Source organism: Nocardioides sp. Z13_37 (assembly GCF_058355585.1).
In genome coordinates, this window is sequence record NZ_JBZGDV010000001.1 from 792,662 (window position 1) to 850,332 (window position 57,671).

Sequence of the window (57,671 nt, forward strand, 5' to 3'; positions counted from 1 at the left end):
GGGTCGAGGGCGTAGAAGGCCTCCTCGAGCTCGTTGGTCGCGTCGCCCCACCACTGCGAGCGCTCGCGGTCGGGGCAGTCCATGTAGGAGTCGCGCATCGTGACGTAGAGGGTGTCGCGCGCCATGGTCCAGAGCTTGTCCATGTAGGGGTCGTCGGAGGTGAAGGTGCCGTCGAACTCGGTGTCGTAGCCGGAGAACCGGTAGCCGATCTCCTCGACCTGCGCGCCGTCGGGAGCGGTGACGAAGAGCTTGTCGCCGTTCATCCACACGAGCGACTCGTAGTCCTGGGCGCCGGCCCGGGTGACGTACTCGGCCTGCACGGCCTGCTCGGTGCCCGAGCCCTTGACGGTGGCGTGGTCGGTCTTGAGGCCGACGGTCCGCCCGGCCTGCGTGTCGGCGCCGAGCCGCACCCACGGCGTGAGCTGGTGGTTGACCGGCAGCCGCAGCTCGTACGTCGTCACGCCGCCGCTGCTGGTGACCTTCACCCGCGGGTCGGTGACCGGGATCGCGGTGATGTCCTCGAACTTGAGCAGCGGGATCGGGTTGTCGACCAGGAGGTTCCAGGGCGAGCTGCCCTCGTTGCCCGCGGTGACCGCTGCCGGCCAGGTGGAGTCGTCGAGGTCGGCGCTCGTCCAGTCGTCCCATCCCGGCAGCGCGGCCCGGGCGTCGTAGCGGACGTTGGGCTCGGCCAGGCGGTAGTTGGTGTCGACCGACATGGAGCCGTAGGCGGCGACCTTCTGGGCCTTCCAGGTGTCGTTGGAGCGGACGTCGATCGCGTCCGCCTCGAAGAACAGTCCGGCGCGGCCGGAGTACGGGCCGGCGTAGCCGCCGCGGCCGTAGGACACGGCAAGGATCGCGATCGTGTTGTCGCCGGCGCGCAGGTGGGGCCGCAGCTCGACGTTGTCGACGTAGGAGTCCTTGCGGTTGGGGCCACGCTTCACGCTGCCCTCGAAGACGACGAGCTCGCCGTTGACGTAGAGCCAGTACTTCGTCTCGGCGGCGATCCGCGCGGTGACCGTGGCGGGCAGGTCGGCGAGGTCGTCCACCTCGAAGGTGGTGCGGAAGGCGGTCCAGTTGTTGACCGAGGTCGCGTCGTCGCTCCAGATCCAGTAGGCGTCGCCCGGCGAGTCCGCCACGGTGCAGACCTCTGCGATGCTGAGGCCCTCCCACCCGGCGGCGGTGGCGCCGGCGGGGCCGGACGGGCGGCCGTCGAAGTCGTCGGCGTAGAGGTAGCGGCCGGTGTCGAGGCGACGGACCTCGAGGTTGTCGAGGGTGCCGGTCTCGCCGCCCGAGACGCGGACGCCGATGGTCCCCGACGCCGGGATCCAGGGAAGGGAGTACTGCGCGACCTGTGTGCCGTCGACCGACACGGTGACCTGCTGCCCCGTGACCGCGATGCGGAAGTGGAACGGTTCACCCGGGGTGAGGGTGCCCGCGGGCAGCGCGATGGACCCGTCGGCCGCCCAGCCGCCGTTGTTGAGGCGGAGCGGGCCGAGCTGGTTCGTCCCGGCGGAGAACTGCAACGACGGACCGTTGTTGCCGCTCTGGCGGAACGACACCGCGACCGTGTTGGAGGTGGTGGCGTCGCCCTCGATCGCGTAGTCGGTCCAGGCCGAGGCCTGGGCCGGCGCGAGGTAGCCACCGTCGTAGGAGTCGGCACCGGTCCCGCCGGAGGCAGGCAGGCGCAGCAGGACCACCCGCTCGGTGCCCGTGTCGAGCACCGGGGTGCACTCGCGCGGTGGCGCGGCGACGGCCGGCGCCGACAGGCCGACGGCGGCGAGGCCGCTGGCCAGCAGGCCGATCAGCAGGAGCAGCGCCCCCGCTCGGCGGGGAGCAGGGGCGTACGACTGGGGCTGGCGCGCGGTGCGTCGCAAGGTGGGGGCCTCTCGGTCACGGATACATGAAACGATTCATGCGGCTGCCGCAAAATAGCGCCATGTGACGACTGCCACAAGCGATTGGCCGAAGACGGCCACGCGGTCGATGCGCGCGACGGCTCGACCGGGTCCGTTCGGCCCATGACGCCGTGAGGGAAGGCCCTTGCCGGACCCGGCATCCTGCGGTCGGGTGGACGCATGGACACCGACCGGTCCCGCGCCACGACCTGGCTGTTCGCAGGCTCGGTCGGTCTCCTGGTCCTGGGCGGCCTGCTGTGGCTGTTCGATGTCGGCGACACGGCCCGTGTCCCGTGGGTCGTCGGCGCGGTCGTCGGCCTGGTCGTCTCCCTCGCCTCGACCGTCCAGGCCGCGCGGCGGCACCGCCCCACCGTCGACGTGATCGCCCTGCTCGCCCTCGCCGGGGCCCTGGCCGTGGGGGAGTACTTCGCCGGGGCCGTGATCACGGTGATGCTGGCGACCGGACAGCTGCTCGAGGCCGGCGCCGCGGCCCGGGCCAGCCGGGACCTGCGCCTGCTCCTGGAGCGCTCGCCCAGCCGGGCCCACCGGCGCCAGGGCGGCGAGCTGGTGGAGGTCGCCGTCGACGAGGTCGAGCCCGGCGACGTCCTCGTGGTGCGCATCAGCGAGGTCGTGCCCGTGGACGGCCGGCTGTTGACCGCGGCCACGATCGACGCCTCGGCGCTGACCGGTGAGCCCCTGCCCGTCGACCAGCCGGCCGGCGGCGTGGTCCGCAGCGGCGCGGTCAACGCCGGAGAGCCGTTCGACCTGCTCGCCACCGCGGCCGCGCGCGACTCGACGTACGCCGGCATGCTCCGCCTCGTGGAGCAGGCGCAGGCCTCCTCCGCACCCTTCATCCGCCTCGCCGACCGGCTCGCGGTCGTCTTCGTGCCGCTCACGCTGCTCCTCGCGGGCGGGGCCTGGGCCGTGACCGGCGACCCGGTCCGCGCGGTCGCCGTGCTGGTGGTGGCCACCCCGTGCCCCCTCCTGATCGCCGCCCCGATCGCCTACATCTCGGGCCTCGCCCGGGCCACTCGCGTCGGCGTGGTGGTCAAGGGCGGCGCGGCCCTGGAGCGGCTCGCGGGCGCCCGCACCGTCATGTTCGACAAGACCGGCACCCTCACCCGTGGCCGCCCCCAGGTCGTCGGCGTGGTCACGGCGGACGACGACCCGGGCGCCGACGAGGTGCTGCGCCTGGCCGCCTCGCTCGACCAGGTGTCGCCGCACGTGCTGGCCACCGCGATCGTCTCGGCCGCCACGGCCCGGGGACTCGGGCTGGAGATGCCGGCCGGGGTCGAGGAGGTGCACGGCTACGGGCTGCGTGGCACCGTCGGCGGGCGCCAGGTCGCGCTCGGCAAGGCCTCGTGGATCGTCCCGGACCCGGCCCCGGCATGGGCGCAACGCGTGCGGCGGCGCGCCGACCTCGACGGCTCGATGACCGTGTTCGCCGCGGTCGACGGCGTGGCGGCGGGCGCCCTGCTGCTGGAGGACGTCGTACGCCCCGACGCGCCGCGGATGATCCACGGCCTGCACGAGGCGGGCGTCAGGCGGGTCGTGCTCGTCACGGGCGACCGCGCCGACACCGCCGAGACGGTGGGCAGGATCGTCGGCGTCGACGACGTCCGCGCCGAGTGCGACCCCGGCGAGAAGCTCGCCGTGATCGAGGCCGAGCGCGAACGCGACGTGGTGATGATGGTCGGCGACGGGGTCAACGACGCCCCGGCGCTCGCCGCCGCCGACGTCGGGGTCGCCCTCGCCGCCCGCGGGGCCACCGCGTCCTCGGAGGCGGCCGACGTCGTGCTGACCGTCGACCGCGTGGACGCGCTCGCCGACGCCATCCTCATCGCCCAGCGGTCGCGGCGCATCGCCCGCCAGGCGGTCGGCGTCGGGATGGGCCTGTCGGTGGTCGCGATGGTGGCGGCCGCGGTGGGCCTGCTGCCGCCGGCGGTGGGCGCCGTGCTGCAGGAGGGCATCGACGTGCTTGCGATCGTCCTCGGCCTGCGGGCGGTCCTGCCCGGGCGCACCCACACGGTCGCGCTGTCGCCCGCCGACGTGGAGCTCGGCCGCGAGCTGCACGCCCAGCACGAGGCCGCGCTTCCGGTCGTGGAGGAGATCCGGGTCGTCGCCGACCGGATCGACTCGCGCGAGCCCGACCTCGAGCCGGCCCGGCGACTCCTCGTCCGCCTGCGCACCGAGCTGCTCGCGCACGAGCGCGCCGACCAGTCGCAGCTGGTGCCGATGGTCGCCCGCGCCCTCGGCGAGCCCGCGACCTACCTGCTGACCCGGACCCACGCCGAGATCGAGCAGCAGGTCTCGCGGCTGGGGCGCCTGCTCGACGACATCCCCGGCAACCAGGCCGAGCCCGAGGACGTCGTCGAGGTGCGCCGGCTGCTCTACGGCCTCTACGCCGTGCTGCGCCTGCACAACGCGCAGGAGGACGAGACCGCCCACAGCCTGCTGCCGACCGCCCCCGACCGCCCGCAGGGCTGACCCGCGCGGCGACCGCCCGCCGGGTGGCCTCTCCTTGGGTTGGCGACAATCGTTCGCTATCATGGAGACATGATGTCGCCAAGTTGTGGGGAGATGTTGTCCCGGTGTTCCTAGCCCTTCGTGAGATCGCCTTCGCGCGCGGTCGTTTCGTCATCATGGGATCGGTCGTCGCGCTGATCTCGATCCTGATGGTCCTGCTCAGCGGCCTGTCCGTCGGCCTGGTCACCGACGGTGTGTCGGGCCTGCAACGCATGAGCACGACCTCGTTCGCCTTCCAGGAGGGCACCGCCAAGGACTCCGCGTTCTCGCGCAGCATCGTCGACCGCGATGCCGTCGACGTGTGGGCCGAGCAGGACGGCGTCGAGGAGGCAGCCCCCTTCGGCAACGCCCTCGTCAACGGCAAGACCGACAGCGGCGTCGACGTCGACCTGGCGCTCTTCGGCATCGAGCGCGACTCCTTCCTCGACCCCGAGGCCGCCGAGGGCACGGGCCTGACCGGAGCACCCGACGAGGTGGTGGTCAGCTCGACCGCCGCCGAGGAGGGCGTCGAGGTCGGTGACGTGATCACCGTCGAGCAGACCGGCGCCGAGCTGCGCGTGGTCGGTGTGATGGAGGACCAGCACACGTTCGGCCACGTCGACATCGGCTACCTGCCGCTGGAGACCTGGCAGGAGATCCGCGCGGGCGTCCGCGAGGGCGACGAGGTCCCCGCCCGCGTGTACGACGAGATCACCGCGGTCGCCGTGGTCGGCGACGACGTCGACCTCGCCGCCGGTGACGAGGCCGCAGGCACCTTGTCGATGACCACCGAGGAGTCCTTCGGCGCCTCGCCCGGCTACACCGCGGAGACCTCGACGCTCCAGCTCATCCAGGCCTTCCTCTACGCGATCTCCGCGCTCGTCGTCGGCGCCTTCTTCACGGTGCTCACCATCCAGCGCAAGCCCGAGATCGCCGTGATGCGGGCCATGGGCGCGAGCACCAAGTACCTGCTCCGCGACAGCCTGGCCCAGTCGGTGATCCTGCTCGTGGTGTCCGCCGCCGTGGGCGTCGGACTGGGGCTCGCCATGGGCGCCGCCATCGGCTCCACGTCGATGCCGTTCGCCCTCGAGGCCGGGCCGATCGCGGTCGCGACCACCCTGCTGCTGACGCTCGGCCTGGTCGGCGCCGTCGTGGCCGTCGTCCGGATCGTCCGCGTCGACCCGCTCACTGCACTGGGAGAGAACCGATGACCGACCACACCCTCGTGCTCGACGACGTCAGCCTGCTCCACGGCGACGGCGACGAGACCGTCACCGCCCTCGACCACGTCGACCTGTCGGTCGCGCCCGGAGAGCTGGTGGCCATCGTCGGGCCGTCCGGCGCCGGCAAGTCCAGCCTGCTCGCCGTGGCCGGCGGTCTGATCCAGCCCACCTCGGGCCGCGTCAGCGTCGGAGGCACGGACCTGTCCGGGCTGAGCCGTCGCCAGCTCACCGAGCTGCGGCGCACCCGGGTCGGCTTCGTCTTCCAGTCGGGCAACCTCGTCCCGGCGCTGAAGGCGGTCGACCAGCTCCGCCTGCCGCTCACCTTCGGCAAGGTCGAGCACCCGCGCGACCCCGCGGAGCTGCTGGAGGAGGTCGGCATGACGGCCAAGGCGAAGCGCCGTCCGCACCAGCTCTCCGGCGGCGAGCGGCAGCGCATCGGCATCGCCCGTGCGCTGGTCACCCGCCCGCAGCTGCTGCTGGTCGACGAGCCCACGGCGGCACTCGACCGCCAGCGCAGCCAGGACGTGGTCGCGCTGCTCGCCCGCGAGACCCGTACCCACGGAGTCGCGACGATCATGGTCACCCACGACCACGACGTGCTGCACCACTGCGACCGGGTCCACGAGATGATCGACGGCAAGCTCGGGGTACCCGCACCCCGCTGACACAGGAGGAGGGTGGGCCGTTGCCCAGGATCACCGCGCCGACCGTCGCCGAGCACCGCGAGCAGCAGCTGCGCGCTGTGCTCGACGCGGCCCGGGCCATCCTGGGCGAGACCCGGGCAGCGCCCACCCTCGCCGCCACCGCCGCGCGTGCCGGCCTGGCCCGCTCGAGCATCTACCGCTACTTCGCGTCCGCCGAGGAGCTGCTCGCCGCCGTGGTGGGCGACGTCTTCCCCGAGTGGACGCGACGGGTTCGCGAGAGCGTCGAGAGCGCGACGTCGCCGGGGGAGAAGGTCTGGGCCTACGTCTGCGCCAACGTCGAGCTGTTCGCGTCCTCCGCGCAGGACGTGGCCGGCGCCCTGCGAGAGGTGGCCGACCCGCGCCTGCTCAAGGAGCCGATGGAGGCCTTCCACGCCGAGCTGCAGCGCCCCCTGCTCGCGGCCCTGGCCGAGCACGGCGAGCCCCGCCCCGTGCTCATGGCCGAGACGATCGAGTCGGCCCTGATCCACGTGGCGCGCGGCCTGGGCACCCCGGCCGAGGCGCCGCTCACCCCCGACGAGGCGCTCGCCCTGCTCCGCCGGCTGCTCGGCGGCTACCTCGGGCTGCACCCGTAGCCCGTAGCGCGCGGCAGCGAGGTCGAGTCGGCGCGTCCTGACCGCCCGAACCCGTCGAGTCGGCTCATCTTGGCGTCAGCCGTGTCAGGACGCGACGACTCGACACACGATCCGCGTCCGCCCGGGGTGCTCCCCGGGGCGTCCGGCACGTCCGGGCCCGGCGGCGGAGGCGCATGATGGATGCATGAGCCGAGTGGTGTCGTGATGCCGGAGCCGGTGGATCCCTCCCAGGTCGACGCCGAGGTGGTGGCCAGCCGGCTCGAGGTGGATCCGGCGACCGGCCTGTCCGACGAGGAGGCACAGCGCCGGCTGCGCCGCGACGGGCCCAACGAGCTGCGGGCCAAGAAGCCGGTCCCCACCTGGCGCAAGATCCTCGCCCAGTTCCAGGACCCGCTGGTCTACCTGCTGATCGCCGCCATCGTGATCTCGGCGGTCTCGTGGCTGGTCGAGGGCCGTGAGGGGGTGCCGGTCGACGCCCTCGTGATCGCCGCGATCGTCGTGGTGAACGCGGTGCTCGGCTACACCCAGGAGGCGAGGGCCGAGGACGCCGTCGCGGCGCTGAGCACCATGACCGCGGCCTCCTCGACGGTGCTGCGCGGCGGTGAGCTCCAGGTGGTGCCGTCGGCCGACCTGGTGCGCGGCGACGTGCTCGTCCTCAACGAGGGCGACGCGGTCGGCGCCGACGCCCGGCTGCTGAGCGCGACCGCGTTGCGCGTCCAGGAGGCGTCGCTGACCGGTGAGAGCGAGGCGGTGACCAAGTCCCCGGCCACGCTGGAGCGGCTCGTCCCCCTCGGGGACCGGGTGGACATGGTCTACAAGGGCACGGCGGTGGCCCAGGGGGTCGGACGCGCCGTGGTGACCGGCGTGGGCATGTCGACCGAGGTCGGCGCCATCGCCGAGATGCTGGACGCGACGGTGGAGGAGCCCACCCCGCTGCAGACCGAGGTCGGCCGGATCGGCCGGATGCTGGGCGCCATCGTGGTCGCCATCGCCGTCGTCGTGATGGTCACCATCGTGGTGGTGCAGGGCGTCAGCACGGCGAGCGACTTCGTCGTGGTCCTGCTCCTGGGCGTGTCGCTCGCGGTCGCCGCGGTGCCCGAAGGGCTGCCCGCGATCCTGTCGGTCGTCCTCGCGATCGGCGTCCAGCGGATGGCGCGGCGCAACGCCGTGGTGAAGCGGCTCGACTCGGTCGAGGCGCTCGGGTCGGCGTCGGTGATCTGCACCGACAAGACCGGCACCCTGACCCGCAACGAGATGACGATCGAGCGCCTGGTGACGGCGTCGGGCAGCGCGGACGTGAGCGGTGTGGGCTACCGCCCCGACGGGGCGGTGACGGCCAGTGGCGGCGAGCTGGGCGAGGCCCAGCTGGCCGAGGCGCGGCTGCTCCTGGGCGCCGGCTCGCTCGCCAACAACGCCCAGCTGAGCGAGCATGACGGCGAGTGGACCATCCAGGGCGACCCCACCGAGGCGGCGTTCCTGGTGGCCGCGCACAAGCTCGACGGCCTCACCGACCGGCTGGCGCGCTTCGAGCGCCGGACCGAGATCCCCTTCACCTCCGAGCGCAAGATGATGTCGACGCTGCACGAGGAGCGCCCCGACGGGACCCGCCTGCTGTTCAGCAAGGGGGCGCCGGACGTCCTGCTCGCCAGCTGCACCCAGCAGCAGGTGGGCGCGACGACGGTGCCGCTCACCGACGCGGCCAGGGCCGAGCGCCTCGCCGAGGTCGAGGCCCTCTCGGGCGAGGCGTTCCGCACCCTCGGCGTCGCCTACCGCGTCGTCGACGACGAGCCGGACGGCGCCCCCGCGGACGGCTCGGCATGCGGGGGCGACCTCGACACGGCGCTGGAGCACGACCTCGTCTACGTCGGGGTGGTCGGCATCATCGACCCGCCGCGCGTCGAGGTGGCCGCGGCGATCGCCGAGGCGCACCGCGCCGGGATCCGGGTCATCATGATCACCGGCGACCACCCCAGCACGGCGCGGCGCATCGCCGCCGACCTCGGCATCGTCGGGCCGGACGCCCGGGCGGTGACCGGGGCCGAGCTCGACGGCCTGGAGGGCGACGCGCTGCGCGAGGTCATCCGGGAGGTGTCGGTCTACGCCCGGGTGTCGCCGCAGCACAAGCTGATGCTCGTCGACGCGCTCCAGGACGACGGGCAGATCGTGGCGATGACCGGTGACGGCGTCAACGACGCCCCGGCGCTGAAGTCGGCCGACATCGGGGTCGCGATGGGCATCACCGGCACCGAGGTGACCAAGGAGGCGTCGCGGATGATCCTGGCCGACGACAACTTCGCCACGATCGTGGCGGCCGTCCGGCAGGGCCGCGTCATCTTCGACAACATCAAGAAGTTCCTGCGCTACCTGCTGTCGTCCAACATGGGCGAGGTGCTCACCGTGTTCCTCGGCGTGGTCTTCGCCGGGGTGCTGGGCCTCGACGCGGCGAGCGACGAGGCGATCGTGCTGCCGCTGCTCGCCACGCAGATCCTCTGGATCAACCTGGTCACCGACTCCACGCCGGCCCTCGCCATGGGCGTCGACCCCGAGATCGACGACGTGATGGCCCGCCGGCCGCGCCGGCTGACCGAGCGGGCGATCGACGGGCGCATGTGGGGCGGCATCGTGTCGGTCGGCCTGGTGATGGCGCTGGCGGCCCTCTTCGCGATCGACGTGTTCCTGCCCGGCGGCCTGGTCGAGGGCGACGACACGCTCGAGGTCGCCCGGACGGCCGGCTTCACCACCCTGGTCCTCGCCCAGCTCTTCAACGCGCTCAACGCCCGGTCGGAGACCACCAGCGCGTTCCACGGCCTGTTCGCCAACCCGTGGCTGTGGGCGTCGATCGCGCTGGGCGCGGTCCTCCAGCTCGCCGTGGTGGAGGTGCCCTTCCTCCAGGTCGCCTTCGGCACCCACTCCCTCGACCTCGCCCACTGGGGCGCGTGCGTGGCCCTGGCGTCGGTGGTGCTCTGGTACGACGAGGTCCGCAAGGCGATCATCCGGGCACGGTCCGCCTCGTCGCCCGCGGTCGAGGACGCACCGGCGGACCGGATGGCGGAGCCGGCGTCGGGTCAGCGCAGGTAGCGGCGTGCCACCACCCGCTGCTGGTCGACCGGGGTGCCGCGCTCCATCGTCCAGGCGAGCCGCACCAGCCCGGCGTGCGACCACGTGAGGGGGGTGGCGGCCCGGGTGCCCTCGCCGGCGGGACAGCAGGCCTCGCCCGTGGGCGCGCGGCCGTCCCAGACCTGCTCGGAGATCATGTCGCCCGCGCCGGCGGCCGCAGCCATGGAGGCGAGGTAGGACGACGCGTCCTGCCCGGCGGTGACGGCGTACTCGCCCCGTTCGCCGCTCAGGAGGGGCCAGGCGCGACCCAGGGTCTCGCCGCTGTCGTCCTCGGTGATCTCCCACTGGGCGCCGTCGCGCTTCTCCCCGTAGCCGTCGAAGCTGGCGCGTCGCCAGAACGAGCCGTTGGGTGTCTCGACCCGGAGGTCCTGGTCGATGACCGCGAGCGTGGAGACCACGTCGGGGTCGTCCGGTTCCTCGAGGCCGAGCCGGACCAGGTCGAGGAAGCTGGGGTCCACCACGCGGCGCTGGTCGACGGCGGACGGCCCACCGTCGCCGATGCCGTACTCGGTGCCACGGTCGGGGCGCCCGTCCTTGGTGACCCGCAGGAAGTAGGGGCTGCTGCTGAGCGGGCCGGTGGTCGTGCGGGTCCACGACTTCACCTTCGACTGCCACCGGTCGGCCAGGCGCAGCCACCGGCGGGCCGAGGCCCGGTCGCCGTTCTTGCGGGCGATGTCGGCGGCGCAGACCAGTCCCGCGACCTGGGTGGCGATCGAGTTGGGGGAGTAGCCGGCCTGGTTCTCCCAGCGCTCCTGCGGTGAGTACGGCGCCCGCCGGCCGGTCTCCTCGTCGCGGAACCGCACCAGGAACCGGGCCGCCCTGCGCACCCCGCGCCAGGTGCGGGGGCCGTCGCGGCCGACCAGCCGGGCCAGCACGATCGGCAGCGCCACCTCGTCGAGCTGGAGCTCCGACCACACCGGCGTGCCCTCGACGTCGGAGTTCTGCGGGAAGGACCCGTCGGGCAGCTGCTGGACGTCGAAGAGCCAGTCCACCGTGCGCCGGGCGGCGGCCTTGTCGCCCATCGCCCACAGCGCCGTGCCGAACTGGTAGGAGTCGCGCGACCACACCAGGTGGTAGGCGCCCGACGGCGAGGAGAGGTCCTTGATCTCGTCGCCCCAGGCCCACGGCGCGGACGGCGAGGCCACGAGCGCTCCCGGGTTGAGCTTGTCCTCGGCCGCCGCGAGCACCAGCGCGGAGGCGAGGTACTGGCGGCGTACGCCGGCGGCGCTGGCGGGCACGTCCTCGAGCGAGCGCAGGTAGCGGTGCCACCCGCGGTCGTAGCGGGCGGCGGTGCGCCGCGCGCCCGCGCGCAGCCCCGCGCGGGCCGTGCGGTGTGCCTCGGCACCGGTGCGGCCGTAGCCGAGCACGAGGGTCGCCCGCTGCGCGCCCGCCAGACCGGTGACGCCGGCGAGCCGGCCGGTCTGGACGATGTTGCCCGGGCCCGCCGACCGCCCCGCCCGGTCGAGGCGGTGGTCGTCCTCGAGGTCGCGCCAGCCGTCGTCGCGCCCGAGGAGGCCGGTGCTGGTGCGGGCGAGGCGGGGCCGGGAGACCAGCGCGGCCGCGACCGGCTCGGAGGTGTCCGTGGACACCAGCGCCCCCCGCGTCGCCCATCCCCGGTCGTCCATGCCGGAGTTGGCGAGGGCCGGGTCGTGCACGGCGTGGAGCCGGTAGCTGCCGCCGTCGAGCGACTCCAGCCGCACCCGGACGACGAGGGCGTCGCGCCGCGGGTCGGTGACGAAGGTCTTGGTGATCCGGTAGCGACCCGAGGTGGCCGTGCCGACCTGCTGGAAGCGCAGGCTGCCCTCGTCGGGCCGCGTGGTCACCACCTCGACGTCCTCGGTCTCGCGGTCGGTGAAGGTGCGGCCATCGGTGACGACCAGCTCGAGGGCTCGGGTGCTCGGGGTCGACAGGTCGGGGTAGAAGACCTCGCTCACGCGCCCGTCCTGCAGCGTGAACCACACGTTGCTCCGCCGCGTGCGGGCGGTGCCGAAGCCGGTCTTGTCCGCCTCGGTCCACCTGCTCTTCGCGCCCCGCTGGGGAGCCGCGGACTCGGACGACGACGAGACGGCGGCCCGCCCGGCCGTGCCGGCGCTCGCGCCGGCACTCGCGCCGGGTGGCGAGCCGAGCGTGGCCATGACCAGCGCGAGGGCGATCGGGAGGGCGATCGGGGCGGCGATCGGGGCGGCGATCGGGGCGGTGAGCACGCGCAGCGACATGGTGGCCTCCGAGGTCGGTTGACCCCGTCGTACTCCTGCCGTCGCGGCGCGGGCCACACCCCAGTGGGTGCCGCCACCGCGGCGACCCCGCGGCACGCTGCTCGCCCCCGGAGCGGCCGGCGCGAGGGGAGCGGTCGTGAGCCATCGCTGGCACACTCGGCCCATGACCTCTCTCTCCGACTTCTCGGCCACCGCGATCGACGGCACCGAGACCGATCTCGGCCAGTACGACGGCAAGGTGGTCCTGGTCGTCAACACCGCCTCGCAGTGCGGGCTGACCGGGCAGTACAAGGGCCTGCAGGAGCTGCAGGACACCTACGCCGACCGGGGCCTGGTCGTGCTCGGCTTCCCCTGCGACCAGTTCGGCCACCAGGAGCCCGGTGACGAGGCGGAGATCTCCGACTTCTGCGAGCGCACCTACGGCGTCACGTTCCCGATGTTCGCCAAGGTCGACGTCAACGGCGACGGCGCGCACCCGCTCTTCGACTGGCTCAAGGCCTCCAAGGGCGGACTGCTGGGCAGCAAGATCAAGTGGAACTTCACCAAGTTCCTCGTCGGCCGTGACGGCCAGGTGATCGACCGCTTCGCGCCGCAGACCGAGCCGGAGAAGCTCGCCGACGACATCGAGAAGGCCCTCCAGGACGCGCCCGGGCAGGCGTCGTGATCCGCGCCGGCGTCGTCGTCGCGGCGGTGCTCGCCGCGGTGGCGGCGTCGGCACCTCCTGCCACGGCGAGCGCCTCCACGGTGGGCGCCGGGCCCGCCGCACGTGAGGTGACGACGATGCGGGCGGCGGCGCGCGCCGACGTGGTCGTCGGCACGGGCACCCCCGCGTCGTGCACCTCGCGCGCGGTCGTCCGCGCGGTGGCCAGGGGCGGGGTGATCGCGTTCGACTGCGGCCCGTCGCCGGTCACGATCGAGATGGCCAGGACGGCCAAGGTGGTCAACACCTCCTCCCGCGTCGTCCTCGACGGCGGTGGCCTGGTCACCCTCAGCGGGGCGGGCCAGCGGCGGATCCTCTACATGAACACCTGCGATCGGGCACAGGTCTGGACGACGTCGCACTGCAACGACCAGGCCGAGCCGCGGCTGGTGGTGAAGCGGATGCGCTTCGTCCGCGGCACCAGCGTCGGGGAGTCCACCGACGGCGGGGGCGGCGGCGCGATCTTCGTCCGCGGCGGCCGGCTGCGCATCGTCGACTCGACGTTCGCCGACAACCGCTGCGACCGCACCGGTCCCGACGTCGGCGGGGCCGCGGTGCGCGTGCTCGACCAGCACCGCGACCGCCCGGTCGTCGTACGCCGCTCCACCTTCACCGGCGGACGCTGCAGCAACGGCTCGGCGCTGAGCAGCATCGGCGTGTCGTGGCGCATCAGCCGCTCGACGTTCACCGGCAACCGGGCCGTCGGCCGCGGCGCCAACCCGGCGCGACCGGGCACGCCCGGCGGCGGGTCGGGCGGGGCGATCTACCTCGACGGCAACGACATCCACCTCACGGTGGACGACTCGACGATCAGTGGCAACCGGGCCCGCGAGGGCGGCGGGGCGATCTTCTTCGTCTCCAACGACCGCACCGGCACGCTGACCGTCCGCGGCTCGCGGCTCACCGACAACCCCAGCGACGGCTTCGAGACCTTCCCGGGCGTCTTCTTCCTCGGGGCCAGCCGCACGATCACCGACTCGGTGGTGCGCTGACCCGCAGGCTCAGGCCAGGGTCGGCGCGTCCGGCCCGACCGGCGGTGAGCTGGCAACCGAATCGGTCGCGGAAAGGGTTGCTGACGCACCGCCCACCCGGGCGTACGCCGACCGGCGGTGAGCTGGCAACCGAATCGGTCGCGGAAAGGGTTGCAGACTCACCGCCCACCCGGGCGTACGCCGACGGGCGGTGAGCTGGCAACCGAATCGGTCGCGGAAAGGGTTGCTGACTCACCGCCCGCCGGGGTGGGGATGTGCTCAGGCCAGGGTCGGCGCGTCCGGCCCGACCCGCTCGGCCAGCCACTGCGCGACCTGCTCCTCCGACGGCGCGAGGCCGTCGCTGATCACGTGGGGCGCCACGCGGGAGTAGTAGTCGGTGACCAGGTCGTCCGACTCGCGCACGAGCATCCCCGCCGCCTCGCCGTCGACGATCCACGACCCGAGCACCACGCGGTTGCCCTCGAAGCTCGGCAGCTCGGTGTAGGCCTGGTAGACCCAGCCCTCGGCGCCGTAGCCGCCGGGCATCACGACGTCCTCGAGCATGTCGTCGAGGTGCACGCGGATGTTGTCGCCCTCGCGCCCGTGCAGCGGCTTGGCGACCCAGCGCTGGAGGTCGCGCGGCTCGTCGAAGTAGGCCGGAAGCAGCAGCCGGTGGCGGGGGAACAGCTCCCAGAGCACCGGCAGCAGCGCCTTCGTGCTGAGCAGCACCTTCCACGCCGGCTCGATCCACCGCGTCGGCCGCGCCTCGGCCTGCTCGACGACGTGGCGGCCGAACGGCTCGGCCAGCATCTCCTCCCACGCGTAGAGCTTGAAGGCGTTGCGCAGCGGCTCGTCGTGCACGTCGCGGAAGTCGCGGGTCTCGGGGTTCCAGCCGACCTCGGTCATCGGGTGGGCCATGGTCATCCAGCCGGCCTGGACGGCGGTGTCCATCAGGTAGTGGACCGTCATCTCCATCTCGCCGCCGTCGTAGGAGTCCTCCTCGCCCAGGTCGTAGAGGAAGTGCAGGCGGTCACCGTCGAAGTGGCCGGAGCGGCGCAGGCTGCGCCAGGCGGCGACGAGGCGGTCGTGGACGGAGTTCCACTGGTCCATCTCCGGCATCACGTCCTCCATCCAGTTCCACTGGACGATCCCGGTCTCCACGAGCCCGGTCGGGGTGTCGCCGTTGATCTCGAGCATCTTGATCGAGCCGTCCGCGCCGTAGGCCAGGTCGAAGCGCGCGTAGAGCGCCGGGTCGCCGGCCTCGATCGAGCGGCGTACGACGCCCAGCGACCCGGGCGGCAGGCCGAGCCGCTCGTCGGTCATCGTCGTGGCCATGTGGGTCACGGCCTGCAGGCACATCGCCCACAGCTCCTCGGTGGCGGCCTCGAGCGCCTCCACCTCCTCCATGGTCACCTCGTACCAGGCGTCCTCGTTCCAGTAGGGCAGCTCGGAGCCGTCGGGCATCTTCGTGGTCGGGAAGACCAGGCCGTGCTCCACGACGGTGTCGCGCCAGCCCTCACGCGCCCGCGACCGGTGCCGCCACATCGCTGCGTCCCCCGCCGCTCAGGCGATGCTGGCGCACACGATGGCGCCGACCGAGAGGGCGACCGCGGCGGCGACGTGGGCCAGGGGGCGGACGGGCCCGGGAGCGGTGACGATCGAGCGCAGGTCGCCCGGCGTGATCGCCTCGACCGCGAAGAACATGATCGTGTTGAGCGCGATGCCGACGGCGCCGAAGCAGACGGTCCACACGAGCGCCGAGCCGAGCGAGGTCTCACCGTTGGTCCAGATCGCGGTGAAGAGCACCGCCGCGTTGGAGACGAGCCACGCCGAGGTGACCACGCCGGCGCCCTTGGAGTGGGCATGCACCGACTCGTTGCCGTTCTCGTCGACGCCGCGCAGGTGGGTGCCGAGGTGCCCGGGGGTGGCGAGGTCGAGCACGTAGTAGGACACGACGAGCATGGCGCCGCCGACGAGGGCGTAGGCGACGGCGTGGAGGAGGGCGTCGATCAGGTCGGTCACGGGTGGTCTCCTGGGAGCGGTGCTGGGGTCGGGACGGTGGGGCGCGGCGGGCGGGGGTCGGGCGGTCCGGGGCCGGCTCAGCCGAAGCCGCGGGAGCTGCCGCCGAAGCCGCTCTTGGTGGTCGCTGACTTCACGGTGGAGCCGCCCGTGGTGGGCAGGCCACCGCGCTGCACGGCGCCGTTGAGCGTGCTGCCGCGCCAGGTGCCGCCGGTCGCGGTCTGGCCGAGGGCCGGCACCCGCGAGCTGGCGGCGAGGTAGTACCAGAAGAAGCCCGTCCCGACGCCGTTGTAGTCGGAGTCGTCGTCGCACTGGTCGTCGGCGACGCGCTCCTTGGTGTCCGGGTCGACGCACACCGCGGCGTAGTCGGCGCTCGAGGAGCATCCGGTGAGGCTGCTGGCCATCAGCGCCGTGATGCCGAGCGAGATGCTGCTCGAGCGCATCCGACGGCGGGTGGGGGTGGTCATCGTGCCCTCCGGGCGGGTCGTGGTCCGAGGTCGAGGCTACGAGGCGACGAGGTCGGCGTACTGCGGGTGCTTGTCGATGTACGACGCGATGTAGGGGCAGTCGGGTCGCACCGAGAGCCCGCGCGAGCGGGCGTCGTCGAGGGCCGAGCGGGCGAGCGTGGCGGCATGTCCCTGACCGGAGAACTCCGACCCCACCTCGGTGTGGACGAGACGGATCACGTCGCCGTCCAGGCGGTAGTCGATGAAGCCGACGAGCTCGTCGCCGGCGCGCAGCTCGTAGCGGTTGCTGTCAGGTTCGTCACTGAAGCTGGTGTCCACGAGTCGAGCCTAGACGGAGGTGACTTGCTCGTAACCCCACGGGAGCGGGAGGGTTCTGGCCATGGCAGCAACCGCGTCCTCCTACTCGATCACCATGCGGTTGTACACCGCAGCCGACCACAGCGTCGTCGGCTCCGTCGCCACCACGATCGCGCGCAACGGCGGAGTGGTCACCGCGATCGACGTCGCGGAGTCGCGCCACGACCGCCTCACCGTCGACGTCACGTGCTCGGCCGCCGACGCCCCCCACTCGCAGGAGCTCGTCGACGCGGTGTCGGGCGTGGAGGGGGTGCGGGTCCACAAGGTCAGCGACCGCACCTTCCTGCTGCACCTCGGCGGCAAGATCTCCGTGGAGTCCAAGGTGCCGCTGCGCACCCGCGACGACCTGTCGATGGCCTACACCCCCGGGGTGGGGCGGGTGTCGATGGCGATCCACGACAACCCCGAGGACGTCCGCAAGCTGACCATCAAGGGCAACTCGGTCGCGGTGGTCACCGACGGCTCGGCGGTCCTGGGCCTCGGCAACATCGGCCCCGGCGCGGCGATGCCGGTGATGGAGGGCAAGGCCGCGCTGTTCAAGCGCTTCGCCGACATCGACGCCTGGCCGATCTGCCTGGCGAGCCAGGACACCGACGAGATCGTGCGGGCGGTCGAGATGATCGCCCCCGGCTTCGGCGGCATCAACCTCGAGGACATCGCGGCGCCGCGTTGCTTCGAGATCGAGGCCCGGTTGCGCGAGTCGCTCGACATCCCGGTCTTCCACGACGACCAGCACGGCACCGCGATCGTCGTCCTCGCGGCGCTGACCAACGCGCTGCGCTGCGTGGAGAAGGAGCTCGCGGACGTGCGGGTCGTGGTCTCCGGCGGCGGCGCCGCGGGCACCGCCATCGTCACCCTGCTGCTCGCCGCCGGCGCCCGTGACGTCGTCGTGGTCGACCGCACGGGCGCGCTCGCCGCCGGCGACGAGTCGCTGTCGGCCGCCCACGCCGAGCTGGCCGCGGCGACCAACCCCCGCCGCGCCCGCGGGTCGCTGCGCGAGGTCCTCGTCGACGCCGACGTCTTCATCGGCGTGTCCGCGCCGGGCATCCTCGACGCGGAGTGGATCCCGACGATGGCGCCCAAGCCGGTGGTCTTCGCGCTGGCCAACCCCGACCCGGAGGTCGACCCGGCCGAGGCCGACCGCTACGCCGCCGTGGTGGCGTCCGGCCGCTCCGACTACCCCAACCAGATCAACAACGTGCTGGCCTTCCCCGGCGTCTTCCGCGGCCTCCTCGACGCCGGCGCCGACGAGGTCACGACCGACATGCTCCTGCGCGCGGCCCAGGCCATCGCCGACACCGTCAGCGCCGAGGAGCTCCACGCGTCGTTCATCATCCCGAGCGTGTTCCACCCCGACGTCACCAAGCGGGTCGCCTCCGCGATCAGCGGCCGCGAGGCCTGAGCCCGCCCGCCGCCCCGGGCGCGGCGTCGTACGCGCCGGGCTCGGGTGCCCGGCGTGGGCGCGTGGTGGCGCGTGGTGGTGGCGCGTGGTGGTGGCGCTGACATAACCGCCCTCTTGGTGGGGGAGTCCGACACGTGGAGGGGGTTGCAACGGCCTCCAGGTGTCGGAGTCCCCGCTCGAGCGGGGACTCCGACCGACAGGCATCAGCCGGTCAGGGCCCAGCGGGACGACCGACGGCCGGGAGCCCGGTCAGCCGGTCACCTTGCGCGGCCACCAGAACTTGTCACCGAGGGTGAGGGCGAGGGCGGGCACCAGCACCGTGCGGACGACCAGGGTGTCGAGCAGCACGCCGACGCAGATGATCGCGCCGAGCTGGGCGAGCACCACGAGCGGCAGCACACCGAGGACCGCGAAGACCGCGGCGAGCAGGATGCCGGCGCTGGTGATCACGCCGCCGGTGGCCGTCAGGGCGCGCAGCATCCCCTCGCGGGTGCCGTGCTCGCGCGCCTCCTCCCTGGCCCGGGTGACGAGGAAGATGTTGTAGTCGACGCCGAGCGCGACGAGGAACAGGAACGCCAGGAGTGGCACCCCGGTGTCCATCGCGTCGAAGTCGAACACCGTCCGGAACAGCCACCACGAGGCACCCATGCTGGCCGCGTACGTCGCCACCACGGTCGCGACGAGAAGCAGCGGGGCGACGATCGATCGCAGCAGCAGGAGCAGCGCGCCCAGCACCAGCAGCAGGATCAGCGGCAGGATGACCAGCCGGTCGCTCGCGGCGTAGTCGCTGGCGTCGATGGCCTCGGCGTCGCCACCGCCGATGTAGGTGTCGTCGAAGTCGGCCGCCGTGTCGCGCAGCTGGAGCACGATGTCGCGGGTGTCGTCGCTGCCGGGTGCGGCGTCGGGCACGGCGTCGATGCGGGCGATGCCGTCGGCGTCGTTGGTGATGCGCGCGGAGTCGACCCCGTCGACCTCCTCGACGGCGGCGAGCACCTTCTCGGGCTCGTCGCGGGTGATGACCTGCACCGGGTCGCTCGTGCCCGCCGGGAACGACTCGCCGAGCCGCTCGGCGGCCGAGATCGCCTCGGGCCGCTGGAGGAACTGGTCGGCCGGGTCGAGACCCGTGGTGATGGACGCCGTGCCGGTGGCCAGCACCGCGAGGCCCGCGATGGTGGCGACCACGAACGTGCGCGGGCGCCGCGAGACGGCCCTGCCCACGCGGAACCACAAGCCGCGGGAGTCGACCAGCACCGCGTCGCCGACGTGCGGCACGCGCGGCCAGAACACCCACCGGCCGAACAGCACCAGCGCAGCCGGCAGCACGACGAGGGCGAACGTCGCCGCGACCAGGACGCCGACGGCACACGCGAGGCCGAGACCGCGGGTGGTGGGGACGGCCGACAGCAGCAGCGTCAGCAGGCCGAGCACGACGGTGGTGGCGCTCGAGAGCACGGCCTCGAACGTCCGGCTGAGCGCGTGCGCCATCGCTGCGTGGCGGGACTCGGTGGTCTTGAGCTCGTCGCGGTAGCGCGATATCAGCAGCAGGGCGTAGTCGGTGCCGGCTCCGAAGACGAGCACGCTCAGGATGCCGACGGTGGACTCGTCCCACGCGAAGCCGGCCGCCTCCAGCACGTTGGTCGAGGCGATCGCGGCGAAGCGGTCGGCGACACCGACGACCGTCAGCGGGATCAGCCAGAGGACCGGGCTGCGGTAGGTGATGATCAGCAGGAGCGCCACGACGCCGGCCGTCGAGGCCAGGAGTCGGAAGTTGGCGCCGTCGAAGACCTGACCGATGTCGGCCTGGATGCCCGCCGGGCCGGTGACCTGGACCTCGACGCCGTCGGGGGCGTCCGCGCGCAGCTGCTCGCGCAGCTCCTCGACCCGGTCGATGTTGTCGGTCGCGGAGCTCGTGGACACCGGGAGCGCGAGGAGAGCCGCGGTGCCGTCCTCGGCGACCACGACGGGCGACTGCCCGCCCTCGCCGCCGGGCGGTCCACCCTCGCCGCCGCCCTCGCCGCCGCCCTCGCCGCCGCCCGTGGCACCGCCACCCTGGCCGCCACCCTGGCCGCCACCCTGGCCGCCACCCTGGCCGCCACCCTGGCCGCCGTCCTGGCCGCCGCCCTGGGCGCCGTCGGGCGCCCCCTGGCCGTCCCCGCCGCCGGCCTCCGACAGCAGCGCCACGGCCTGCTTGGTCAGCTCGCCCTGCGTCGCGCTGTCCAGCTCACCGGACTCGGCGGTCCACAGCACGATGGCGACCTGGCCCTCGTCGTCGGGCAGCTTGTCCTCGAGCTCGACCGCGAGCGTGCTGTCGGCCCCGGCCGGGAGCTGGTCGACGGGGGTGGTGTCGCGCTCGCCCTCGGGCACGAACGCGATCGCGGCCAGCGCCATCAGGATCGGCACCAGCGCGAACAGCCAGGCGAGCCGGGGCCCGGTGATCGCCCGCGCGAGGGCAGGAGTGCGGTGGGAGGTCACGGGGGTCTCCTCGGCGAGAGTGTGAAGTAAAAGTCTAGGGAAGATGATTGCTAAGCACGTTAGTTATCAAGTTATAGGTAGTATCATGGACAGGCAAGCCACGGGACAGGACGGGGAGGTCGACGAGCGGTGACGGACGAGCAGCCACTCGCCACGACGCCGCGCTGGGTCGGACGGGGCAACGAGAGCAAGCGTCCGGCGACCCTGATGGCGCTGCGCGACCTCCTCGCTCTCGGGACCCGGGTCAACCACGTCGTGTCGCGGCGCGCCGGGTTCAGCGAGTCCGAGCTGGTCGCGCTCGAGCACCTGAGCCGCGAGCAGATCGGCCCCGCCGAGGTCGCGCGCCGGCTGGAGGTGTCGACCGCGGCGGCGACCGGCATCGTCGACCGCCTGGTCTCCCGCGGCCACGTCGAGCGTCGTCCCCACGAGGCCGATCGCAGGCGCACCGAGCTGCACATCACCGACTCCGGGCGCACGGAGGTCATCGGGCACCTGATGCCGATGTTCCGCGCCCTCGACGAGCACGACGCCGGGTTCACCGACGAGGAGAAGGCGGTCGTGGAGCGCTACCTGCGCGGCGCGACGGAGGCCTTCAGGCGAGTGCTCGAGCCCTGAGCCGACGCTCGGGCGTCGGCCCGGGACCCCGGTCGGGTCAGTCCTCGGTGCCGGCGAGACGGTGGGCGACCAGCGCGGCGCCGACGATGCCGGCCCGGTTCTGCAGCTTGGCCGGCACCATCTCGGTGTCCACCTCGATGAGGTGGCCGAACTTGTCCCACGACTTGCTCACGCCGCCGCCGATCACGAAGAGGTCGGGGGAGAACAGCCGCTCGAGGTGGCGGAAGTAGGCGGTCAGTCGCTGCGACCAGTCCTCCCAGCTCAGCCCCTCGCGCTCGCGGGCGCTGGTGGCGGTCGTCGACTCGGCCACGGCCCCGCCCAGCTCGAGGTGGCCGAGCTCGGAGTTGGGCACGAGCTGGCCGTCCCAGATCATGGCCGAGCCGATGCCGGTGCCGAGCGTGATGACCATGACCAGGCCCCCGCGGCCCTTCGCGGCGCCGTACTCCGACTCGGCGAGCCCCGCGGCGTCGGCGTCGTTGACGACGTGCACCTCGCGACCGAGGGCCTCGGTGAAGATCGCGTCGGCGTCCTCGCCGATCCACGACTTGTCGATGTTGGCCGCCGAGTGGACCACGCCCCGGCGCACGATGCCCGGCACCGTCACGCCCACGGGCCGCGTGGAGACCTCGAAGCGTTCGATGATCTGCCCGAAGACCTGCGCGACCGCCTGCGGGGTCGCCGGCCGGGGCGTGTCGATCCGCACCCGGTCGTGGGCGAAGTCGCCGGCCTCGAGGTCGACCGGGGCGCCCTTGATGCCGGTGCCGCCGAAGTCGATGCCGAAGGGATGCTCCATGGCGACCAACCTATCGCCAGCGTCGACCCGGTGTGACCGACGCAACACCGGCGAGACGCCCGGAGGACCGAGTGTCCACCCCCACGGGCGACGCGAGGGCTCAGCGCTCGACCGGGGGGACGGCCACCTCACGACGGTCGTCGGGAAGCCGCCGGGTCAGCCCGGCCCGGTCGAGCCGGTCGAGCAGCGGCAGCACCACCCGCCGCGACGTCCCCAGCTCCTGGCGCGCGGCGCTGGTGGTGAAGGGCTGCTCGAGCCGCGCCAGCCGCGCCGCCGCGTCCCGGTCGGCCCCGGGCAGCAGCACCAGGCCCGGTGCCACCCGCCACAGCAGGCCGGCGCGCTCGGCGGCACCGAGGGCGCGGTCGTCGAGACCGAGCTCGCGCAGCCGGTCGGCCGTCGGGGCGGCGAAGGGCCCGCTCGCGAGCTGGCCGCGTACGACGTCGACGGCCGCGGCGACCGCCGCCGGGAGTCCCGACCCGGGGGAGCGGACCCGACCCCCGACGACCTGGAGCGGCGCGCGCACGAGCGGCGCGACGAGCCCGGGGTCGGGCAGCCGGAGCCGGTCGGCCAGCACGGTGAGCGGCACGTCGGGGTCGAGCGGGTGGGCGCGCGCGTGCTCCGCCACGAGCCCCGGGAGCCGCACGGCGAGCGCCCCGGCGAGCGCGCGGCTGACCAGCCACGGCCCGGCTTCGAGGTGGTCGCCCGGCGCTGTGTCGACGCCGATGCGCCGCAGCCGGTCGCGGTGGGCGAGGCCGCGGCGGGCGAGCTCGTCGGCGAGCCGCGGGGTGCCGTCGGCGCCGGAGAGCTGGGCCGCCCGTCGGGTCGCCGCGCCGCGCCGGCGCAGCCGCGGCGGATCGGGGTCGAGCACGTCGACGCGCCACAGCGCCCGGCGTCCGGGGTCGCGCAGCACCATCCGGTCGCCCACGCGCAGCGGCAGCGGCCGCTCGAGCGTCAGCCGGGCGATGCCGTCGGCGGCGTCGCCGAGCGGGCGGTGGCGCACGGCGACGTCGGCCGCCCCGACGTGCAGCTGCGGCGAGAGCGGCGGGCCCGCGCCGTGGTCGCCGCCCCGGAGGCGTACGTCGACCACCTCGGTGTGGTGCCACGCCGCCGGGGCGGTCAGCGGTGTCCCGCGCTCGATGCCGTCGACGTCGCCGGTGAGGTTGAGCGCCACCCGCGCGGTGCCGCTGACCGCGTCGGCGTCGCGGCCGAGGGCCTGCAGCCCGCGGACCCGCACGGTGCGCGCACCGTCGGACAGGGTGTCGCCCACCCGCACGGTGCCGGCGGGCAGGGTGCCGGTGACGACGGTCCCGGCGCCCCGCACGGTGAACCGCCGGTCCACCCAGAGGCGCACGTCGGCAGCCGGGTCCGGGACGGGGAGCCGCCCCAGCACGGTCGCGAGCGCGCCGCGGAGGTCGTCGAGGCCGCTGCCGGTGCGGCCGCTGACCGCCACGACCGGCGCCCCGGCCAGGCTGGTGCGCGCCACCTCGGCGGCGGCGCGCGCCATGGCCGGCGCGGGATCGGCCAGGTCGCTGCGGGTGACGGCGACGACGCCGTGGGCCACGCCCAGGGCGTCGAGGGCGGCGAGGTGCTCGGCCGACTGCGGCATCCACGGGTCGTCGGCCGCCACCACCAGCAGGGCCGCCGGGACCGGGCCGACGCCGGCGAGCATGGTGGTGAGGAAGCGCTCGTGCCCCGGGACGTCGACGAACGCAACCTCACCCAGGTCGGACCAGGCCGTCCACGCGTAGCCGAGCTCGATGGTCAGCCCCCTCCGCTGCTCCTCCGCGAGCCGGTCGGGGTCGGTGCCGGTGAGGGCGCGCACCAGGGTGGACTTGCCGTGGTCGACGTGGCCCGCGGTGGCGACGACGTGCATCAGGACCGGTCCGCGCCCGCCACGCGGCCTACGGCGTCGGCGAGCGCGGTGTCGTCGACCGGGTCGAGCGCGAGCAGGTCGAGCAGCAGCCGTCCACGCACCGTCCTGCCCAGCACGGGCGGGTCGCCGGCGCGCAGCGGGGCCGCGAGGTGCTCGGGCAGCGCGATCGCCGCGCTCGGCAGCTCGACGCCCGGCGCGCCGCCGCCCCCGACCGCTCCGGCGGAGTCGACGACCTCGACGCCGAGCGCGCCGACCAGGTCGGCGGGCCAGGTGCCGACGATCGCCCGGGCGCGGGCCCGGAGGTCGTCGACCGAGCGGCCCAACGCGGCCGGCACGGGTGGCACCGGCCCGGCGAGCGTGGCCTCCAGCGCGGCCAGGGTGAGCTTGTCGACGCGCAGGGCGCGGGCGAACGGGTCGCGCCGCAGCCGCTCGACGAGGCCCGCCTCGCCGAGGAGCAGGCCGGCCTGCGGCCCGCCGAGGAGCTTGTCGCCGGACGCGGTGACGAGGTCGGCGCCCGCGCGCAGCGCCCCGGCGGCGTCGGGCTCGTCGGGGAGCCGGGGGTGGTGCGCCAGCAAGCCGGAGCCGATGTCGACGACGAGGGGGACCCGGCGTCCGGCGTGGGTGATCCCGGCCAGCTCGCGGGCCGGCACCGAGGAGGCGAAGCCGGTCACCGCGAAGTTGGAGGGGTGCACCTTGAGCACGAACGCGGTCGTGTCGTCCACGGCCGACGTGTAGTCGCGCAGGTGGACGCGGTTGGTGGTGCCGACCTCGCGCAGCCGCGCCCCCACCGACTCCATCAGCTCGGGGATGCGGAACCCGTCGCCGATCTCGACGAGCTCGCCGCGCGCGATCACCACGGTGTCGCGCCCGTCGTCGCCGCGCGCCAGCACCCGGGTGACCAGGGCGAGGGCCGCCGCACCGTTGTTGACCACGTGCACGCCGCCCGCGTCGGGAACGGCGGCGGCGAGGGCGTCCAGCGCGCCGCGACCGCGGCGGCCGCGGCGTCCGGTGGCGAGGTCGAGCTCGACGTCGGTGGCGCCGGCGGCGGTGCGCACCGCCTCGACGGCCGCCGCCGACAGCGGCGCGCGCCCGAGGTTGGTGTGCACGACGACCCCGGTCGCGTTGAGCACCCGCCGCAGGCTCGACGCCGACTCCGGCAGTGACGCCACCGCGACGTCGGCGACGTCCTCGGGGGCGACGTCGCCCGCGCGGCACCGCTCCTGCGCGCGGGCCACCGCCTGCTTGACCAGGCCGGGCCCCAGCCGTCCGGCTGCGGCGACCAGGCGCTCGTCGGCGAGCACCTGGTCGGTGCGGGGCGTGGCCCGCCGCGGATCCGGCACCCGCCCCTCCTCGTCCGACGACCCGGCACACGTGTGGCGGAGGCGGACGGGAATCGAACCCGCCCGACCCAGCTGCTGGGTCGCAACGGTTTTGAGGACCGCGTCCGTCACCAGACGAGAACCGCCTCCGCGCGCCACCCTAGTCGGGTCCTCGCGGCCGCGCCCACGGTCCGGAGGCCGGGCACGTGGTCGCGGCCCTGACCCGGCCGTGCCTAGATTGGCCGGGTGACCCAGCGCGCGAGCACGTCCGACCCGGCGATCCGCCTCACCCAGTACGCCTCCGGCGGCGGCTGTGCGTGCAAGGTCCCGCCCGGCGAGCTCGAGCGGGTGCTCAGCGGGCTGGGCCGGGGCCGGGCCTCGGGCGACCTGCTGGTCGGTCTCGACCACGGCGACGACGCGGCCGCCGTGCGCATCGACCCCGCTCCCGACGGCACCGGGCGCGCGATCATCGCGACCGCCGACTTCTTCACCCCGGTCGTCGACGACCCCTACGCCTTCGGCCGCATCGCCGCGACCAACGCGATGTCCGACGTGTGGGCGATGGGCGGCACGCCCGTCGTCGCGGTCAACCTCCTCGGCTGGCCGCGCGACCGGATCCCGTTCGACGTGGCCGGGGAGGTGCTGCGCGGCGGTGACGACGCGTGCACCGAGGCGGGCGCGTTCCTGGCCGGCGGGCACAGCATCGACGACCCGGAGCCGAAGTACGGGCTCGCCGTCACCGGTCTCGCCGACCCCGAGCGGCTGCTGCGCAACGACGCGGCGCAGCCGGGCATGCCGCTGACCCTGACCAAGCCGCTGGGCCTCGGCGTGCTCAACAACCGGCACAAGTCGACCGGCGAGTGGTTCGAGGAGGCCGTCGCGGTGATGACGCAGCTCAACCGCGACGCCAGCCGGGCCGCCGTCGACGCCGGCCTGAGGGCGGCGACCGACGTGACCGGCTTCGGCCTGCTGGGCCACCTGATGAAGATGATGCGCGCGAGCGGCACCACGGCCGTCATCGACGCGGCCGCCGTGCCCTACGTCGACGGGGCGCGCGCCTCTCTCGCCGACGGCTACGTCCCGGGCGGGAGCCGGCGCAACCTCGACTGGGTGCGGCCCCACCTCGACGCCTCGGTCGACGAGGACGAGCTGGTGCTGCTCGCCGACGCCCAGACGTCCGGTGGCCTCCTCGTGGTGGGCGAGCTTCCCGGGCACCCGGTGGTGGGCGAGGTCGTGGCCGCGGGCGAGCGCGCGGTGGTCGTACGCTGACCGCCCTCTGGGTGGTGGACGGCCCCCGGGCAGCGCCGTAGGGTCGTGGGACAGCACACACTGCGGGAGGTGAGGGCCATGGGTGAGTCTCGTGCCCAGCTGCCGTGGCCTGTGCTCCGCCAGCTCGTCAGCGGCGACTTCCTCGGCCGCGGCAAGGCCGTGCGCTCGCGGGCCACCGACGAGATCGAGCCCCGCACCACCACCGCCGACCGGGTCGCGCGCAGCGTGTGCCCCTACTGCGCCGTCGGCTGCGGGCAGAAGATCTTCGTCAAGGACGAGCAGATCGTGCAGATCGAGGGCGACCCCGACAGCCCGGTCAACCGCGGCCGGCTGTGCCCGAAGGGCTCGGCCAGCAAGAACCTGGTGACCAGCGAGCTGCGCGAGACCACGGTGAAGTACCGCCGTCCCTTCGCGACCGAGTGGGAGCACCTCGACCTCACCACCGCGATGGAGATGATCGCCGACCGCGTGGTGAAGTCGCGCCGCGACGCCTGGCAGGAGCTCGACGAGAAGGGCCGCCGGGTGCGCCGCACGATGGGCATCGCCAGCCTCGGAGGGGCGACCCTCGACAACGAGGAGAACTACCTCATCAAGAAGCTCTTCACCGCGATGGGCGCCATCCAGATCGAGAACCAGGCGCGTATTTGACACTCCGCCACCGTCCCCGGTCTGGGGACCAGCTTCGGACGCGGCGGCGCCACCGGCTTCACGGCTGACCTGGCCAACGCGGACTGCATCGTCATCCAGGGCTCCAACATGGCCGAGGCCCACCCGGTGGGCTTCCAGTGGGTCGTGGAGGCGCAACGGCGTGGCGCGAAGGTGATCCACGTCGACCCGCGGTTCACCCGCACCAGCGCGGTGGCCGACAAGCACGTCCCGATCCGCGTCGGCAGCGACATCGCGTTCCTGGGCGGCATCGTCCGCTACGTCCTGGAGAACGAGCTCGACTTCCGCGACTACGTCGTCAACTACACCAACGCCGCGACGCTCGTCAGCGACGCGTTCGAGGACACCGACGACCTCGACGGGCTGTTCAGCGGCTTCGACCCCGACAGGCGCACCTATGACCCGACGAGCTGGGCCTACGACGTCGAGGACGGCCCGGGCGAGCAGAGCTCGGCGCAGGCCGACGACTCCGAGGAGACCCAGGCGCAGAGCGACACCGCTGCCGGCATGCAGAACGAGGCCCACGGCATGCAGGTGGCGGGACACCCGCGGCGCGACGAGACGCTGCAGCACCCGCGCTGCGTCTACCAGGTGCTCAAGCGCCACTTCTCCCGCTACACCCCCGAGGTGGTCGAGCAGACCTGCGGCGTGAGCCAGGCCGACTTCCTCGAGGTGTGCCGGGCCTGGACGGAGAACTCCGGCCGCGAGCGCACGACCGCGCTGGTCTACAGCGTCGGCTGGACCCAGCACAGCGTCGGCGTGCAGTACATCCGCACCGGCGCGATCCTGCAGCTGCTGCTCGGCAACATGGGTCGTCCCGGAGGCGGCGTGATGGCGCTGCGCGGCCACGCGAGCATCCAGGGATCCACCGACATCCCCACCCTGTTCAACCTCCTGCCCGGCTACCTGCCGATGCCCAACCCCGACCAGCACGCGACCCTGTCCGACTACGTCGACAGCATCCGCAACCCCGGCAGCAAGGGCTTCTGGTCCAAGGCCGACGCCTACACCGTGAGCCTGCTCAAGGCCTACTGGGGCGACGCGGCCACCGCCGACAACGACTACTGCTTCGACTACCTGCCCAAGATCACCGGCGACCACGGCACCTACCGCACCGTGCTCGACATGATCGACGGCAAGGTCTCCGGCTACTTCCTGCTCGGCCAGAACCCCGCGGTCGGCTCGGCCCACGGTCGCGCGCAGCGCCTCGGCATGGCCAACCTCGACTGGCTGGTCGTGCGCGACCTCTTCGAGATCGAGAGCGCGTCGTTCTGGAAGGACGGGCCCGAGGTCGCGACGGGCGAGATCGTGCCCGAGGAGTGCCGCACCGAGGTCTTCCTGTTCCCGGCCGCGTCCTACGCCGAGAAGGAGGGCACCTTCACCCAGACGCAGCGGATGCTGCAGTGGCGCGAGAAGGCCGTCGACCCGCCGGGCGACTGCCGCTCGGAGCTGTGGTTCTTCTTCCACCTCGGGCGCATGGTCCGCGAGCGCCTGGCGGGCTCGACCGACGAGCGCGACCGGCCCGTGCTCGACCTCGCCTGGGACTACCCCGTGCACGACGAGGGCGCGCTCGGCAGCGAGGGCGCTGCCGCGTGGGGCGAGCCCAGCGCGGAGGCCGTGCTGAAGGAGATCAACGGCTACGACGTCGCCACCCGCCGCCCGCTCTCGTCCTTCGGGGAGATGAAGGCCGACGGGTCCACCGCCGGCGGCTGCTGGATCTACACCGGGGTCTTCGCCGACGGCGTCAACCAGGCCAACCGCCGCAAGTCGCGCCACGACCAGTCGTTCGTCGCGCCCGAGTGGGGCTGGGCCTGGCCGATGAACCGCCGCATCCTCTACAACCGCGCCTCCGCCGACCCCGAGGGCCGGCCGTGGAGCAAGCGCAAGGCCTACGTCTGGTGGGACCCGACACTCGGCGAGGCCGGCGAGTGGACCGGCGACGACGTCCCCGACTTCGAGAAGACCAAGCCGCCGTCCTACCGCTCGCCCGAGGGGTCCGACGGCGTCGAGGCGATCGAGGGCATCGACCCGTTCATCATGCAGGGCGACGGGAAGGGTGCGCTCTACGCCCCGCAGGGCCTCATCGACGGCCCGATGCCGACCCACTACGAGCCGGTCGAGTCGCCGTTCCGCAACCCGCTCTACGGCCAGCAGGGCAACCCCACGCGCAAGAGCTACGACCGCGACGACAACCGGATGAACCCCTCTCCCCCCGAGGAGCACAGCGAGGTCTTCCCCTTCGTCTTCACCACCAGTCGGCTCACCGAGCACCACACCGCCGGCGGCATGAGCCGCTACCTCGAGCACCTCGCCGAGCTCCAGCCCGAGATGTTCGTCGAGGTGTCGCCCGAGCTCGCGCGCGAGCAGGGCCTCGAGCACATGGGGTGGTGCCACGTGGTCACCGCCCGCTCGGCGATCGAGGGCCGGGTGCTGGTCACCGAGCGGCTGCGCCCACTGCGGGTCGAGGGCCGCACGGTCCACCAGGTCTGGATGCCCTACCACTGGGGCAGCGGCGGGCTGGTCAGCGGCGACTCGACCAACGACCTGTTCGGCATCTCGCTCGACCCCAACGTGCTCATCCAGGAGAGCAAGGTCGGCACGTGCGACGTACGCCCGGGGCGGCGGCCGAGGGGGGCGGCCCTGCGCACGCTCGTCACCGACTACGCGCGGCGGGCCGGGGTGGACGACGGCGTCCACGCGCGGATCGTCACCGCGTCCGAAGGGGCGCAGGCCAGGTCGCTGGCAGGCGCCGACACCAGCGACGACGACGAGCACGACCAGGAGGGCCAGTGATCGGCCGCAACAGCCTCTTCGGACCACTCGACCCGGCGCCCGACGCCGGCTACGTCGATCCGCCCAAGCGCAAGGGCTTCTTCACCGACACCAGCGTGTGCATCGGGTGCAAGGCCTGCGAGGTGGCGTGCAAGGAGTGGAACGACGTCCCGGAGAACCTCTTCGAGATGCTCGGCACCTCCTACGACAACAGCCACTCCCTCAACGCCAACCAGTGGCGCCACGTGGCGTTCATCGAGCGTCCCGCCCGCCCGGCCACCGACCTCGGCATGCCGAGTGTCGGCGCCCCGCCCAGCGACGTGCCCGAGGAGGCCAAGCCCGACTTCCAGTGGCTGATGTCCTCCGACGTGTGCAAGCACTGCACCCACGCCGCCTGCCTCGACGTGTGCCCCACGGGCTCGCTCTTCCGCAGCGAGTTCGGCACGGTCGTGGTGCAGGACGAGATCTGCAACGGGTGCGGCTACTGCGTCGCCGCCTGCCCCTACGGCGTGATCGACCGGCGCCGCGGCCCGGAGGGCGACCCCAAGGTGGGCATCGCCCAGAAGTGCACCCTCTGCTACGACCGGCTCACCGACGGCCAGCGCCCGGCGTGCGCGGCCGCGTGCCCGACCGAGTCGATCGTGTACGGCGACGTGGACGAGCTGCGCGAGCGCGCCAACGCCCGGGTGGCGCTGCTCCACGAGCGGGGGGTGATGGACGCCCGGCTCTACGGCAACGACCCCGAGGACGGCGTGGGCGGCACCGGGGCGATGTTCCTGCTGCTCGACGAGCCGGAGGTCTACGGCCTCCCGCCCGACCCCGTCGTCACCACCCGCGACCTGCCGCACATGTTCACCCGCGCGGGGATGGCGGGCACGGCGCTGCTGATCGGCGCGGCGCTGTCGTTCGTGCGGAGGCGCTCGTGAGCGAGGTCGACGGCGCCGGCCCGCAGGTCCGGCACGGCGGCAGCCCGGGTCGCTCGCGTGCCCGCGGCCGTCGTCGCGGCGGCGAGCGGGTGATGGTGCCCGAGGCCGACTTCACCTCCTACTACGGCCGCCCGATCGTCAAGGCGGCGCCGTGGGAGCACGACATCGCCTACTACCTCTTCACCGGTGGCGTCGCGGCCGGGACCTCGCTCCTCGCCGCCGGGGCCGACCTCACCGACCGCCCCGGCCTGCGGCGCGCCGGCCGGATCGGCTCGCTCATCGCCCTGCTCCTCAGCATCGTCGCGCTGGTCCACGACCTCGGCAGGCCGAGCCGGTTCCTCAACATGCTGCGCGTGGTCAAGCTGACCTCCCCGATGTCGGTCGGCACCTGGATCCTCAGCCTGCACGGCCCGTTCGCGGGCCTCGCCACGGCCGCCGAGCTGGTCGGCATGCTCCCGACCCGGTGGCAGCGCGGACCGGTGCGGCTGCTGCTGCGGCTGGGACGCCCCGCCGGGCTGGTGGGGGCGATCACCGCCCCGCCGGTGGCGGCGTACACGGCGGTGCTGCTCGCCGACACCGCCACCCCGGCGTGGCACTCCGCCTACGAGGAGCTCCCCTTCGTCTTCTGCGGCTCCGCCGCGGCCGCGTCCGGTGGCTGGTGCATGGTCACCGCTCCCGTGGCCGAGGCCGGTCCCGCCCGCGCGTTCGCGGTGGGCGGCGCCGCGGTGGAGCTGGTGATGGCCCACCGCATGGAGGCCTCGATGGGCCTGTCCGCCCAGACGCTGCACACCGGCCAGGCCGGCAGGTGGATGCGCGCCAGCAAGGTGCTCACCGTCGCGGGCGCCGCCGGCGCGCTCGCGGGCGGGCGCAGCCGCATGCTCTCGGCCGTCGCGGGCACTGCACTGATGGCCGGCTCGCTGTGCACCCGGATGGGCGTCTACGAGGCCGGCCTGGCCTCGGCCAACGACCCGAAGTACACGGTGGTGCCGCAGCGTGAGCGGGTCGAGCGCGGCGAGCAGGTGCGCCACCAGGGCTGAGCCAGAACGGCGCCTCTCGGGCCGACCGACGGCCGGGGCCGGACGAAGGAGACAGCGATGGACGAGACACCCACGCGAGCGCAGGATCCCGCTTCCTCGAGCCGCTCCGGACCCGGCGGCTTCCGCTGGCTGCTGGTCGGGGGCGGGCTGCTCCTGCAGTTCTCGATCGGGGCGGTCTACGCCTGGTCGGTGTTCGGGGGCGCGCTCGAGGACGCCGAGTCGTGGCAGCTCAGCAAGGTACGGGCCTCGCTGCCCTTCACCGTCACCATCGGCATGATCTTCATCGGCAGCTATCTCGGCGGCCGGCTCCAGGACGCCCGGGGGCCGCGCGTCGTGGCGCTGGCGGGCGGTGTCGTCTACGGCATCGGCATCCTGCTGGCGGGGCTCACCAACGGCTCCGACGACTACTGGCTGCTGATCCTCGGCTACGGCGTCATCAGCGGCTTCGGCCTCGGCTTCGCCTACATCGTGCCCATCGCCATGCTGCAGAAGTGGTTCCCCGACAAGACCGGGCTGATCACCGGGCTGGCGGTCGGCGGCTTCGGCTTCGGGGCCGTGCTCACCTCGCCGGTCGCCCAGTGGCTCATCGACCGCGACCCCGACGACCCGACCGGGGCGTTCATCCCGCTCGGCATCGCCTACCTGGTGATGTCGCTGGTGGGCGCCTCGATCTTCCGCAACCCGCCCGCCGACTACGTCGTCCCCGGCATGGAGACGACCGGCGGCGCGGCCGCCGGCACGGGCCGCGACTACACCCAGGGCGAGGCACTGCGCACTCCGCAGTGGTACCTGCTCACCGCGATCCTCACCCTCAGCGTCAGCGCCGGCATCTCGCTCATCTCGCAGGCCAAGCTCAGCGCGACCGACATCGCCGGCGTCAGCGTCACCGGCGCCGCGACGCTGGTGGGCGTGCTGGCGATCTTCAACGGCGCGGGCCGCATCGTGTGGGCCGGCATCTCCGACCGGATCGGGCGGATGAGGACCTTCGCCGCCATCCTCGCGCTGCAGGGCGCCTGCCTGATCGTGCTGCCGCACGCCGGGAGCGTGGCGCTCTTCTCCGTCCTCGCTGCGGTGATCTACCTCTGCTACGGCGGCACCTTCGGCACGATGCCCGCGACCGCCGGCGACTTCTTCGGCGTGCGCAACGCCGGCGCGATCTACGGCCTGATGCTCGTCGGCTGGAGCCTGGGCGGGGTGATCGGGCCCGTGCTCGCCTCGGCGCTCATCGGCGAGGACAAGGCCTACACCCTGGCCTACACGACCATCGGGATCGTCGCGCTCGCCTCCGTCGCCCTCACGTTCGTCACCAAGGTGCCCGAAGGTCGCCACGCCGAGCACGACTGAGTCCTGCCACACTCGGCTCATGGCCATGACGTCGCCCCGGGTGCTGCGCGACTGAGCGCGTGGGTGAGCCGATGAGCGGAGTCGTCTGGGGCACGCCGACCGCGCGCGGCGTGGTGGCCGCCGCGACCCTGGGCTCCGGGCTGACCCTGCTCGACGGCACCGTGGTCAACGTGGCCCTGCGGTCGATGGGCGCCGACCTCGACGCCTCGCTGGCGCAGCTGCAGTGGATCACCAACGGCTACTTCCTCTCCCTCGCCTCGCTGATCCTGCTGGGCGGCTCGCTCGGCGACCGCCTCGGCCGGCGGCGGGTCTTCGTCATCGGCACGGTGTGGTTCGCGCTGGCCTCCCTGCTGTGCGGGCTCGCCCCGACCGCGGAGGTGCTGATCGCGGCCCGGGTGCTCCAGGGCGTCGGCGGCGCCCTGCTGACCCCGGGCAGCCTCGCGATGATCCAGGGGGCGTTCCGGTCCGAGGACCGCAGCCGGGCGATCGGTGCCTGGTCGGGCCTCGGCGGGATCGCGTCCGCGATCGGGCCGCTGGTCGGCGGCCTGCTGATCGACCACGCGTCGTGGCGGTGGATCTTCCTGATCAACCTCCCGCTGGCCGTGCTGACGGTGTGGCTGGCCCTGCGGTGGGTGCCCGAGACGCGCGACCCGCGCGCGCACGGCCGCTTCGACCTCACCGGCGCGACCCTCGCCTCCCTCGCCCTGGCCGGCGTCACGTGGGCGCTGACCGACGCGGGCGGGCCCGCGACGATCTGGGCGGCCGGGGGCGGGATCGCCGCGGCCGCGGCCTTCGTCGTGGTGGAGCGGCGCACCCGCGCGCCGATGGTGCCGCTCGGGCTGTTCGGCGACCGCACCTTCAGCGCCGCCAACCTGATGACGCTGCTCGTCTACGCCGCGCTCGGCGCCGTCCTGTTCTTCCTGGTGCTCCAGCTGCAGACCGTGGGCGGCTACACCGCGCTCGAGGCCGGCCTCGCCACGCTCCCGATCACGCTGTGCATGCTGCTGCTCGCGGCCCGCGGCGGTGCGCTGGGCGAGCGGATCGGGCCGCGCATCCCGATGACGTTCGGCCCGCTGGTGATGGCGGCCGGGACGCTGTTGCTGATGCTCGTCGGGCCGGGGGTCACGTGGTGGCGCGACGTCGCGCCCGGCCTCACGGTCTTCGGCGTCGGCCTGGCCCTGATGGTCGCCCCGCTGACGGCCACCGTCCTGGCGGCCGCGCCCGACGAGGTGGCCGGCATCGCCAGCGGCATCAACAACGCCGTCGCGCGGGCCGGGTCGCTGCTGGCCGTCGCCGCGCTGCCCATGGCCGTCGGCCTGGCCGGCGACGACTACCGCGACCCCGCCCGGTTCGACTCGGCGTACGGCACCGCGATGCTCGCGTGCGCGGCGCTGCTCGCCCTGGGCGGCCTCGTCTCATGGGTCACCATCCCCCGCCGCGTCCAGACACCTCCTGCCTAGGGTCGAGGTGTGCGCGGACGACGACGGGTGGCGGCCGTGGCGACGCTCGCCCTGCTGGCGGGGCCGGCGGGCCTGGCGGCCTGCAGCGAGCCCGCCGCACGCGAGCGTCCCGACCCGGCGCCCGCCTCCACCCCCGATCCGACCGCGTCGGCCACGACCCCGACCGTGGCCGATCCCGACCACGCGGTCGAGCCGCCCGGCGAGCGCGACGGACGGCTGTGGAGCGCCGACGTCCTCGTGCAGTGGGACAAGCCCATCGACGACGCGCTGCTCGAGCGGATCGAGGACCTGCGCGGCGTCGCGCACACTGAGCGCATCGGCCTGGGCCAGGTGAGCTTGGAGAACCGCGTCCTCACCGTCGCCGCCGTCGACCCGGGCGCCTACCGGCACTTCACGCAGGCCGAGGTCGCCGACCTCCAGGAGGCCTGGGACCGCGTCGCCGGGGGCGAGCTGGCCATCGACCGCACGGTCGCCACGCGGCTGGCCGACCCCGAGACGGGGATGGTGCGGCTCGGCGCCGGCGACGACGCGCCGACCCTGCACGTCGGCGCGTACACCCCGCAGCTGCCGACCATCGACATGGTCGTCAACACCGCGTGGGCCGACGACATCGGGATGGACACCGACAACGGGCTGCTCATCTCCACCGACGCCGTCGCCCCCGCCAGCATCCGCAAGCCGCTGGAGCGGCTGGTCGGCAAGGACGCCTCGGTGCAGATGCTCGACGTGGCCTCCCGGCTCGGCCTAGACCCCGACGCCAGGCTCACCGCGGTGCCCGCCGGCGGCACGCTGGGCAGCGTCGTGGGCACCTTCCGCTACCAGGTGCTCGGCGGCGGCCGGATCGCCCCGGAGCCCGCCTGGGTCGCCGCCCACATCCGCACCGAGTCCGTGCCGATCCTCGGCAGCGTCACCTGCCACAAGGACCTCTTCCCCCAGCTGCGCGCCGCCCTCCTGGAGGTCGAGCAGCGCGGGCTGGCCGACGAGATCGACCCGCGCCAGTACGCCGGGTGCTACTACCCGCGCTTCATCGCCGACACCACCACGCTGTCCAACCACTCCTTCGGCCTCGCCCTCGACCTCAACACCGCCGGCAACCAGCGCGGGACCGTCGGCGAGATCGACCGCGACGTGGTGGCGATCTTCAAGACGTGGGGATTCGCGTGGGGCGGCGACTGGCGCTGGACCGACCCGATGCACTTCGAGCTCGCCGAGGTGAAGCGGGTCGGGTGAGCACCTGACTAGGGTCGGCGCATGCGCGCAGTCCAGGTCGTCACGCCCACCGGTCCCGCCGACGTCGAGGTCCGTGAGGTCGACCCGCCGGTCCCGGGCCGCGACGACGTGCTGGTGGAGGTGCACAGCGTCGGCGTCGCGTTCCCCGACCTGCTCCTGAGCCGTGGGGAGTACCAGTTCAAGCCCGAGCCACCGTTCACCCTCGGCGTCGACTTCGCGGGTGTCGTCCTCGACCCGGGCTCCCCGGAGTCGAGCGGGTTCACGGTCGGCCAGCGGGTCGCGGGGGTCAACCTCAACGGCGGCGCCGCCGAGCAGGTCGCCAATCCGGCGATCTTCACGTTCGCCCTGCCCGACGCGATGTCGTACGACGAGGGCGCGGCGCTGCCGATGAACTACCTCACCGCCCTGTTCGCGCTCGAGGAGCGCGGCGGGCTGCGCGAGGGCGAGACCGTGCTGGTGCACGGCGCCGCCGGCGGGGTCGGCACCGCGACCCTGCAGGTCGCCCGGGGCCTCGGCGCCCGCACGATCGCGGTGGTCAGCACCCAGGAGAAGGCCGACTTCGCCCGCGCGGCGGGCGCCGACGAGGTCGTCGTCGGCCCGGACTTCAAGGACGCGGTGCGCGAGCTCACCGGCGGCCGGGGCGTCGACGTGGTCCTCGACGTGGTGGGCGGCGACGCGTTCACCGACTCGCTGCGCTGCCTCGCCGAGCAGGGACGCGTCCTCGTCGTCGGGTTCGCCGCCGGGCAGGGCATCCCGCAGGTGAAGGTCAACCGGCTGCTGCTCGGCAACACCGACGTCCGCGGCGTCGGCTGGGGCGCCTACGCGATGGCGCGCCCGGGGTACATGCAGAAGCAGTGGCACCGGCTCCTGCCAATGATCGAGTCCGGCGTGGTGCGCCCGCCGATCGGGGCGACCTACGACCTGTCCGGCTTCGGGCAGGCGCTGGTCGACATGGACGAGCGGCGCACCCTCGGCAAGTCGGTCGTGCGGGTGCGCTGAGGGCCCCGCCGCGCAGACCTGGACCCAGCTCCAGCAGGGCCGCTGACGCGGCAGCTCAAGCGGTGAGGGCCTCGCTCAACACGTCGGATCCGACGTGTTGAGCGGGGCTGTGACCGCTTGAGCCCGGCCGAACGAGCGAGCGAGCAGAGGGGCCGACCGGGGGGCCGATGCCGGGCGCGACGCCGGTCGGGCCGTCCGCCGCTCCTCCACAGGGGCCCTCTGCTGCGTCCGGCGCTGGGCCGACGGGGTTAGGGTCGCGACGTGACAATCCTCGACGCCGCCCGCGACGGCATGAACCTCGACATCCGCCCGCAGGACGACCTCTTCGGCCACGTCAACGGCCGGTGGCTCGACGAGACGGAGATCCCCGCCGACAAGTCGAGCTGGGGCGCCTTCATCGCGCTCGCCGACGCCGCCGAGCAGCAGGTGCGCGACATCATCACCGAGCTCGCCGAGCGCCCCGCCGACCAGCTCGACGACGACGAGCGCAAGATCGGCCAGCTCTACGCCTCCTTCATGGACACCGAGACGATCGCCGCGAAGGGCCTCGACCCGATCCGCGGCCTGCTCGAGCGCGCCCACCGGGTCGCCGACCTCACCGAGCTCGCGGCCTTCCTCGGCGCGTACGAGCGCATCGGCGGCCCCGGCGTGTTCGGCTCCTACATCACCCCCGACCGCGGCGACGCCTCGCGCAACATCGTCTACCTCGCGCAGGGCGGCCTCGGCCTGCCCGACGAGTCCTACTACCGCGACGACAAGTTCGCCGAGATCCGCGAGAAGTACCTCGCCTACCTCACCACGCTGCTGGAGCTCAGCGAGCACGACGACCCGGCCGGTGCGGCCGCGCGCGTGCTGGCCTACGAGACCCGGCTCGCCGAGGGTCACTGGGAGGCCGCCGAGACGCGCGACGTGCAGAAGACCACCAACCACAAGAGCCTCGACGAGCTGCGCGAGCTCAGCCCCGCCTTCGACTGGGTCACCTGGATCACCGGCCTCGGCGGCACCGAGGAGATGCTGCGGCGCTCGATCGTGATGCAGCCGGACTTCTTCTCCCACCTCTCGACCGTGCTGGAGGAGACGCCGATCGAGACCTGGCGCGACATCCTCCACGTGCGCGTGGTGCGCAGCTCGGCGGCCTACCTGCCCGACCCGTTCGTCGAGGCCAACTTCGACTTCTACGGCCGCACCCTCAACGGCACCCCGGAGCTGCGCGCTCGCTGGAAGCGTGGCGTCGACTTCGTCGAGGGCGCCATCGGCGAGGCGGTCGGCAAGGTCTACGTCGAGCGCCACTTCCCGCCGCGGTCCAAGCAGATGATGGACGAGCTGGTCGCCAACCTCGTCACCGCCTACCGCCGCTCCATCGAGGCGCTCGACTGGATGGGCGAGGACACCAAGAAGAAGGCCTACGACAAGCTCGACCGCTTCTACCCCAAGATCGGCTACCCGACGGAGTTCCGCGACTACTCCACCCTCACGGTCTCCGCCGACGACCTGCTGGGCAACGTGGCGTCGGCGTCGGCGTTCGAGACCGACCGCCAGCTGGAGAAGGTCGGCCAGCCGGTCGACCGCGACGAGTGGCTGATGCTGCCCCAGACGGTCAACGCCTACTACCACCCCGGCACCAACGAGATCTGCTTCCCGGCCGCCATCCTGCAGCCGCCGTTCTTCAGCCCCGACGCCACCGACGCCGAGAACTACGGCGGCATCGGCGCGGTCATCGGCCACGAGATCGGGCACGGCTTCGACGACCAGGGCGCCCAGTACGACGGCGACGGCAACCTCCAGGACTGGTGGACCGCCGACGACAAGGCCGCCTTCGAGGCCAAGTCGCAGGCGCTGATCGCGCAGTACGACGCCTTCGAGCCGCGCAACCTGCCCGGCGAGCACGTCAACGGCAGCCTCACCGTCGGCGAGAACATCGGCGACCTCGGCGGGCTGACCATCGCCCACAAGGCGTTCGTGATCAGCCAGGGCGGCGAGGCGTCGATGGATGACCGGCGCGACCTGTTCCTCAACTGGGCCCACGTCTGGCGCACCAAGCGGCGCAAGGAGCAGGAGCTCCAGTACCTCACCATCGACCCGCACAGCCCGGCCGAGTTCCGCGCCAACATCGTGCGCAACCTCGACGAGTTCCACGAGGTCTTCGAGACCGGCCCCGACGACGGGCTGTGGCTCGACCCGGAGCGTCGCGTCCGCATCTGGTGACCGGGCGAGGGGACCTTCGGCCCTGACGTGCCGCCCGCCCGCGTCCCTACGATGACGCCATGGTGAGCAAGAGCGCTGACATCACTGGCGGGATCGTCGTCGGCCACGACGGGTCGCGGGTGGGGACCACCGTCGTGCGGCGGGCCGCCGACCTGGCCCGACGGCTCGGCGTCACGCTGCACGTCATCCGCGTGTGGAGCGTGACGACGGCGCCGCGGCCCGACTCGATGGTGGGCGGCTACGTGCCGCCCTTCGCCGAGTTCGAGCGCGCGGTCATCGCCGACCTGGAGGACGACTGCACGGCGGCCGGGATCCCCGACGACGTCGACGTGCAGCTCTACGCCCTGCGTGGCCAGGCCACCGAGCGGCTCGTCGCGGCGGCCGCCGACGCGGAGATGCTGGTCGTCGGCACCCGCGGCGCGGGCGGGTTCGCCGGCCTGCGGTTCGGCTCGACCGCCGCACAGGTCGTCCGGGCCTCGCGCGTCCCGGTGCTCGTCGTGCCCAACGTCCCCGACTGATCGCGGCCGACTCGGGCGGGCCGTGCTGCGCGCGAGCCGCCGGGGCTGTTGAATGAGGCGGGTGACGCTGCCCGGACACGACCAGTCGACCTACCGGCTCCGCATGGAGTGGGGCCCGACGGGTGCCGAGGCCGTGCCCGCCGACTACGCGGTCGTCGTCGACGTGCTCTCCTTCACCACCACCCTCACCGTCGCGCTCGAGCGCGGCATCGAGGTCTTCCCCTTCCGCTGGAAGGACTCCCGCGCCGCCGAGCACGCGATGCGGCACGGGGCGACGCTCGCCGTCGGCCGGTTCGAGGCGCTGTCGCGCGGCGACGCCCGCCACGTCTCCCTCTCGCCCGCCGGGCTCGCCGAGGTCGAGGGCGTCGAGAGGCTCGTGCTGCCCTCGCCCAACGGCTCGACCATCGCGTTCTCGCTCGCCGAGTCCGGCGCCAAGGTCGTCGGCGCCTGCCTGCGCAACGCCGGCGCGGTCGCCCGGTGGCTCGCGCCCAAGGTCGCCGACGGCGCCAGCGTGGTCGTCGTACCGGCAGGGGAGCGGTGGTACGACGACACCCTCCGCCCGGCCGCCGAGGACCTGTGGGGCGCCGGCGCGGTGCTCACCGCGCTCGACCAGGAGGCGGAGGCCGGGGCCAGCCCGGAGGCCCGGATGGCGATGGCCGCCTGGCAGGCGGCGGTGCTGCCGCACGACCTGCTCCTCTGCGCGGGCGGGCGGGAGCTGACCGAGGTGGGGTTCGTCGCCGACGTGGAGATCGCCGCGCAGCACGACGCCAGCGAGGTCGTGCCGGAGCTGGTCGGCGAGTCGTTCCGCGACGCCACGGCCACGCCGCCGCCCCCGGGCGCCCGGCTGCGCCGCGTGGGCGACTGACGCCGGCCGGCGCATCCGGTCGGCGTCTCCCGAGCGCGTTCGGCGACCGTTCGGTCTGGTCGAGGGGGACGGGCGTCCCTAGTGTGATGAGGGCCACACTCGGGTGGCACCTATCTCGGAGGACACAGATGAACCCCTCGTCCCGCCTCGCGGTGCTCGGCACAGCACTCGCCGGCCTGCTCACCCCGCTCCTGGCCCTGCCCGCCCAGGCCGCTGCGCCCGGCTACGTCGCCCTCGGCGACTCCTACTCCTCGGGCACCGGCACCCGCTCCTACATCGCCGACGGCTCCAGCTGCCAGCGCTCCACGTCGGCCTACCCGAGCCTGATCGCGGCCGCCCGCGGCTACGCGCTCAACTTCCGCGCCTGCTCCGGCGCGACCATCCCCGACGTCACCTCCACCCAGCTCCCCGCCCTCCCCGCGAGCACCGCCTACGTCTCGGTGTCGGTCGGCGGCAACGACGCCGGGTTCGCCAGCGTGCTGACCGAGTGCGCCCTGCCGGGCTGGCTCAGCAGCTGCGACCGCGCGATCAACGGAGCGCAGTCGTTCATCACCTCCACCCTGCCCTCGCGGCTCACGACCCTCTACGCCGGCATCCGCAGCCGCGCGCCCCAGGCCAAGGTCGTGGTCGTCGGCTACCCGCGCATCTTCAACGGCGAGGACTGCAACGCGCTGACCTGGTTCTCCCCGGCGGAGGAGGCCCGGCTCAACCAGACCGCCGACCTGCTCAACAGCCGCCTCGCCGCCGCCGCGTCGGCCGCCGGCTTCTCCTTCGCCGACCCGACGAGCCGCTTCGTCGGCCACGCCGTGTGCGACGACGCCGAGTGGATCAACGGGCTGTCCAACCCGATCAGCGAGAGCTACCACCCCAAGGTCTCCGGTCACGCCTCGGGCTACACCCCGGTGGTCAGCCCGCTGCTGACCGGGGCCGCCGTGGCCGTCACGGCCGAGGTGGCCGCCGCCGCGGCCGCGGGCGCCGACGCGCAGGCCGCCCTGCAGCGGCAGTACGCCGCCGCCGACAGCACCATCGAGCCCGAGGGGTTCGTCGCTCCCGACCTGACGACGCCCGAGGCACGCAAGGCGGCCCGCCGCGCCGGCGTCGACCTCGACCGGTTCCTCGCTCGCAGCGCCCGCTGAGCCCGAGCCCGGGTCGCCGACTCGAGGACAGCTCGGACCGGTCCCGTGCGACCGGCCCGAGCGCCTCGAGGAGCGGCTGCGGGCCCGCCTCAGCCGCGCTGGCGGCCACGGCCCGAGCGGAGGTCGCGGACGTACTCCTCGAACAGGGCGCGGTGCACTTCGTGCGGCAGGAGGTCCGGGCGCCGCGCGACCACCGGCGCCAGCGCGAGCAGCAGGGGGTCGATGCTCTCGACGGTCTGCGCCGTGACCTTCAGGCCGCGCCGCCTGCCCGCGGTGGTCCGACCGAGGAGGGTCACCGACTTGTTCCAGAACTCGGGAGTGGCCCCGCCCGCCGAGCCGTCCACCCCTGGGCGGACCTCGGTCAGGTCGTCGAAGGCGAACGTACGCACCTCGCGCTCGCCCCGGCGTACGACGACGCGGTCCGAGCGGACCAGGATCGTGCGACCCCGCGCCCACCAGATCGCCCACGCTGGCAGGACCACCATCGCCACGAGGATCGCGACGGTGAGCAGCGCGCGCTGGTCCCCACCTTCTGCCCACGTGGCCGCGGCGAGCATGATTCCGACGACCAGCACCCCGATCGCCAGGCGGAGCACCAGCGGTCGGGGGGTGAGGACGGTGGCCGGCGACGATGCACCGGGCGGGCTCTCCATGTTTGCCCACAGTAGGGCGGGGAAGACGTCCTACGCACGACGACATCCCAGGAGGACTGCTGATGAGCTCACGGCTCGATGCCTATCTGGCGGCGATGAACGACTCGTTCGACGCCGCCGAGGCCCGACTGGACCAGGCCCAGGCCCTGGCCGCGACCACCGAACGGATGCGTGTGGAGGGCGTGTCGACCGACCGCGTCGTCACCGTCGTCGTCGACGGCAACGGCCAGATGGTCGACCTGCGCTTCGACGACTCGTTCGCCGGTCAGGACCCCGCCCGGCTCGCGCACAGCGTGCTCGAGGCCCACTCGCAGGCCAAGCGCCGGCTGAGCTTCGAGGTCGAGCAGGCCGCCCGCGAGATCTACGGTCCCGACGTCGCGGCGGCGTCGACGATCACGCAGTCCTACCGCAACACGTTCGGCTACGAGGAGTACCAACGATGAGCATCGACGTCAGCCTCGCCGCGATGCGGAGCCACGCGGGCAAGGTCGACCACCTCAAGGGCCGGGCCGACAGGGCCGTGCAGGCCGCCGACTCGGTCTCCTTCCACCCCAACACCTTCGGCAAGATCGGCGCCGCGCTGGTCTACCCGCTGATCGCGCCGCTCGAGGTCGCCGGCGTCGGCGCCACCCGCGCCGCGAGCGACTCCCTGTCGGCTACTGCCACGGGCATGCGGTCGGCGGCCGACCTGTTCGAGCTGGTCGACGAGAAGGTCGCTGAGCTCAACGAGACGATCCAGAAGGCACTGTCGTGAACGACCTGGTCGCCCTCGTCGACCGCAACCCCGGCTTCAACGACATGACCAACGGCCTGAAGATGATCGACGGGGCCGCCGACTCCGCCGAGGCCTTCGGACGCGGTGACTGGATCGAGGGCTCGGTCAACGGGCTCAGCGCCGGCATCGACGTCGTCGGCGCGGTCATCGACCCGATCGGCACCCTCGGGTCGATGTTCGCCGGCTGGCTCATCTCCCACATCGGCCCGGTGCAGGACGCCCTCGACGAGCTGCTCGGCGATCCCGCCACCATCCAGTCCTTCGCTCAGACCTGGGAGAACTGCGCCGGCCACCTCCGCGGCCTGGCAGACGACTACCGCGGCGCCGTCGCCGGCGACCTCAGCGGCCTGCGTGGCATGACGATGGACGCCTACCGTGAGTTCGCCGAGGCCGAGGAGTCGCTCGTGCGCGGCATGGGCAACGTCTGCACCGGGGTCGGCGCCGGCGTCGCCCTCGGGGGCACGGTGCTCGCCGGTGTCCGCGAGTTCATCGTGCAGATCATGTCCGACGCGATCGGCCAGATCATCAAGCTGCTCGGCGAGGCCGCGGCCACCCTCGGCATCGCGGCCCCGCACGCGATCACCACGGCGGCCAACAAGGCGCGCGAGCTGATCCAGAGGACCCGGACGCTGATGACCGACCTGGCCAAGTCGCTCGACAAGTTCGCCGACCTCGTCGCCGACATCTCCCCGGCGCTGGAGAAGGCCTCGACCGCCCTGGCGAAGGCCTCGCGCTACGCCTCGGAGATGAACGCGACCGAGCTCACCGCGCTCCAGCAGCTGATCAAGTCGACCACCCAGCTCGACAACTACCGCGATCCACAAACTGCCTGAGGCGCCGTGCGCAGCGTCGGTGGCGGTTGGTAGACAGGTGGCATGACCGCCGTCCCCACCAGCCCCGCCGACGTCCGCCCCGCCGCCCGCGAGGCGGCCGAGCGGCACCTCCGCGCGCTCGTCGGGCGCGACGACGCGGTGCTGCGCGAGGACCAGTGGGCGGCGATCGAGGCGCTCGCCGTCGACCGGCGCCGTGCCCTGGTCGTCCAGCGCACCGGGTGGGGCAAGTCGGCCGTCTACTTCGTGGCCACCAAGCTGCTGCGCGAGGGCGGGGCCGGCCCGACCGTGATCGTGAGCCCGCTGCTGGCGCTCATGCGCAACCAGATCGCCGCCGCCGAGCGGGCCGGCATCCGGGCGGTGACGATCAACTCGACCAACATCGACCAGTGGCAGCCGATCAACGAGCAGATCCGCGCCGGGGAGGTCGACGTCCTCCTCGTCAGCCCCGAGCGGCTCAACAACCCCGGCTTCCGCGACGAGGTGCTGCCGCGGCTCGCCGCCACCTGCGGCCTGCTCGTGGTCGACGAGGCCCACTGCATCTCCGACTGGGGCCACGACTTCCGCCCCGACTACCGCCGGCTGCGCACCCTGCTCGCCGAGCTGCCCACCGGCATCCCGGTGCTCGCCACGACCGCGACCGCCAACGCACGGGTGACCGACGACGTCGCCGAGCAGCTCGGCGTGCACGCCGACGGGGCCGCTGACTCGCAGGTGCTCGTGCAGCGCGGCACGCTCGACCGCGAGTCCCTCCGGCTCGGCGTCGTCCGGCTCCGGACCCCCGAGCAGCGGCTGGCCTGGCTGGCCGACCACCTCGCCGAGCAGCCCGGGTCGGGCATCGTCTACTGCCTCACCGTCGCCGCCACGCAGGAGGTCGCGGGTTACCTCCGCGACCGCGGCCTCGAGGTCGCGGCCTACTCCGGCCAGACCGAGCCCGACGAGCGGCACGCACTGGAGCAGGCGCTGGTGGACGGCCGGGTCAAGGCCCTCATCGCCACCAGCGCGCTGGGCATGGGCTTCGACGCGACCCTCGGCTTCGTGATCAACCTCGGCGCCCCGGCGTCGCCCGTCGCCTACTACCAGCAGGTCGGCCGCGCCGGCCGCGGCACCGACGAGGCGACCGTCGTGCTGCTGCCCCAGCTCGAGGACCGCGACATCTGGGCCTATTTCGCCTCTCTCGGCTTCCCGCGCGAGGAGCAGGTCCGCGAGACGCTCGCCGCCCTCGGCGCGTCCGAGCGCCCGATGTCGACGGCCACGCTCGAGACCCGCGTCGAGCTCGGCCGCAACCGGCTCGAGTCGATGCTCAAGGTCCTCGACGTCGACGGTGCCGTCCAGCGCGTGCAGGGCGGCTGGGTCGCGACCGGGCGTCCCTGGCACTACGACGCCGAGCGCTACGCCCGGGTGGCCGAGGCCCGCGAGCGCGAGCAGCAGGCGATGCTCGGCTACCTCGAGACCACCGAGTGCCGGATGCGCTACCTCCGCCAGCAGCTCGACGACCCCGACGCCACCGACTGCGGGCGCTGCGACAACTGCGGCGGGCTGACCCTCTCCACGTCGGTGAGCGAGACGGCGGTCGCCGAGGCCGGCCAGCGGCTCTCCCGCCCGGGCGTCGTGCTCGAGCCGCGCCGGATGTGGCCCACGGCGCTGGCCAACCTCGGCCTCGACCTCAAGGGCAAGATCACCCAGGGCGCCGAGCCGGGTCGCACCGTGGCCCGCCTCACCGACCTCGGCCACGGCCAGGCCCTGCGGGCGCTCTTCCGCGAGGACACCCCCGACGGCCCGGTCCCGCCCGGGCTCGCCCAGGCGGTGATGGACGTGATGAAGGACTGGGCCCCCGAGTGGAAGTCGCGTCCCGACGCGATCGTCGTCGTGGAGTCGGCGACCCGGCCCACCCTGACCCGCGACCTCGCCGACGGCCTGTCCCGCGTCATGCAGATCCCCATCGTCGGCACCTGGGCGATCCGCGACCCCTCCGTCCCGCCCCGCGCCGGCCAGTCCAACTCGGCCCAGCGCGTCGCGGCCGTGCGCCGTCGCGGTGGCCTCGACGCCGACGTGCCGCCCGGCGCCACCGTGCTGCTCGTCGACGACCAGGTGGCGACCGGCTGGACGCTCACGGTCGCCGCGACCGCGATCCGCGCGGCCGGGGCGAGCGCCGTCCTCCCGCTGGCCCTCGCCTCCCAGGGCTGAGCGCGGCCCCGGCCGGCCCGCCGGGTCCGTCATCCGGATCCGCACCGATGGGGTCGGGAACGGATGACGGGTCGGCTCGCCCGCGGGACCGTCAGAGCGCGGTCTTCACCGCGTGCTCGAAGTAGTCGCGCTCGAGGTCGCCGCGCAGCAGTCCGGGACGCTCGGCGACCTCCGCCTCGAGGCGGCGCAGCAGCGGCTGCAGCGACTCGACGTGGAAGCGGGACACCAGGATCGTGCCCCGGCCGACCCGGGGCTCGCCGGAGAGGAAGATCCGCTCGCTGGGCATGACCTTGCCGCCGTCGCCGGTGTAGCGCACCTTGATCTCGGCCAGGTCGTCGAAGGCGATCTGCTGGCGGACCTCGCCGCCGGCGACCACCGACACCGCCTCGTCCGAGACGTAGGTGTGGCGGGTGAGGATGCTGCGCACGAGCAGCAGGGGCGCGACGACGAGCACGAGGGCAATCACCGCGGCCATCACCCAGGCGCCGATCGCCGTGCCGCCCGACTCGCCGGTGGCGGCGCGGACCATGCGCACGGCCGGAACCGCGAAGACCCCCGCGGCCGCGGCCAGGACCCACACGAAGGTGTGGCGTTGTGGCAGCTCCGCCCCGAGACCGTCCATGTCTCGCAAGCATAGGGACGACTCAGGGGTGCGGGCAGCGGTGCCGGAGGGTCCGGGTCGGGCGTCAGTGACCCATCATCATCGTGGGGTCGACCGGGGCGACCTTCTTGCGGGGCAGGAACGCCGCCGGGATCAGGCAGCAGGCGACGAGCACCGTTGCGACGATGAACACCGTCGCGAACGCGTCGGCCATGTCGCTGGTCACCAGCTGCTCGAGGTTGCCGAGCTGGTCGGGCGAGATCCCGAAGCGCTCGAGGATGGCGGCCACCTTGGTCTGGTCGTCGCCGGCCTCGGCCAGCGCGGTGCCGGCGGCGACGAAGCGCGAGTCCTTGAGCTCGTTGGTGAGGATCACCGAGAAGAGCGCGGTGCCGATCGAGGCCGCGACCTGCTGGGTGATGTTGAGCAGGGTGGAGCCGCGAGCGACGTTGTGCGCCGTCAATGTCGCGAGGGCTGCCGTCATGATCGGCATCATCGTGCCGCCCATGCCGAGTCCCATGATGAACAGGGCGCCGAGGATGTAGACGTAGGACGTGTCGGCGGCGATCTGGGTGAACATCGCCATGCCGACCGTGATGACCGTGAGCCCGACCAGCACGATCTTGCCGGGGCCGATCCGGTCGGCCAACATGCCGGCGAGCGGCATCGTGAGCATCGCGCCGACGCCCTGCGGGGCGAGCAACCACCCGGTGAAGAGGGTGCCCTCGCCGCGGACCTGGATGAAGTAGAGCGGGAAGAGCAGCGAGGCGCCGAAGAAGGCGATGGCGAAGAGCGTCATCGCGAGGATCGCGACCGTGAGGTTGCGGTTCTTGAACAGGCGGAGCTCGACCAGCGGGTGGATGTTGCGCCGCGCGAGCGCCCACGGCACGAACGCCACGATGAGCGCGATGCCGACGACCATCGGCACGAGCACGCGGGCGGCCATGGCGGTGCCCTCCTCCGGGATGGAGCTGACGCCGTAGAGGAACGCCGCGAGGCCGGGCGAGAGCAGCAGCATGCCCAGCCAGTCGAAGGTCTCCGACGGCTCGACGTCGTCCTTGGGCAGCACGATCCAGGCGTAGACGATCGCGGCGATGCCGATGGGCAGGTTGATCAGGAAGATCCAGTGCCACGACGCGCTCTCGATCAGGGCGCCGCCGACGATCGGGCCGAAGATCGGGCCGAGGAGCATCGGGATGCCGAGCACCGCCATCACGCGACCGATCCGCTCGGGGCCGGCGGCGCGGGTCAGGATCGTCATGCCGAGCGGCATCAGCATGCCGCCGCCGAGGCCTTGGAGCACCCGGAACAGCACGAGCATCTCGAGCGACGTCGCCGCGGCGCAGAGCACCGAGCCGAGGGTGAACAGCAGCACCGCGAGGAGGTAGAGCCGCTTGGTGCCGAAGCGGTCGGCCGCCCAGCCCGTCAGCGGGATGACGCTGGCGAGGGCGAGGGTGTAGCCGGTCATCGTCCAGGCGACCTCGGCCGCGGTCGCGTCGAACTCCTGCTGGAAGGTGTTGAGCGCGACGGACACGACGGTGATGTCGAGGATCGACATGATCGCGCCGAGGACGACGACGCCGGCCACCATCAGGACGCTCTTGTCGAGCTTGTCGGAGTGCTCCGGGCGGATCTCGCCGGGCTGGGTCTGGGTGTGGGTCACCCGCCAACGTTAGGGGGTGCCGGTCACCCCGGCGCAATCGTTTTACGCGTGGCCTGGGTCACTGGCACCGGCGCTCGGGCGTACGCCGTCGAGGTCCTCGATCCGCGCCAGGCTCGGTCCGCGCTGCGACTGCAGGTCGAGCGCGACCGCCTCGACCTCGCGCATCACCCGCAGGGTGTTGCGGCAGGTCAGCCGGGCCAGGTCCCCGGCCGACCAGCCGCGCTCGGCCAGCGCGGAGAGCAGCCGCGGGTAGGCCGACACGTCCTCCAGCCCCGCGGGCAGGGTCTCGACCCCGTCGTAGTCGCCGCCGAGCCCCACGTGGTCGATGCCGGCCACCTCGCGCACGTGCTCCACGTGGGTGACGACGTCGTCGAGCGTGGCCGTGGGCTGCGGGTGGTCGACCACCCACGCCCGCTCGAACGCCGCGAACCGGACGCCGTCGGCCTCGGGGACGCCCTCGCTCGCCGCGGCCGCGACCATCTCGCGGTGGGCGTCGGCGCAGGCCTCGTTGACGAACTTCGGCACGAAGGTGACCATGCACACCCCGCCGCCGCGGGCCATCGCCTCGAGCACGTCGTCCGGGGCGTTGCGAGGGCTGTCGGTCACCGCCCGCGCGGAGCTGTGGCTGAAGATGACGGGCGCCTCGGCGACCTCGAGCGCGTCGCGCATCGTGTCGGCGGAGACGTGGGAGAGGTCGACCATCATCCCGGTGCGGTTCATCTCGCGCACGACCTCGCGGCCGAAGTCGGTGAGCCCGCCCGCCACCGGGCGGTCGGTGGCCGAGTCGGCCCAGGGGGTGTTGGCGTTGTGGGTGAGCGTCAGGTAGCGCACGCCGAGCGCGTGGAGCGCGCGCAGCGTGCCGAGCGAGCAGTCGATCGAGTGGCCGCCCTCGGCGCCCGCGAGCGAGGCGATCCGGTCGGAGGCCCACGCCTCCTCGACCTCGTCGGCCGTCGTCGCCCACACCAGCTGGTCGGCGTAGCGCTCGGTCAGCATCCGCGCGGCGTCGACCTGCTCGAGGGTGGCGCTCACGGCGGCGTCGCCGGTCAGCCGGGTGGGCACGTAGACCGACCAGAACTGCGCGCCCATCCCGCCCGCGCGCATCCGGGGCAGGTCGGTGTGGGTGGGGGTGCCGCCCGCGCCGACGTCGAGGCGGGAGAAGTCGTACGCCGCCTGCGCGCGCGCCTCCCACAGCAGGTCGTTGTGCCCGTCGATCACCGGGTGCGCGGCCAGCAGTGCGGAGACGTCCACGGGGGTGCCCATGGTCGTCGACCGTAGCCGGTCGAGCACCTGCGCGAGGCCCGGCGCGAGCCGGGGCGGGAACTCCGTGTCGGTGCGAGGCGTTAGCGTCTCGTCGTCCACCACCCGGTGGACCGGAGAGGGGCCAGATGACCGACATCCCACCGTGGTCCTCACCTCCGCCGCCGGCCGCGGCGTCGCGCCGGGGTGGGCGGGCATGAGCCTCGTGCCGGTCACGGGACCGGCCCGGCTGCTGGTGGGGGAGCCGCCCCGGGAGGGGTCGGTGGAGTTCACCGACGCGCGCCGCACCATCGTGATGCCGATCAGGGGCGCGCTGCCGGTGCTCGGCAAGGTGCGCGACCAGGCCGACGTGCACCCGTCGGTCGCGCTGCTCGCCGGGGCCGCGCTGATGGGCCTGCAGCTGGTCGCGTCGGGCCGCTTCGCCCCCGACCCCGAGGGGCGGCACTGGCAGGTCGCGGGCCTCGACGCGGCCGACGAGCAGCGGATCGCCGACCTGGCGCGCTCGCGGGCGTGGGACGGCTTCGACGAGGCGACCGCCGAGGGGATGGTGCGCGGGATGCTCGACGCGGTCGTCGACACCATGCCCCGCACCACCCCGGGGCGCTCCCGGCACCGCGGTCCCGCCCCCATGCCCGCGCCCGGCCCTCGGAGCCCCGACGACTTCAGCGACCGGCTGCAGCAGCGCATCGCCCGGATCCGCGCTCGCGGGCGCGACGACCGGCCGCAGCTGGTGTCGATCTCGTTCCGGGTCGAGGCCGACGAGGAGGAGCTGGTCGCGGGCGCCGTGCGCCTGGTCATGCAGGTGCACGCGGTCGACAACCCCGCCCACGTCGCCGACGCCTCCGAGCTGTGGGCCGAGGCCGGCCCCGACGCGGCCCACGGCTTCGGTGAGCGGGCCCGCACCCACGCCGCGATCGCCCTGCGCTCGGCGGCCGACGCCTGGCCGGTGCTCGACCGGCTGCTCGACCTGCGCGTCCCCGACGAGATCACCCTCGACACCGACGAGATCCTGTCGCTGCTCGACGGCGGCGCCGCGGCGCTCGCCGAGGCCGGACACCCGGTCATGTGGCCCAAGTACCTCGACCGCGACGTGACCCAGCGGGTCGAGCTGGGCCACCGGTCGCCGTCCGGTGGGCGGGAGGAGCCGCTGCAGGACGGCCTCTTCGGACCGCAGGCGCTGTTCGGCTTCGAGTGGCAGCTGTCGCTGCACGGCGAGGAGCTGACCGACGACGAGATGGACGAGCTGGCCCGCACGACCAGCCCGATCATCAAGCTCCGCGACAACTGGGTGGCGGTCGACTCCGCCGTGATCAAGCGCGCCCGCAAGAGGCTGATCCGCACCGTCACCCCCGTGCAGGCGCTGGCCGCGACCCTCACCGGCGTCGTCGACATCGACGACGCCCCCTACGAGGCGGTCGTCGGCGCGAGCCTGCTCGCCATGCGCGACCGGGTGCGTGAGGCGGTCACGGGCGAGCTCATCGACGTGCCTGAGGGCCTGCGCGCCGAGCTGCGCGACTACCAGCGCCGCGGCCTGTCGTGGCTGGCCGAGCTGACCTCCCTCGGGCTCGGCGGCTGCCTGGCCGACGACATGGGTCTCGGCAAGACGATCACGCTGATCGCGCTGCACCTGCACCGCAGCGAAGGGCGCGGCGGCGCCCCCACCCTGGTCGTCTGCCCGGCCTCGCTGCTCGGCAACTGGGAGGCGGAGATCCGCCGCTTCGCCCCCGGCGTCGCCGTACGCCGCCACCACGGCAGCACGCGCGACCTCGACGGCGTGCGCGACGGCTTCGTCCTCACCACCTACGGCACGATGCGCAACGACGCCGCCCTGCTGGCCGAGGTGCCGTGGGACCTCGTCGTGGCCGACGAGGCGCAGCACATCAAGAACTCCCGCTCGGCCGCCGCCCGCGCGCTGCGCACCATCCCCAGCACCGCCCGGGTCGCCCTCACCGGCACCCCGGTCGAGAACGACCTCACCGAGCTGTGGTCGATCCTCGACTGGGCGATCCCGGGCCTGCTCGGCAGCCGCAACGCGTTCCGCAAGGTGTGGGCCGGCCCGATCGAGTCGGGCCTCGAGCCCACCAAGGCGCGGCAGTTCGCCGACCTGATCGGCCCCTTCCTGCTGCGCCGCCGCAAGTCCGACCCGGGCGTGGCGCCCGAGCTCCCACCCAAGACCGAGACCGACCACCTCCTCGGCCTGACCCGCGAGCAGGTCGTCCTCTACGAGACCCTGGTGCGTGAGTCGATGCGTCGCATCGAGGAGGCCGACGAGGAGACCCGCCGCGGCCTGGTGCTCAAGCTGCTCACCGGCCTCAAGCAGATCTGCAACCACCCCGCCCACTTCCTGCGCCAGGCCAACCCCAAGATGCGGGGGCGCTCGGAGAAGGTCGAGCTCCTCGACGAGCTCGTCGGCACGGTGATGGCCGAGGAGGGCGCGGTCCTCGTCTTCACCCAGTACGTCGCGATGGCCGAGCTGCTGGTCCGCCACCTCGCCGCGGCGGGCGTGCCCCACCAGCTGCTGCACGGCGGCACGCCGGTGCGCCAGCGCGACGAGATGGTGGCGCGGTTCCAGGCCGGCGAGGTCCCGGTGTTCCTGCTCTCCCTCAAGGCCGGCGGCACCGGGCTCAACCTCACCCGCGCCGACCACGTCATCCACTTCGACCGCTGGTGGAATCCCGCCGTCGAGGACCAGGCCACCGACCGGGCCTACCGGATCGGCCAGACCCGGCCGGTGCAGGTGCACCGCTTCGTCACCCAGGGCACCATCGAGGAGCGCATCGCCGAGCTGCTGGCCCGCAAGCGCTCCCTGGCCGACTCGGTGCTCGCGCGGGGTGAGACGGCACTGACCGAGCTCTCCGACGCCGAGCTGCGCGACCTGGTCGAGCTGCGCCGCGAGGGCTCCGGATGAGCGCCCCGTCCGACGAGACCGCCACCACCCACCCCCGTCTGCCGCCCCGCCGCGGGGGCGGGTCCGGCACCTGGTGGAGCAAGGCCGTGCTCCGCGCCGTGGAGGAGGCCGCCTTCAGCGTCACCGACCTGCGCCGCGGCCGGGCGCTGGCGCGCTCGGGGTCGGTCGGCGCGATCACCGTCACCGAGGGCGGCGCGGTGGCCGCGGTGAACGACGGCCAGGACGCCTGGACCGTCGAGGTCACCGTGCCGGTCCTCGACCGGGGCGACGCGAGGGCGTTCACCGAGCTCGTCGCCGCCGAGTCGGGCAGGATCGGCGCGCTCCTGGCCGGGCAGCTGCCGCACTCGCTGGTCGAGGCGGTCGAGGAGGCCGGCGTCGAGCTGCTGCCCTACGGCGGCGAGCTGGGCTCGGCGTGCACCTGCGACGCGTGGCTCGACCCGTGCCCCCACGCGCTGGCCGTGCTGACCCAGCTGGCCTGGCTGATCCAGGCCGACCCGTTCGTGCTGACCCACCTGCGCGGGCTCTCGCGCGAGCGGGTGCTGCGCGACCTGCACCGGCTGGTCCGCCAGGCCCCCGACCCGGCGCCCAGCGACGCCCCGCCGGGCGGTGCCGGGCCCGACGAGGTCGACGACCTGGTGGTCGCCGAGGACGCCGCGGTCCGCGCGGCACGCCTGCTCGGGCAGGACAGCCCGTTCGAGGCCTGGTGACCCACCCCCCGTCGGCCAGGTCGGGGCAGCGGAGCAGGCGTACGGGTCGGGCGTACGGGTGAGGCGTCAGGAGAGCCCGAGCGCGCCGTGGGCCATGTGGCGGAGCACCTCGTGCATCTGCGGGTCGGGGAGCCGGCCGCTGTGCGGGGTGGAGTTGAGCAGGCCGAAGATGACGTGGGCGCGGGCGCGCGCAGTCTCCGGGCTCAGGGTCGGGTCGTGGCGGCGGATCTGCTCGGCCCAGACGTCGACGTAGGCGCGCTGCAGGGCACGGACGCGCTCGCGGGCCCTGTCGGGCAGGCTGCTCCAGTCACGGTCCTGCACGACGATGAGCGCCCGGTGCCCGAGGGCGAACTCGATGTGCCACTCGACCAGGGCCTCGAGCGCCGCACGCGGGTCGTCGGCGGCGGCGACGCGGCTGCGGCCCTCGGCCAGCAGGGTCTCGCTGATGCTCACCAGCATCTCGGCGAGCATCGCGTCCTTGGACTCGAAGTGCTTGTAGAGCGCCGGGCCGGAGATGCCGCAGGCGGCACCCAGCTCGGCCACCGAGACGCCGTGGAAGCCCCGGGCGGCGAAGAGGTCGGCGGCGATGTCGAGGATCTGCTGCCGGCGCGGGGTCACGGCCACGAGGTTAGTGCCTGCTAACCGCTCGCGCGGCGACGGGAGCGTCATCCGACGCTCCGGCGCCTGCCAGACTGCCAGCGGAATCACACGTGCCTCCCCAGGTACACGGTGTGCCACCCCTGGCACCACCCCACAGCGGTCCAAGCCGGTCCCCACGACCGTCGGACTCTGTCCTGAATGCTAGATCGTAGGCGCTACACCCCCAGGTGTGAGTGGTGCCAGCACCACCATCGGGCAAAAGATATCGTCGCGGAATCCCTTGGCGACGACGGATTCCGGCGTTGCTTGGCTCATCTACCGCGTTACCAGTGGTGCTCGTGGGACGGGGCGGGCGATCGCTACGATGCGCGCATGCCCCCGATCCGCGTGGTGCTCGCCGAGGACGGCGATCTCGTGCGCGCCGGGGTGCTCGCGCTGCTCGAGGGACGCGACGACATCGACGTGGTGGCCACCGCGACCAGCCTGCCGGACCTGCTCGCGGCCGTCGACGAGCACGAGCCCGACGTGGTGCTCACCGACATCCGGATGCCGCCCGACCTCACCGACGAGGGGATCCGCGCGGCCATCGAGCTGCGCCGCACCCATCCCGACACCGGCGTGGTGGCGCTGACCCAGTACTCCGACGTGGAGTACGCGCTCGACCTGGTGCGTGAGGGCAGCGACGGCCGTGGCTACCTGCTCAAGGAGCGCGTGGCCGACGTCGACGAGCTGGCGACCGCGCTGCACACGGTCGCGGCCGGCGGGTCGGTCATCGACCAGATCGTGGTCGACTCCCTGGTGGCCACCGGCGCCCGCCGCACCGACTCCGTCCTCGACCGGCTCACGCCGCGCGAGCTGGAGGTGCTGGGCATGGTGGCCCGGGGGATGACCAACGCCGCGATCGCCGCGGAGCTCGCGGTCACCGACCGGGCCGTGGAGAAGCACATCAGCTCGATCCTGACCAAGCTCGACCTGCCTGCCGACGCGCCCGTCCACCGCCGCGTGGCGGCGACGCTCGTCTTCCTCAGCGAGGCCGGCGTCGGCGGCATCGCGCGACTCGCGTGAGCGCGTCACGATGAGCGTCCTGAGCGGCTGGGACAGCCTGGACCCGACGCTGCGCCGGCTGATGCGGATCAACCTGGCCGTGCTGGGCGTCGCGACGCTGCTGCTCGCGGCGGCGTACGTCCTCGGCTTCCGCCCGGGCGCGGTCGAGGTCGACCTCGCGGTGATGGTGGCGTCGGTCGTGCTGCTGCTCGCCACCGCGCCGCTCGCACCCCGACACGGCGCCCCGGCGGCCGTCGTCGGGCTCACGCTCGCGGCCCTCGTCTTCGCCGTCGGCGGCACCTGGGCCACGCCCATCCTCAGCCCGCTGACGGCCCTGCTGACGATGGTGCCGCTGCTCGTGGGCTTCCCCTTCCTGGGCCGGCGCTGGATCCTGGCGCTCAGCGTCGTCGCGGTGATCGGCAGCGCGGGCGTGGCCGCGCTGGGCGAGTGGCGGCGACCGGAGGCGGTGAGCGAGCTGTGGTGGGTCAACGCCACGGTCGTCGCCGCGTCGCTGCCCGCCGGGGTGGCCGTCGTGGTGATGCTGGTGCGCGTGGCCTACGCCCGGCTGCAGGACCAGTCGGCCGAGCTCGTGGAGTCGCGGCGCCGGGTCGTCGAGGTCGCCGACGCCGCCCGCCGCAGCCTCGAGCGCGACCTGCACGACGGCGCGCAGCAGCGGCTGCTGGCCACCAGCGTGACGATCGAGCGGGCGCGCAAGGAGCTCGCCGCCGGACGCGCCGACAGCGCGGCGGCGCTGCTCGAGCAGCTGGCCACCGACAACCGCGAGACCGCCGACGCGCTGCGCGAGCTCGCCCGCGGCATCTATCCGCCGCTGCTCACCGAGCGCGGCCTGGTCGCGGCCCTGCAGTCGGCCGCGCGTCGCTCCGCGGTGCCGGTCACCCTCGAGGTCGTCGACGTCGAGCGGCAGAGCCGGGAGGTCGAGGCGGCGGCCTACTTCTGCATCCTCGAGGCGCTGACCAACGCCGCGAAGCACTCCGGTGCGTCCGAGGTGGTGATCACGGTCCGCGGACGCCCGCACCTCGCGTTCGCCGTGAGCGACGAGGGTCGCGGCTTCGACCCTGCCAGCGTCGACGTCGGCGGGCTGCTCGGGATGGAGGCCCGGGTCGCGGCGGCCGGCGGGCGCCTCGCGCTCGACACGGCGCCGGGCCGCGGCACGGTGCTGCGCGGGGAGTTCCCGCCCCGGGCCTGACCGTGCTCTGCCCAGGCCGGACCGGTGGACACCGGAGGTTAACGATCGCTAACCTGAGCCGGTGTCCGATCCCGTGAGCACCACCCCGACCATGCGCGAGCTCGTCGACGACCTCCGCGCCCGGCTGGCGCGGGTGCGCCAGGGCGGGTCGGAGTCCGCGCGGCGCAAGCACACCGACCGCGGCAAGCTGCTGGTCCGCGACCGCGTCGACCGGCTCCTCGACCCGGGCAGCCCGTTCCTCGAGCTGGCACCGCTGGCGGCGTTCGGGATGTACGCCGACGGCGACGACTACGCCGTCCCGTCCGCCGGCGTCGTCGCCGGGATCGGCCGGGTCTCGGGCCGCGAGTGCGTCGTCGTGGCCAACGACGCGACCGTCAAGGGCGGCACCTACTACCCGATGACGGTCAAGAAGCACCTCCGCGCCCAGACCGTCGCCGCGGAGAACCGGCTGCCCTGCATCTACCTCGTCGACTCCGGCGGGGCGTTCCTGCCGTTGCAGGACGAGGTCTTCCCCGACCGCGAGCACTTCGGCCGGATCTTCTTCAACCAGGCCAACATGTCGGCGAAGGGGATCCCGCAGATCGCCAGCGTGATGGGCTCCTGCACCGCCGGCGGGGCCTACGTCCCGGCGATGTCCGACGAGACGGTCATCGTGCGCGAGCAGGGCACGATCTTCCTCGGCGGCCCGCCGCTGGTGAAGGCCGCGACGGGCGAGGTCGTCACGGCCGAGGACCTCGGCGGCGGCGACGTCCACGCGCGCACGTCCGGCGTGGTCGACCATCTCGCCGAGGACGACGCCCACGCCCTCGCCATCGTCCGCTCCATCGTGGACACCCTCCCCGCGGTCCGGCCGGCCCGCGAGCCGAGGGCCGGGGTGGAGGAGCCGCACGAGCCGCCGGAGTCGCTCTACGACGTCGTGCCCACCGACACCCGCACGCCCTACGACGTGCGCGAGGTGGTCCGCCGGCTGGTCGACGGGAGCCGCTTCCACGAGTTCAAGAGGCTCTACGGCGACACGCTGGTGTGCGGCTTCGCCCGCATCGACGGCTACGAGGTCGGCATCGTCGCCAACAACGGCATCCTCTTCAGCGAGTCGGCGCTCAAGGGCGCCCACTTCATCGAGCTGTGCAACCAGCGCGGGATCCCGCTGGTGTTCCTGCAGAACATCACCGGCTTCATGGTCGGGCGCGAGTACGAGAACAAGGGCATCGCCCGCGACGGCGCCAAGCTGGTCACCGCCGTCGCGTGCAGCGTGGTGCCGAAGTTCACCGTCGTCATCGGCGGCTCGTTCGGCGCCGGCAACTACGGCATGTGCGGGCGCGCCTACGACCCCCGGTTCCTCTGGATGTGGCCCAACGCCCGCATCTCGGTGATGGGCGGCGAGCAGGCCGCCTCGGTGCTCGCGAGCGTCGCGGGCCGCGAGGACGACGACGAGTTCAAGGCGCCGATCCGCGAGCAGTACGAGACCCAGGGCTCGCCCTACTACGCCAGCGCGCGGCTGTGGGACGACGGCGTCATCGACCCCGCCGACACCCGCCGGGTGCTCGGCATGGCGCTCGCCGCGACGTCGTACACCCCGATCCCCGAGCCGTCCT

At 73.4% G+C, this 57,671-nt stretch carries 45 protein-coding genes, 1 tRNA gene and 1 pseudogene (2 of these 47 running past the window's edge); 31 read left to right on the forward strand and 16 right to left on the reverse strand.

From position 1 onward, the window contains the following. Positions 1-1,874: the start of an alpha-L-rhamnosidase-related protein gene (locus AC4H2S_RS03685; RefSeq protein ID WP_491495600.1), read on the reverse strand. The gene continues 4,075 nt to the left of window position 1, outside the view; only the first 1,874 of its 5,949 coding nucleotides appear in the window; its start codon is at positions 1,872-1,874; its stop codon lies beyond the left edge, outside the window. A gap of 201 nt (positions 1,875-2,075) precedes the next feature. On the opposite strand from AC4H2S_RS03685, the gene AC4H2S_RS03690 reads away from it, so the two are divergent. From AC4H2S_RS03690 to AC4H2S_RS03710, 5 genes are all read left to right on the forward strand, one after another. Then, positions 2,076-4,382: a heavy metal translocating P-type ATPase gene (locus AC4H2S_RS03690; RefSeq protein ID WP_491495601.1), complete on the forward strand. Its 2,307-nt coding sequence runs from the start codon at positions 2,076-2,078 to the stop codon at positions 4,380-4,382. A gap of 104 nt (positions 4,383-4,486) precedes the next feature. Then, positions 4,487-5,611 (forward strand): ABC transporter permease, encoded by a 1,125-nt coding sequence (locus AC4H2S_RS03695; RefSeq protein ID WP_491495602.1) that lies wholly within the window; start codon positions 4,487-4,489, stop codon positions 5,609-5,611. Next, positions 5,608-6,288, forward strand: a complete 681-nt coding sequence (locus AC4H2S_RS03700; RefSeq protein WP_491495603.1) for an ABC transporter ATP-binding protein — start codon at positions 5,608-5,610, stop codon at positions 6,286-6,288. Before AC4H2S_RS03695 ends, AC4H2S_RS03700 begins: the two co-directional genes overlap by 4 nt. Before the next feature lie 20 nt (positions 6,289-6,308). Beyond that, entirely contained in the window at positions 6,309-6,899 is a 591-nt protein-coding gene (locus tag AC4H2S_RS03705; protein ID WP_491495604.1) for a TetR/AcrR family transcriptional regulator, read from the forward strand. 180 nt (positions 6,900-7,079) lie between these two features. Next, entirely contained in the window at positions 7,080-9,977 is a 2,898-nt protein-coding gene (locus AC4H2S_RS03710; RefSeq protein ID WP_491495605.1) for a cation-translocating P-type ATPase, read from the forward strand. Here AC4H2S_RS03710 and AC4H2S_RS03715 read toward each other — a convergent pair. Beyond that, positions 9,965-12,232, reverse strand: a complete 2,268-nt coding sequence (locus tag AC4H2S_RS03715; protein WP_491495606.1) for a glycoside hydrolase family 15 protein — start codon at positions 12,230-12,232, stop codon at positions 9,965-9,967. The two genes, AC4H2S_RS03710 and AC4H2S_RS03715, sit on opposite strands and share 13 nt — an antisense overlap. A 163-nt stretch (positions 12,233-12,395) precedes the next feature. On the opposite strand from AC4H2S_RS03715, the gene AC4H2S_RS03720 reads away from it, so the two are divergent. Together AC4H2S_RS03720 and AC4H2S_RS03725 are read left to right on the forward strand one after the other, a co-directional pair. Beyond that, complete coding sequence (locus tag AC4H2S_RS03720; RefSeq protein ID WP_491495607.1) at positions 12,396-12,896, forward strand: glutathione peroxidase; 501 nt, start codon at positions 12,396-12,398, stop codon at positions 12,894-12,896. After that, positions 12,893-13,924: a right-handed parallel beta-helix repeat-containing protein gene (locus tag AC4H2S_RS03725; protein ID WP_491495608.1), complete on the forward strand. Its 1,032-nt coding sequence runs from the start codon at positions 12,893-12,895 to the stop codon at positions 13,922-13,924. The genes AC4H2S_RS03720 and AC4H2S_RS03725 overlap by 4 nt, the downstream gene beginning before the upstream one ends. A gap of 258 nt (positions 13,925-14,182) precedes the next feature. Here AC4H2S_RS03725 and AC4H2S_RS03730 read toward each other — a convergent pair whose 3' ends face one another. From AC4H2S_RS03730 to AC4H2S_RS03745, 4 genes are all read right to left on the reverse strand, one after another. Continuing rightward, the gene (locus AC4H2S_RS03730; RefSeq protein WP_491495609.1) at positions 14,183-15,448 is read right to left on the reverse strand and encodes a glutathionylspermidine synthase family protein; all 1,266 of its coding nucleotides are present in this window, start codon (positions 15,446-15,448) and stop codon (positions 14,183-14,185) included. A gap of 18 nt (positions 15,449-15,466) precedes the next feature. Beyond that, entirely contained in the window at positions 15,467-15,925 is a 459-nt protein-coding gene (locus AC4H2S_RS03735) for a DUF350 domain-containing protein (protein WP_491495610.1), read from the reverse strand. Between the two features lie 77 nt (positions 15,926-16,002). Further along, entirely contained in the window at positions 16,003-16,389 is a 387-nt protein-coding gene (locus AC4H2S_RS03740; RefSeq protein WP_491495611.1) for a hypothetical protein, read from the reverse strand. A 36-nt stretch (positions 16,390-16,425) separates the two neighbouring features. After that, positions 16,426-16,707 (reverse strand): GNAT family N-acetyltransferase, encoded by a 282-nt coding sequence (locus AC4H2S_RS03745; protein WP_491495612.1) that lies wholly within the window; start codon positions 16,705-16,707, stop codon positions 16,426-16,428. Positions 16,708-16,768: 61 nt separating this feature from the next. On the opposite strand from AC4H2S_RS03745, the gene AC4H2S_RS03750 reads away from it, so the two are divergent. After that, positions 16,769-18,148, forward strand: coding sequence for an NAD-dependent malic enzyme (locus AC4H2S_RS03750; RefSeq protein ID WP_491495613.1), 1,380 nt, complete (start codon positions 16,769-16,771; stop codon positions 18,146-18,148). Positions 18,149-18,397: 249 nt separating this feature from the next. Here the strand turns inward: AC4H2S_RS03750 and AC4H2S_RS03755 are convergent, their stop codons facing one another. After that, on the reverse strand, positions 18,398-20,620 hold the full coding sequence (locus AC4H2S_RS03755; protein ID WP_491495614.1) for an MMPL family transporter: 2,223 nt from the start codon (positions 20,618-20,620) through the stop codon (positions 18,398-18,400). A 129-nt stretch (positions 20,621-20,749) separates the two neighbouring features. Here AC4H2S_RS03755 and AC4H2S_RS03760 point away from each other — a divergent pair, with 129 nt between their 5' ends. Beyond that, positions 20,750-21,235 carry a MarR family winged helix-turn-helix transcriptional regulator gene (locus tag AC4H2S_RS03760; protein WP_491495615.1) on the forward strand — a complete coding sequence of 162 codons (486 nt, stop codon included), beginning with the start codon at positions 20,750-20,752 and terminating at the stop codon, positions 21,233-21,235. A gap of 37 nt (positions 21,236-21,272) precedes the next feature. Here the strand turns inward: AC4H2S_RS03760 and ppgK are convergent, their stop codons facing one another. The 4 genes from ppgK to AC4H2S_RS03780 form a co-directional block, all read right to left on the reverse strand. After that, positions 21,273-22,028 carry a polyphosphate--glucose phosphotransferase gene (gene ppgK, locus AC4H2S_RS03765; RefSeq protein ID WP_491495616.1) on the reverse strand — a complete coding sequence of 252 codons (756 nt, stop codon included), beginning with the start codon at positions 22,026-22,028 and terminating at the stop codon, positions 21,273-21,275. 100 nt (positions 22,029-22,128) lie between these two features. Next, complete coding sequence (gene selB / locus AC4H2S_RS03770; protein ID WP_491495617.1) at positions 22,129-23,901, reverse strand: selenocysteine-specific translation elongation factor; 1,773 nt, start codon at positions 23,899-23,901, stop codon at positions 22,129-22,131. Next, positions 23,901-25,241, reverse strand: a complete 1,341-nt coding sequence (gene selA / locus AC4H2S_RS03775; RefSeq protein WP_491495618.1) for an L-seryl-tRNA(Sec) selenium transferase — start codon at positions 25,239-25,241, stop codon at positions 23,901-23,903. Before selA ends, selB begins: the two co-directional genes overlap by 1 nt. A 34-nt stretch (positions 25,242-25,275) precedes the next feature. Next, a tRNA-Sec gene (locus tag AC4H2S_RS03780) sits at positions 25,276-25,370 on the reverse strand. A 96-nt stretch (positions 25,371-25,466) separates the two neighbouring features. Between AC4H2S_RS03780 and selD the strand changes: the two genes are divergently transcribed. From selD to AC4H2S_RS03845, 13 genes and pseudogenes are all read left to right on the forward strand, one after another. Further along, positions 25,467-26,489 carry a selenide, water dikinase SelD gene (gene selD, locus AC4H2S_RS03785; RefSeq protein ID WP_491495619.1) on the forward strand — a complete coding sequence of 341 codons (1,023 nt, stop codon included), beginning with the start codon at positions 25,467-25,469 and terminating at the stop codon, positions 26,487-26,489. 78 nt (positions 26,490-26,567) lie between these two features. Continuing rightward, complete coding sequence (locus AC4H2S_RS03790) at positions 26,568-27,137, forward strand: hypothetical protein (RefSeq protein WP_491495620.1); 570 nt, start codon at positions 26,568-26,570, stop codon at positions 27,135-27,137. A 12-nt stretch (positions 27,138-27,149) separates the two neighbouring features. After that, a pseudogene (fdh, locus tag AC4H2S_RS03795) lies at positions 27,150-29,948 on the forward strand (formate dehydrogenase); the annotation flags it as partial. After that, positions 29,945-30,853, forward strand: coding sequence for a 4Fe-4S dicluster domain-containing protein (locus tag AC4H2S_RS03800; protein WP_491495621.1), 909 nt, complete (start codon positions 29,945-29,947; stop codon positions 30,851-30,853). The pseudogene fdh and the gene AC4H2S_RS03800, both read left to right, overlap by 4 nt. Continuing rightward, entirely contained in the window at positions 30,850-31,890 is a 1,041-nt protein-coding gene (nrfD, locus tag AC4H2S_RS03805; protein WP_491495622.1) for an NrfD/PsrC family molybdoenzyme membrane anchor subunit, read from the forward strand. The genes AC4H2S_RS03800 and nrfD overlap by 4 nt, the downstream gene beginning before the upstream one ends. A gap of 57 nt (positions 31,891-31,947) precedes the next feature. After that, positions 31,948-33,234: an L-lactate MFS transporter gene (locus AC4H2S_RS03810; protein ID WP_491495623.1), complete on the forward strand. Its 1,287-nt coding sequence runs from the start codon at positions 31,948-31,950 to the stop codon at positions 33,232-33,234. A gap of 71 nt (positions 33,235-33,305) precedes the next feature. Next, positions 33,306-34,694, forward strand: a complete 1,389-nt coding sequence (locus AC4H2S_RS03815; RefSeq protein ID WP_491495624.1) for an MFS transporter — start codon at positions 33,306-33,308, stop codon at positions 34,692-34,694. Positions 34,695-34,703: 9 nt separating this feature from the next. Further along, positions 34,704-35,924, forward strand: coding sequence for a M15 family metallopeptidase (locus tag AC4H2S_RS03820; RefSeq protein WP_491495625.1), 1,221 nt, complete (start codon positions 34,704-34,706; stop codon positions 35,922-35,924). A gap of 21 nt (positions 35,925-35,945) precedes the next feature. Then, positions 35,946-36,923, forward strand: a complete 978-nt coding sequence (locus AC4H2S_RS03825; protein WP_491495626.1) for an NADPH:quinone oxidoreductase family protein — start codon at positions 35,946-35,948, stop codon at positions 36,921-36,923. Between the two features lie 261 nt (positions 36,924-37,184). After that, a complete protein-coding gene (locus AC4H2S_RS03830) occupies positions 37,185-39,128 on the forward strand; it encodes a M13 family metallopeptidase (protein ID WP_491495627.1) in 1,944 nt (647 codons plus the stop codon). 59 nt (positions 39,129-39,187) lie between these two features. After that, the gene (locus AC4H2S_RS03835; protein WP_491495628.1) at positions 39,188-39,646 is read left to right on the forward strand and encodes a universal stress protein; all 459 of its coding nucleotides are present in this window, start codon (positions 39,188-39,190) and stop codon (positions 39,644-39,646) included. Positions 39,647-39,707: 61 nt separating this feature from the next. Further along, complete coding sequence (locus AC4H2S_RS03840; protein ID WP_491495629.1) at positions 39,708-40,511, forward strand: 2-phosphosulfolactate phosphatase; 804 nt, start codon at positions 39,708-39,710, stop codon at positions 40,509-40,511. A 128-nt stretch (positions 40,512-40,639) separates the two neighbouring features. Next, positions 40,640-41,647, forward strand: a complete 1,008-nt coding sequence (locus tag AC4H2S_RS03845) for an SGNH/GDSL hydrolase family protein (RefSeq protein ID WP_491495630.1) — start codon at positions 40,640-40,642, stop codon at positions 41,645-41,647. Positions 41,648-41,736: 89 nt separating this feature from the next. Here AC4H2S_RS03845 and AC4H2S_RS03850 read toward each other — a convergent pair whose 3' ends face one another. Continuing rightward, positions 41,737-42,300 carry a hypothetical protein gene (locus AC4H2S_RS03850; RefSeq protein ID WP_491495631.1) on the reverse strand — a complete coding sequence of 188 codons (564 nt, stop codon included), beginning with the start codon at positions 42,298-42,300 and terminating at the stop codon, positions 41,737-41,739. A gap of 62 nt (positions 42,301-42,362) precedes the next feature. On the opposite strand from AC4H2S_RS03850, the gene AC4H2S_RS03855 reads away from it, so the two are divergent. From AC4H2S_RS03855 to AC4H2S_RS03870, 4 genes are read left to right on the forward strand one after another with little or no spacing between them, the layout of a single operon-like run. Continuing rightward, positions 42,363-42,743, forward strand: a complete 381-nt coding sequence (locus AC4H2S_RS03855) for a YbaB/EbfC family nucleoid-associated protein (protein ID WP_491495632.1) — start codon at positions 42,363-42,365, stop codon at positions 42,741-42,743. Further along, entirely contained in the window at positions 42,740-43,054 is a 315-nt protein-coding gene (locus AC4H2S_RS03860; RefSeq protein ID WP_491495633.1) for a type VII secretion target, read from the forward strand. The genes AC4H2S_RS03855 and AC4H2S_RS03860 overlap by 4 nt, the downstream gene beginning before the upstream one ends. Continuing rightward, complete coding sequence (locus AC4H2S_RS03865; protein ID WP_491495634.1) at positions 43,051-43,908, forward strand: hypothetical protein; 858 nt, start codon at positions 43,051-43,053, stop codon at positions 43,906-43,908. The genes AC4H2S_RS03860 and AC4H2S_RS03865 overlap by 4 nt, the downstream gene beginning before the upstream one ends. 42 nt (positions 43,909-43,950) lie before the next feature. Then, positions 43,951-46,092: a RecQ family ATP-dependent DNA helicase gene (locus AC4H2S_RS03870; protein ID WP_491495635.1), complete on the forward strand. Its 2,142-nt coding sequence runs from the start codon at positions 43,951-43,953 to the stop codon at positions 46,090-46,092. A gap of 91 nt (positions 46,093-46,183) precedes the next feature. On the opposite strand, the gene AC4H2S_RS03875 is transcribed toward AC4H2S_RS03870, so the two are convergent. The 3 genes from AC4H2S_RS03875 to AC4H2S_RS03885 form a co-directional block, all read right to left on the reverse strand. After that, positions 46,184-46,714 (reverse strand): hypothetical protein, encoded by a 531-nt coding sequence (locus AC4H2S_RS03875; RefSeq protein ID WP_491495636.1) that lies wholly within the window; start codon positions 46,712-46,714, stop codon positions 46,184-46,186. Between the two features lie 64 nt (positions 46,715-46,778). Then, positions 46,779-48,353, reverse strand: a complete 1,575-nt coding sequence (locus tag AC4H2S_RS03880) for a DHA2 family efflux MFS transporter permease subunit (protein ID WP_491495637.1) — start codon at positions 48,351-48,353, stop codon at positions 46,779-46,781. 42 nt (positions 48,354-48,395) lie between these two features. Continuing rightward, positions 48,396-49,613, reverse strand: a complete 1,218-nt coding sequence (locus tag AC4H2S_RS03885; RefSeq protein ID WP_491495638.1) for a dipeptidase — start codon at positions 49,611-49,613, stop codon at positions 48,396-48,398. A 142-nt stretch (positions 49,614-49,755) separates the two neighbouring features. Here AC4H2S_RS03885 and AC4H2S_RS03890 point away from each other — a divergent pair, with 142 nt between their 5' ends. Beyond that, positions 49,756-52,518: a DEAD/DEAH box helicase gene (locus tag AC4H2S_RS03890; protein ID WP_491495639.1), complete on the forward strand. Its 2,763-nt coding sequence runs from the start codon at positions 49,756-49,758 to the stop codon at positions 52,516-52,518. Continuing rightward, entirely contained in the window at positions 52,515-53,225 is a 711-nt protein-coding gene (locus tag AC4H2S_RS03895) for an SWIM zinc finger family protein (RefSeq protein ID WP_491495640.1), read from the forward strand. The genes AC4H2S_RS03890 and AC4H2S_RS03895 overlap by 4 nt, the downstream gene beginning before the upstream one ends. Positions 53,226-53,291: 66 nt before the next feature. Here AC4H2S_RS03895 and AC4H2S_RS03900 read toward each other — a convergent pair whose 3' ends face one another. Next, on the reverse strand, positions 53,292-53,843 hold the full coding sequence (locus AC4H2S_RS03900; protein WP_491495641.1) for an SACE_7040 family transcriptional regulator: 552 nt from the start codon (positions 53,841-53,843) through the stop codon (positions 53,292-53,294). Positions 53,844-54,197: 354 nt separating this feature from the next. Here AC4H2S_RS03900 and AC4H2S_RS03905 point away from each other — a divergent pair, with 354 nt between their 5' ends. The 3 genes from AC4H2S_RS03905 to AC4H2S_RS03915 all read left to right on the forward strand — a co-directional run. Beyond that, positions 54,198-54,890, forward strand: a complete 693-nt coding sequence (locus AC4H2S_RS03905) for a response regulator transcription factor (RefSeq protein ID WP_491495642.1) — start codon at positions 54,198-54,200, stop codon at positions 54,888-54,890. Between the two features lie 10 nt (positions 54,891-54,900). Further along, positions 54,901-56,076 (forward strand): sensor histidine kinase, encoded by a 1,176-nt coding sequence (locus tag AC4H2S_RS03910; protein ID WP_491495643.1) that lies wholly within the window; start codon positions 54,901-54,903, stop codon positions 56,074-56,076. A 91-nt stretch (positions 56,077-56,167) separates the two neighbouring features. Further along, on the forward strand, positions 56,168-57,671 hold the 5' portion of the coding sequence (locus tag AC4H2S_RS03915; RefSeq protein WP_491495846.1) for a carboxyl transferase domain-containing protein. The gene runs 20 nt beyond the window's last position; only the first 1,504 of its 1,524 coding nucleotides appear in the window; its start codon is at positions 56,168-56,170; its stop codon lies beyond the right edge, outside the window.

Coding starts and splice junctions, on each gene's coding strand:
- AC4H2S_RS03690 (WP_491495601.1), top strand. CDS start 2,076: ATGGACACCGACCGGTCCCGCGCCACGACCTGGCTGTTCGCAGGCTCG.
- AC4H2S_RS03700 (WP_491495603.1), top strand. CDS start 5,608: ATGACCGACCACACCCTCGTGCTCGACGACGTCAGCCTGCTCCACGGC.
- AC4H2S_RS03710 (WP_491495605.1), top strand. CDS start 7,080: ATGCATGAGCCGAGTGGTGTCGTGATGCCGGAGCCGGTGGATCCCTCC.
- AC4H2S_RS03715 (WP_491495606.1), bottom strand. CDS start 12,232: ATGTCGCTGCGCGTGCTCACCGCCCCGATCGCCGCCCCGATCGCCGCC.
- AC4H2S_RS03720 (WP_491495607.1), top strand. CDS start 12,396: ATGACCTCTCTCTCCGACTTCTCGGCCACCGCGATCGACGGCACCGAG.
- AC4H2S_RS03730 (WP_491495609.1), bottom strand. CDS start 15,448: ATGTGGCGGCACCGGTCGCGGGCGCGTGAGGGCTGGCGCGACACCGTC.
- AC4H2S_RS03740 (WP_491495611.1), bottom strand. CDS start 16,389: ATGACCACCCCCACCCGCCGTCGGATGCGCTCGAGCAGCATCTCGCTC.
- AC4H2S_RS03750 (WP_491495613.1), top strand. CDS start 16,769: ATGGCAGCAACCGCGTCCTCCTACTCGATCACCATGCGGTTGTACACC.
- ppgK (WP_491495616.1), bottom strand. CDS start 22,028: ATGGAGCATCCCTTCGGCATCGACTTCGGCGGCACCGGCATCAAGGGC.
- selB (WP_491495617.1), bottom strand. CDS start 23,901: ATGCACGTCGTCGCCACCGCGGGCCACGTCGACCACGGCAAGTCCACC.
- AC4H2S_RS03790 (WP_491495620.1), top strand. CDS start 26,568: ATGGGTGAGTCTCGTGCCCAGCTGCCGTGGCCTGTGCTCCGCCAGCTC.
- AC4H2S_RS03810 (WP_491495623.1), top strand. CDS start 31,948: ATGGACGAGACACCCACGCGAGCGCAGGATCCCGCTTCCTCGAGCCGC.
- AC4H2S_RS03815 (WP_491495624.1), top strand. CDS start 33,306: ATGAGCGGAGTCGTCTGGGGCACGCCGACCGCGCGCGGCGTGGTGGCC.
- AC4H2S_RS03825 (WP_491495626.1), top strand. CDS start 35,946: ATGCGCGCAGTCCAGGTCGTCACGCCCACCGGTCCCGCCGACGTCGAG.
- AC4H2S_RS03835 (WP_491495628.1), top strand. CDS start 39,188: ATGGTGAGCAAGAGCGCTGACATCACTGGCGGGATCGTCGTCGGCCAC.
- AC4H2S_RS03845 (WP_491495630.1), top strand. CDS start 40,640: ATGAACCCCTCGTCCCGCCTCGCGGTGCTCGGCACAGCACTCGCCGGC.
- AC4H2S_RS03850 (WP_491495631.1), bottom strand. CDS start 42,300: ATGGAGAGCCCGCCCGGTGCATCGTCGCCGGCCACCGTCCTCACCCCC.
- AC4H2S_RS03855 (WP_491495632.1), top strand. CDS start 42,363: ATGAGCTCACGGCTCGATGCCTATCTGGCGGCGATGAACGACTCGTTC.
- AC4H2S_RS03860 (WP_491495633.1), top strand. CDS start 42,740: ATGAGCATCGACGTCAGCCTCGCCGCGATGCGGAGCCACGCGGGCAAG.
- AC4H2S_RS03870 (WP_491495635.1), top strand. CDS start 43,951: ATGACCGCCGTCCCCACCAGCCCCGCCGACGTCCGCCCCGCCGCCCGC.
- AC4H2S_RS03875 (WP_491495636.1), bottom strand. CDS start 46,714: ATGGACGGTCTCGGGGCGGAGCTGCCACAACGCCACACCTTCGTGTGG.
- AC4H2S_RS03885 (WP_491495638.1), bottom strand. CDS start 49,613: ATGGGCACCCCCGTGGACGTCTCCGCACTGCTGGCCGCGCACCCGGTG.
- AC4H2S_RS03895 (WP_491495640.1), top strand. CDS start 52,515: ATGAGCGCCCCGTCCGACGAGACCGCCACCACCCACCCCCGTCTGCCG.
- AC4H2S_RS03905 (WP_491495642.1), top strand. CDS start 54,198: ATGCCCCCGATCCGCGTGGTGCTCGCCGAGGACGGCGATCTCGTGCGC.
- AC4H2S_RS03910 (WP_491495643.1), top strand. CDS start 54,901: ATGAGCGTCCTGAGCGGCTGGGACAGCCTGGACCCGACGCTGCGCCGG.